The 56601-nt window shown below is 65.0% G+C and carries 51 protein-coding genes, 1 tRNA gene and 3 rRNA genes (1 of these 55 only partly in view); 39 read left to right on the top strand and 16 right to left on the bottom strand.

Annotated features, from left to right (window positions below):
• Window positions 1-117: the beginning of a type II secretion system protein N gene (locus AC5LXK_RS00275; RefSeq protein WP_493389846.1), read on the bottom strand. The gene continues 294 nt to the left of window position 1, outside the view; the window shows 117 of its 411 coding nt (coding positions 1-117); its start codon is at window positions 115-117; its stop codon lies beyond the left edge, outside the window.
• A gap of 175 nt (window positions 118-292) precedes the next feature.
• Here AC5LXK_RS00275 and gspG point away from each other — a divergent pair, with 175 nt between their 5' ends.
• Genes gspG through gspN form a run of 8 tightly spaced genes read left to right on the top strand, consistent with a single transcriptional unit; the run spans window position 293 to window position 6292 of the window.
• Window positions 293-745, top strand: coding sequence for a type II secretion system major pseudopilin GspG (gspG, locus tag AC5LXK_RS00270; protein ID WP_174953246.1), 453 nt, complete (start codon window positions 293-295; stop codon window positions 743-745).
• Window positions 746-784: 39 nt separating this feature from the next.
• The gene (locus AC5LXK_RS00265) at window positions 785-1354 is read left to right on the top strand and encodes a GspH/FimT family pseudopilin (RefSeq protein WP_493389845.1); all 570 of its coding nucleotides are present in this window, start codon (window positions 785-787) and stop codon (window positions 1352-1354) included.
• On the top strand, window positions 1351-1758 hold the full coding sequence (gene gspI / locus AC5LXK_RS00260; protein ID WP_493389844.1) for a type II secretion system minor pseudopilin GspI: 408 nt from the start codon (window positions 1351-1353) through the stop codon (window positions 1756-1758). The genes AC5LXK_RS00265 and gspI overlap by 4 nt, the downstream gene beginning before the upstream one ends.
• Window positions 1736-2425 carry a PulJ/GspJ family protein gene (locus tag AC5LXK_RS00255; RefSeq protein WP_493383082.1) on the top strand — a complete coding sequence of 230 codons (690 nt, stop codon included), beginning with the start codon at window positions 1736-1738 and terminating at the stop codon, window positions 2423-2425. The genes gspI and AC5LXK_RS00255 overlap by 23 nt, the downstream gene beginning before the upstream one ends.
• Before the next feature lie 2 nt (window positions 2426-2427).
• The gene (gspK, locus tag AC5LXK_RS00250; RefSeq protein WP_493389843.1) at window positions 2428-3567 is read left to right on the top strand and encodes a type II secretion system minor pseudopilin GspK; all 1140 of its coding nucleotides are present in this window, start codon (window positions 2428-2430) and stop codon (window positions 3565-3567) included.
• Window positions 3568-3593: 26 nt separating this feature from the next.
• Window positions 3594-4964, top strand: a complete 1371-nt coding sequence (gene gspL / locus AC5LXK_RS00245; protein WP_493389842.1) for a type II secretion system protein GspL — start codon at window positions 3594-3596, stop codon at window positions 4962-4964.
• Complete coding sequence (locus AC5LXK_RS00240) at window positions 4961-5467, top strand: type II secretion system protein M (RefSeq protein WP_493389841.1); 507 nt, start codon at window positions 4961-4963, stop codon at window positions 5465-5467. The genes gspL and AC5LXK_RS00240 overlap by 4 nt, the downstream gene beginning before the upstream one ends.
• 36 nt (window positions 5468-5503) lie before the next feature.
• Window positions 5504-6292, top strand: a complete 789-nt coding sequence (gene gspN, locus AC5LXK_RS00235; protein WP_493391161.1) for a type II secretion system protein N — start codon at window positions 5504-5506, stop codon at window positions 6290-6292.
• 27 nt (window positions 6293-6319) lie between these two features.
• Here the strand turns inward: gspN and AC5LXK_RS00230 are convergent, their stop codons facing one another.
• Both AC5LXK_RS00230 and AC5LXK_RS00225 read right to left on the bottom strand, forming a co-directional pair.
• Window positions 6320-7861, bottom strand: coding sequence for an efflux transporter outer membrane subunit (locus tag AC5LXK_RS00230; RefSeq protein WP_493389840.1), 1542 nt, complete (start codon window positions 7859-7861; stop codon window positions 6320-6322).
• A gap of 301 nt (window positions 7862-8162) precedes the next feature.
• Complete coding sequence (locus AC5LXK_RS00225) at window positions 8163-8447, bottom strand: multidrug ABC transporter ATPase (RefSeq protein WP_493389839.1); 285 nt, start codon at window positions 8445-8447, stop codon at window positions 8163-8165.
• A gap of 175 nt (window positions 8448-8622) precedes the next feature.
• Here AC5LXK_RS00225 and AC5LXK_RS00220 point away from each other — a divergent pair, with 175 nt between their 5' ends.
• Entirely contained in the window at window positions 8623-9111 is a 489-nt protein-coding gene (locus AC5LXK_RS00220; protein ID WP_493389838.1) for a MarR family winged helix-turn-helix transcriptional regulator, read from the top strand.
• A 177-nt stretch (window positions 9112-9288) separates the two neighbouring features.
• On the top strand, window positions 9289-10851 hold the full coding sequence (locus AC5LXK_RS00215) for a DHA2 family efflux MFS transporter permease subunit (RefSeq protein WP_493389837.1): 1563 nt from the start codon (window positions 9289-9291) through the stop codon (window positions 10849-10851).
• A gap of 76 nt (window positions 10852-10927) precedes the next feature.
• On the opposite strand, the gene AC5LXK_RS00210 is transcribed toward AC5LXK_RS00215, so the two are convergent.
• Complete coding sequence (locus AC5LXK_RS00210) at window positions 10928-11854, bottom strand: LysR family transcriptional regulator (RefSeq protein WP_493389836.1); 927 nt, start codon at window positions 11852-11854, stop codon at window positions 10928-10930.
• 139 nt (window positions 11855-11993) lie between these two features.
• Here AC5LXK_RS00210 and AC5LXK_RS00205 point away from each other — a divergent pair, with 139 nt between their 5' ends.
• The 17 genes from AC5LXK_RS00205 (at window position 11994) to AC5LXK_RS00125 (ending at window position 29836) form a co-directional block, all read left to right on the top strand.
• The gene (locus AC5LXK_RS00205) at window positions 11994-12470 is read left to right on the top strand and encodes a CidA/LrgA family protein (RefSeq protein ID WP_493389835.1); all 477 of its coding nucleotides are present in this window, start codon (window positions 11994-11996) and stop codon (window positions 12468-12470) included.
• Window positions 12471-12483: 13 nt separating this feature from the next.
• Entirely contained in the window at window positions 12484-13206 is a 723-nt protein-coding gene (locus AC5LXK_RS00200) for an LrgB family protein (protein WP_493389834.1), read from the top strand.
• Between the two features lie 180 nt (window positions 13207-13386).
• On the top strand, window positions 13387-13923 hold the full coding sequence (gene fliL, locus AC5LXK_RS00195) for a flagellar basal body-associated protein FliL (protein WP_493389833.1): 537 nt from the start codon (window positions 13387-13389) through the stop codon (window positions 13921-13923).
• A 22-nt stretch (window positions 13924-13945) separates the two neighbouring features.
• On the top strand, window positions 13946-14944 hold the full coding sequence (gene fliM, locus AC5LXK_RS00190) for a flagellar motor switch protein FliM (protein ID WP_493389832.1): 999 nt from the start codon (window positions 13946-13948) through the stop codon (window positions 14942-14944).
• The gene (gene fliN / locus AC5LXK_RS00185; RefSeq protein ID WP_059232832.1) at window positions 14937-15428 is read left to right on the top strand and encodes a flagellar motor switch protein FliN; all 492 of its coding nucleotides are present in this window, start codon (window positions 14937-14939) and stop codon (window positions 15426-15428) included. The genes fliM and fliN overlap by 8 nt, the downstream gene beginning before the upstream one ends.
• Complete coding sequence (fliO, locus tag AC5LXK_RS00180) at window positions 15425-16000, top strand: flagellar biosynthetic protein FliO (RefSeq protein ID WP_493389831.1); 576 nt, start codon at window positions 15425-15427, stop codon at window positions 15998-16000. The genes fliN and fliO overlap by 4 nt, the downstream gene beginning before the upstream one ends.
• Window positions 16001-16036: 36 nt before the next feature.
• Entirely contained in the window at window positions 16037-16798 is a 762-nt protein-coding gene (gene fliP, locus AC5LXK_RS00175; RefSeq protein ID WP_493389830.1) for a flagellar type III secretion system pore protein FliP, read from the top strand.
• Between the two features lie 19 nt (window positions 16799-16817).
• A complete protein-coding gene (fliQ, locus tag AC5LXK_RS00170) occupies window positions 16818-17090 on the top strand; it encodes a flagellar biosynthesis protein FliQ (protein ID WP_006491272.1) in 273 nt (90 codons plus the stop codon).
• Between the two features lie 23 nt (window positions 17091-17113).
• Window positions 17114-17896, top strand: coding sequence for a flagellar biosynthetic protein FliR (fliR, locus tag AC5LXK_RS00165; RefSeq protein ID WP_493389829.1), 783 nt, complete (start codon window positions 17114-17116; stop codon window positions 17894-17896).
• 178 nt (window positions 17897-18074) lie between these two features.
• Window positions 18075-19079 carry an ABC transporter substrate-binding protein gene (locus tag AC5LXK_RS00160; RefSeq protein WP_493389828.1) on the top strand — a complete coding sequence of 335 codons (1005 nt, stop codon included), beginning with the start codon at window positions 18075-18077 and terminating at the stop codon, window positions 19077-19079.
• Window positions 19080-19191: 112 nt separating this feature from the next.
• Entirely contained in the window at window positions 19192-19989 is a 798-nt protein-coding gene (locus tag AC5LXK_RS00155) for an ABC transporter ATP-binding protein (protein WP_493389827.1), read from the top strand.
• A gap of 38 nt (window positions 19990-20027) precedes the next feature.
• Window positions 20028-20885, top strand: a complete 858-nt coding sequence (locus AC5LXK_RS00150; RefSeq protein WP_493389826.1) for an ABC transporter permease — start codon at window positions 20028-20030, stop codon at window positions 20883-20885.
• A gap of 85 nt (window positions 20886-20970) precedes the next feature.
• Window positions 20971-22338, top strand: coding sequence for a sensor histidine kinase (locus tag AC5LXK_RS00145; RefSeq protein ID WP_493389825.1), 1368 nt, complete (start codon window positions 20971-20973; stop codon window positions 22336-22338).
• Between the two features lie 13 nt (window positions 22339-22351).
• Window positions 22352-23029, top strand: a complete 678-nt coding sequence (locus AC5LXK_RS00140; protein ID WP_493389824.1) for a response regulator — start codon at window positions 22352-22354, stop codon at window positions 23027-23029.
• Between the two features lie 281 nt (window positions 23030-23310).
• A complete protein-coding gene (locus AC5LXK_RS00135) occupies window positions 23311-24441 on the top strand; it encodes a porin (protein WP_493389823.1) in 1131 nt (376 codons plus the stop codon).
• 350 nt (window positions 24442-24791) lie between these two features.
• Window positions 24792-26810 carry a site-specific DNA-methyltransferase gene (locus tag AC5LXK_RS00130; RefSeq protein ID WP_493389822.1) on the top strand — a complete coding sequence of 673 codons (2019 nt, stop codon included), beginning with the start codon at window positions 24792-24794 and terminating at the stop codon, window positions 26808-26810.
• Window positions 26810-29836, top strand: coding sequence for a type III restriction-modification system endonuclease (locus AC5LXK_RS00125; RefSeq protein WP_493389821.1), 3027 nt, complete (start codon window positions 26810-26812; stop codon window positions 29834-29836). The genes AC5LXK_RS00130 and AC5LXK_RS00125 overlap by 1 nt, the downstream gene beginning before the upstream one ends.
• Window positions 29837-29936: 100 nt before the next feature.
• On the opposite strand, the gene AC5LXK_RS00120 is transcribed toward AC5LXK_RS00125, so the two are convergent.
• The 4 genes from AC5LXK_RS00120 to egtB all read right to left on the bottom strand — a co-directional run bounded on the left by AC5LXK_RS00120 (window position 29937) and on the right by egtB (window position 33017).
• Entirely contained in the window at window positions 29937-30191 is a 255-nt protein-coding gene (locus tag AC5LXK_RS00120; protein WP_493389820.1) for a hypothetical protein, read from the bottom strand.
• Window positions 30192-30228: 37 nt separating this feature from the next.
• Window positions 30229-30516, bottom strand: coding sequence for a hypothetical protein (locus AC5LXK_RS00115; RefSeq protein ID WP_493389819.1), 288 nt, complete (start codon window positions 30514-30516; stop codon window positions 30229-30231).
• Window positions 30517-30799: 283 nt separating this feature from the next.
• Complete coding sequence (gene egtD, locus AC5LXK_RS00110; RefSeq protein WP_493389818.1) at window positions 30800-31813, bottom strand: L-histidine N(alpha)-methyltransferase; 1014 nt, start codon at window positions 31811-31813, stop codon at window positions 30800-30802.
• Entirely contained in the window at window positions 31797-33017 is a 1221-nt protein-coding gene (gene egtB, locus AC5LXK_RS00105; protein ID WP_493389817.1) for an ergothioneine biosynthesis protein EgtB, read from the bottom strand. Before egtB ends, egtD begins: the two co-directional genes overlap by 17 nt.
• A gap of 584 nt (window positions 33018-33601) precedes the next feature.
• Here egtB and AC5LXK_RS00100 point away from each other — a divergent pair.
• Both AC5LXK_RS00100 and AC5LXK_RS00095 read left to right on the top strand, forming a co-directional pair.
• A complete protein-coding gene (locus AC5LXK_RS00100; protein WP_493389816.1) occupies window positions 33602-34078 on the top strand; it encodes a carboxymuconolactone decarboxylase family protein in 477 nt (158 codons plus the stop codon).
• Entirely contained in the window at window positions 34078-34959 is an 882-nt protein-coding gene (locus AC5LXK_RS00095; protein WP_493389815.1) for a sigma-70 family RNA polymerase sigma factor, read from the top strand. Before AC5LXK_RS00100 ends, AC5LXK_RS00095 begins: the two co-directional genes overlap by 1 nt.
• A gap of 83 nt (window positions 34960-35042) precedes the next feature.
• On the opposite strand, the gene AC5LXK_RS00090 is transcribed toward AC5LXK_RS00095, so the two are convergent.
• Both AC5LXK_RS00090 and AC5LXK_RS00085 read right to left on the bottom strand, forming a co-directional pair.
• Complete coding sequence (locus tag AC5LXK_RS00090; RefSeq protein ID WP_493389814.1) at window positions 35043-35558, bottom strand: DUF2628 domain-containing protein; 516 nt, start codon at window positions 35556-35558, stop codon at window positions 35043-35045.
• 305 nt (window positions 35559-35863) lie between these two features.
• Window positions 35864-35940 (bottom strand) — tRNA-Val (locus tag AC5LXK_RS00085).
• Window positions 35941-36527: 587 nt separating this feature from the next.
• On the opposite strand from AC5LXK_RS00085, the gene AC5LXK_RS00080 reads away from it, so the two are divergent.
• The 4 genes from AC5LXK_RS00080 (at window position 36528) to AC5LXK_RS00065 (ending at window position 38800) form a co-directional block, all read left to right on the top strand.
• A complete protein-coding gene (locus AC5LXK_RS00080) occupies window positions 36528-36788 on the top strand; it encodes a hypothetical protein (protein ID WP_493389813.1) in 261 nt (86 codons plus the stop codon).
• Between the two features lie 58 nt (window positions 36789-36846).
• Window positions 36847-37086 (top strand): Imm74 family immunity protein, encoded by a 240-nt coding sequence (locus AC5LXK_RS00075; RefSeq protein ID WP_493389812.1) that lies wholly within the window; start codon window positions 36847-36849, stop codon window positions 37084-37086.
• 81 nt (window positions 37087-37167) lie between these two features.
• A complete protein-coding gene (locus AC5LXK_RS00070; protein WP_493389811.1) occupies window positions 37168-37884 on the top strand; it encodes a hypothetical protein in 717 nt (238 codons plus the stop codon).
• A 16-nt stretch (window positions 37885-37900) separates the two neighbouring features.
• Window positions 37901-38800, top strand: a complete 900-nt coding sequence (locus tag AC5LXK_RS00065; RefSeq protein ID WP_493389810.1) for an Imm72 family immunity protein — start codon at window positions 37901-37903, stop codon at window positions 38798-38800.
• A gap of 917 nt (window positions 38801-39717) precedes the next feature.
• On the opposite strand, the gene AC5LXK_RS00060 is transcribed toward AC5LXK_RS00065, so the two are convergent.
• Together AC5LXK_RS00060 and AC5LXK_RS00055 are read right to left on the bottom strand one after the other, a co-directional pair.
• Complete coding sequence (locus tag AC5LXK_RS00060; protein WP_493389809.1) at window positions 39718-40476, bottom strand: anti-sigma factor family protein; 759 nt, start codon at window positions 40474-40476, stop codon at window positions 39718-39720.
• Window positions 40473-40994: a sigma-70 family RNA polymerase sigma factor gene (locus AC5LXK_RS00055; protein WP_060263554.1), complete on the bottom strand. Its 522-nt coding sequence runs from the start codon at window positions 40992-40994 to the stop codon at window positions 40473-40475. The genes AC5LXK_RS00060 and AC5LXK_RS00055 overlap by 4 nt, the downstream gene beginning before the upstream one ends.
• 157 nt (window positions 40995-41151) lie before the next feature.
• Between AC5LXK_RS00055 and AC5LXK_RS00050 the strand changes: the two genes are divergently transcribed.
• The 5 genes from AC5LXK_RS00050 to rrf all read left to right on the top strand — a co-directional run bounded on the left by AC5LXK_RS00050 (window position 41152) and on the right by rrf (window position 48451).
• On the top strand, window positions 41152-42240 hold the full coding sequence (locus AC5LXK_RS00050; protein ID WP_493389808.1) for a catalase family peroxidase: 1089 nt from the start codon (window positions 41152-41154) through the stop codon (window positions 42238-42240).
• Window positions 42237-42770: a cytochrome b gene (locus AC5LXK_RS00045; RefSeq protein ID WP_493389807.1), complete on the top strand. Its 534-nt coding sequence runs from the start codon at window positions 42237-42239 to the stop codon at window positions 42768-42770. Before AC5LXK_RS00050 ends, AC5LXK_RS00045 begins: the two co-directional genes overlap by 4 nt.
• Window positions 42771-43344: 574 nt before the next feature.
• A 16S ribosomal RNA gene (locus AC5LXK_RS00040) occupies window positions 43345-44877 on the top strand.
• A 391-nt stretch (window positions 44878-45268) separates the two neighbouring features.
• A 23S ribosomal RNA gene (locus AC5LXK_RS00035) occupies window positions 45269-48150 on the top strand.
• Window positions 48151-48338: 188 nt separating this feature from the next.
• Window positions 48339-48451, top strand: a 5S ribosomal RNA gene (gene rrf / locus AC5LXK_RS00030).
• The 16S, 23S and 5S rRNA genes sit together here, the layout of an rRNA operon.
• Before the next feature lie 246 nt (window positions 48452-48697).
• On the opposite strand, the gene AC5LXK_RS00025 is transcribed toward rrf, so the two are convergent.
• Window positions 48698-48943 (bottom strand): SymE family type I addiction module toxin, encoded by a 246-nt coding sequence (locus tag AC5LXK_RS00025; RefSeq protein ID WP_493389806.1) that lies wholly within the window; start codon window positions 48941-48943, stop codon window positions 48698-48700.
• Window positions 48944-49267: 324 nt separating this feature from the next.
• Here AC5LXK_RS00025 and AC5LXK_RS00020 point away from each other — a divergent pair, with 324 nt between their 5' ends.
• Window positions 49268-49819, top strand: coding sequence for a PAAR domain-containing protein (locus AC5LXK_RS00020; protein WP_493389805.1), 552 nt, complete (start codon window positions 49268-49270; stop codon window positions 49817-49819).
• A 1261-nt stretch (window positions 49820-51080) separates the two neighbouring features.
• On the opposite strand, the gene gyrB is transcribed toward AC5LXK_RS00020, so the two are convergent.
• From gyrB to dnaA, 3 genes are all read right to left on the bottom strand, one after another.
• Complete coding sequence (gene gyrB / locus AC5LXK_RS00015; RefSeq protein WP_493389804.1) at window positions 51081-53555, bottom strand: DNA topoisomerase (ATP-hydrolyzing) subunit B; 2475 nt, start codon at window positions 53553-53555, stop codon at window positions 51081-51083.
• Between the two features lie 192 nt (window positions 53556-53747).
• Window positions 53748-54854, bottom strand: a complete 1107-nt coding sequence (dnaN, locus tag AC5LXK_RS00010) for a DNA polymerase III subunit beta (protein ID WP_006750113.1) — start codon at window positions 54852-54854, stop codon at window positions 53748-53750.
• A 169-nt stretch (window positions 54855-55023) separates the two neighbouring features.
• Complete coding sequence (dnaA, locus tag AC5LXK_RS00005; RefSeq protein WP_493389803.1) at window positions 55024-56601, bottom strand: chromosomal replication initiator protein DnaA; 1578 nt, start codon at window positions 56599-56601, stop codon at window positions 55024-55026.

The following is a 56601-nucleotide window of genomic DNA, read 5'->3' as shown; positions in this document are numbered from 1 at the left end:
GGCGGCGGCGGGCAGCGGCGCTTCGCGGGCGGACAGCGTGACGACCCAGTAGGTGGCCGTCGCGCACAAACCCGCGAAGAGGGCTAGGGAGAGGATCCGGATCGAGAGCGCGTTCATGCGCGCTATTGTACGGATGTATATGAAATTTGCGTTGGGTGAAAGCCCTCGGCGATGCGCGCCTTACAATGCGTGCTCCGCGCCCGCGGGTCCGGAAGGTTGCTGTCAGGCAATCGTCCGGTGCGCCGGGTGCGTTACTCAATCGACGATATTTTTTGGAAAGAGGTAGTCAGTCATGCAAACGTGGATCACTCGCCGCAACGCGGCCGTGCGTCGTCAGCGCGGTTTCACGCTGATCGAGATCATGGTGGTGGTCGCGATCCTCGGGATCCTGGCGGCGCTGATCGTGCCGAAGATCATGAGCCGCCCGGACGAGGCACGCCGCATCGCCGCGAAGCAGGACATCGGCACGATCATGCAGGCGCTCAAGCTGTACCGTCTCGACAACGGCCGCTATCCGACCCAGGAGCAGGGCCTGAACGCGCTGACCCAGAAGCCGTCCACCGATCCGATCCCGAACAACTGGAAGGACGGCGGCTATCTCGAGCGCCTGCCGAACGATCCGTGGGGTAACGGGTACAAGTACCTGAACCCGGGCGTGCACGGCGAGATCGACGTGTTCAGCTACGGCGCCGACGGCAAGGAAGGCGGCGAAGGCAACGATTCCGACATCGGTTCGTGGCAGTAAGCCGGCACTGATCGATCCGACGCCTCGTTCCCGTTCTTCATGCTCGCCATTCGCACGACCTCCCGCTGCGGCCGCGATTGCCGTGTGCGTCGCGGCGCGGTGCCGTCCGTACCGGCGCGTGCCGACGGCCGGCAGATGAAGCACGGCGCGCGGCATCGCCGTGCGCGCGGCTTCACGCTGCTCGAAATGCTGGTCGTGCTCGTGATCGCGGGGCTGCTCGTATCGCTCGCGTCGCTGTCGCTGACGCGCAATCCGCGCACCGACCTGCGCGAGGAAGCGCAGCGCGTCGCGCTGCTGTTCGAGACGGCCGGCGACGAGGCGCAGGTGCGCGCGCGGCCGATCGCATGGCAACCGACCGCGCACGGTTTCCGCTTCGACGTGAGCTCGCCCGACGGCTGGCGCACGCTGCGCGACGACCTGCTGCGCCCGCGCGACTGGGACGGCGGCGTCACGGGCGCCGACATCGACTATCCGGGGTCCGACACGCACGCGAATCGCGTCGTGTTCGGCACCGAAAGCATCGACACGCCGGTGCGCGTGACGCTGCATTCGGCCGTCGGCAGCGCGACGATCGTCGGCACCGGCAACGGCCGCTACGAGGTGCAATGACGATGCGTCGTCGCCTGCCCCGTTCCGCTTCTTCATCCCGAGGCTTCACGATGATCGAGGTGCTGGTCGCACTCGCGATCATCGCGGTCGCGCTCGCCGCGTCGATCCGTGCGGTCGGCACGATGGCGACCAACGCGTCCGACCTGCATCGCCGGCTGCTCGCCGGCTGGAGCGCCGACAATGCGCTCGCGCAGTTGCGGCTCACGCATGCATGGCCGGAGGTCGGCGAGCAGAGTTTCGACTGCTCGCAAGGCAACGTGCAGCTCGTCTGCACGCAGCGCGTGAGCACCACGCCGAACCCGGTGTTCCGGCGTGTCCGGATTTCGGTGAGCATGCCCGGCCGTTCCGGCGTGCTCGCACAGATGGTGACGGTGGTCGCGAATGAAACCAGCCGTCCGCTCTGACGCGCCGATGCGACGCCCGTTCGCCCGCCCCGCCCGCGGCTTCACGCTGATCGAGCTGATGATCGCGATCGCGATCCTCGCAGTGGTCGCGATCCTCGCGTGGCGCGGGCTCGACCAGATCATGCGCGGCCGCGACAAGGTCGCCGCCGCGATGGAAGACGAGCGCGTGTTCGCGCAGATGTTCGACCAGATGCGCATCGACGCGCGGCTCGCCGCGACCGACGACGAGGCCGGCCAGCCGGCGATCGGCGTGGCCGGCAACACGCTGCAGATCGTGCGCGAGCTCGAGGTGCCGGGTGCCGCGCCGCGGCTGCAGGTGGTCCGCTACCGGATCGCCGGCGGGCGCGTCGTGCGCTATGCGTCGCCGCCGATCGACGACGCGAACCGGCTGCGCACCACCCTGAAGGACAGCAGCGTCGAAGGCTGGAGCTGGGTCGCGCTGATGGGCGGCGTCGGCGCGATCGACGCGAAGCTGTACGTGCCGCGCGTGGGCTGGACCACCAACCTGCAGACGGCCGACGAAGCGCTCGCGCAGAACAACGACGCGCTCAAGGTGCCGCAGATCGGCAACGCGCCGCCGACGCGCGCGGTGACGGGGCTGCAGGTCAGCATCGGTGCGACGTCGCTGCGCGTGCCGGTCACGCGCATCTTCCTCGTCGGGGAATGACGATGCGCGCGCGCCCTTCCCGTCCATTCACCTCCCGTCGCGTTGCCGCACGCGCGCAGGCACGCGGCCGCGAGCGCGGCGCGGCGATCATCACCGCGCTGCTCGTCGTCGCGCTGTCGGCGATCCTCGTCTCGGGGATGCTGTGGCGCCAGCAGGTACAGATTCGCCGCATCGAGAACCAGCGCGTGCTCGCTCAGGCGCAGTGGGTCGCGCGCGGCGCGCTCGACTGGACGCGGATGATCCTGCGCTCGGAAGGCGACACGGCGCCCGGCATCACGTATCTCGGCGGGATCTGGGGCGTGCCGATCGCGAAGACGAAACTGTCGGATTTTCTCGGCAAGATCGGCGCACCGAACGACACGGGCAGCGAAGACACCTATCTCTCCGGGTCGATCGAGGATGCGCAGGCGAAATTCAACCTGCGCAACCTCGTATCGTCGCCGGCGCCCGGCGTGCTGCAACTGAACGTCACGCAGATGCAGGCGTTCCAGCGCCTGTTGACGACGCTCGGCTACGACGGCGCGTTCGCGAAGCGTATCGCGCTGCAGGTGCGCGCGGGCCTGCTGCATTCGGCGACGCGTTTCCAGATGCCGAACCTGCCCGGCGGCGGCGGTACCGCCGCGACCGCCGCGACCGCGCCGGTGACGAGCGGCGACATGCAGGGCAGCGACTTCACCGACGATCCGGGGATGTCCGGCGGAGACCGCGGGCCCGCGCCGTTGATGATGACGAGCGTCGACAGCCTGCTCGACGTCGACGGCGTGACGCCCGAGATGGTCGCGCGGCTGCGCCCGTTCGTCACCGTGCTGCCGACCACGACGCCCGTGAACATGAACACCGCGCCGGCCGAGGTGATCGCCGCGCTGGTGCCGGGGATGAGCGTGTCGTCCGCGCAGGCGCTCGTATCGCGCCGCGAGACCGTGTTTTTCCGCAACGTCGGCGACGTGCAGCTCGCGCTGCGCGGGGCCGGCGCGCCGCCGAACGTGACGATCGACTCGAGCCTCGTCGACGTCAATTCGAGCTATTTCATCGTGCATGGCCGGATCCAGCACGAACGCGCGGAGGTCGACCGCACCTCGCTCGTGTATCGTGATCCGACCACGCACTCGACGCGGGTCGTGCGCATCCGCGACCAGCTATAACGACGCCAATCGGGAGAGGAGCTCTTGTGAGCACGTTGATTGTTTCTTTGCCGCCGCGCGAGCCTGCCGTGCCGTTGCAGGAATGGCAGTGGCCCGAGCTGCCGTTCACGCTCGTCGACAAGGCCGGCCACGTGCAGCGTGCGGGCCGCGCCGCGCTCGCGCTGCTGCCGCGCGCGAACGCGACGGTGCTGATCGTCGCCGCGCGCGACGTGCTGCTGCTGGCCGCGACGGTGCCCCCGCTGAAGGGGCCGAAACTGCGCCAGGCGCTGCCCAACATCGTCGAGGATCAGCTGATCCAGGATCCGCTCGGCTGCCACATCGCGCTCGACCCTGCCCCGCTGCCCGACGGGCGCCGCGTGCTGGCCGTCGTCGATCGCGCGTGGTTCCGCACGATCTGCGAAGCGTTCACGGCTGCCGGCCACCGGCACCTGAGCGCGGTGCCCGCGACCCGCTGCCTGCCGGCGCCGCGCGCGTCGGCCGAACCGGCATCGACCGAGCCGGCCGACGGCGAAACCACCGCCGCCGCGCCGGCTGCCGACGCCGTCGACGCAGCGGCCCGCCCGGCGACGGTCGCCGCGGTGCTCGGGCTCGCAACGTCGGTCGAACCGGTGCTCGTCGAGGCCGGCGCGTTGCCGGCCGCGCCCGGTGCGCCGCGCCTCGAACTCGCGGTAGCGCGCGGGGCACTCGGCGAAGGCTTTGCCGCACCCGCGGCACGTGCGGCCGGCACGCTGACCGCGCTCGCGCGCGGCGGTGACGTCGAACTGTACGAACTCGGCGAACCGGGCGCGGAGCCGCGGCTCGCATCCGTCGGCCGCACCGACGCGACGCTGCTGCCGGGTGCCGCCCCGCTGTCGTTCGACACGTTCGCACGGCGTGCGCTGGCCGAGCAGTTCGATCTGTGCCAGTTCGAATTCGAATCGCAGCCGTGGCGCTTCGACCGCGCGACGGTAAAGCGCCTGCGCGTGCCGCTCGCGCTCGTCGCGGCGACGCTCGGCGTCGCGGTGATCGGGATGAACCTGCACTGGTGGAAGCTGTCGCGCGAGCGCGATGCGCTGTCCGCGCAGATCACCGAAACGCTCCTGTCCGCCTTCCCGAAGACGACGACCGTGCTCGATCCGCCGGCGCAGATGCAGCGCCAGCTCGATCAGCTTCGCCTCGCGGCCGGCGAGCTGTCGCCGAACGATTTCCTCGCGCTGTCGAGCGGGCTGTCGCGCTCGATGGGCGCGTTGCCGCTGAACGGCATCGCGTCGCTCGACTATCACGACCGGAAGCTCGACGTCGGCTTCAAGCCGGAGGTCAAGGTCGATCCCGATTTCACGCAGCGCCTCGCGCGCAACGGATTGTCCGGCGAAGTCGACAGCAACACGGGCAAATGGACGATCCGGAGCCGCTCATGAACACGGAACAACTGAACCAGACGCTGACCCAGTTCTGGGGTGAGCGCTCGCCGCGCGAGAAGACGCTGCTCGGCTGGGGCGGCGCCGTGCTGGCCGTCGTGATCGCCTATTCGGTGCTGTGGTCGCCCGCGCAGGAAGGCCGTGCACGGATCCAGCGCGAGCTGCCGACGATGCGTCACGAACTCGCGCAGATGACCGCGCAGGCGAACGAGGCGAAGTCGCTGACGGCCGCCGCGCAGGGTGTCGCGCCGACCGGCCTCGCGCTGAAGGACGCACTGACTGCGTCGCTGTCGGATCACGGGCTGCAGGGTGCGCAGGTGCAGATCGTCGGCAACGGTGTACAGGTGCAGATGAAGAACGTGTCGTTCCCGGCGTGGACCCAGTGGCTCGACGATGCGCGCCGGCAGTTCAAGGTGCAGGTCGGCGAAGCGCACGCAACGGCGCTGAAGGAAGACGGCCAGGTGGACCTGACGGCCGTGATGCAACCTTCCGTCCAGAAATAGATGACGGCAGTGGATGACGCAAACGAAGGGCGGCCGATGAGGCCGTGGGCGAAGCGGCTCGTGACGGTTTTGCCGTGGGTGCTGGCTGGCGGCCTGGCGACGGCGGTGACGCTCGTCGCGCTCGCGCCGGCCGCGTGGATCGCGCCGCAGTTCGCGCGTGCGACGGGCGGACACGTGAATCTCGTCGATCCGGATGGGTCGCTGTGGCACGGCTCGGGCACGCTGATGCTCGCGCCGGGCGCCGACCAGAGCGCGGCGACGCTGCTGCCGGGGCGGGTCGAATGGACCACGGGCTTCTGGCCGTTGCTGACCGGGCGCGTGCAGATGCGCATGCGGCAGACCGAGGCGATGCCCGATGCGGTCACGCTCGATGCGACGTGGCGCGGCGCGGTGCTGTCGGCGGGCACGATGGCCGTGCCTGCGTCGCTGCTCGCGGGGCTCGGCACGCCGTTCAACACGCTCGACCTGCAGGGCGACGTGCGGGTCGGCTGGAGCGACTGGCGGCTGTTCGGCAACAACGCGTTCGGCCAGCTGACGGTGACGATCGATTCGATGAGTTCGCGCGTGTCGCGCGTGAAGCCGCTCGGTTCGTACCGCGCGGTGCTGCAGGCGAAAGGCGCGGACGCCGATCTCGACCTGTCGACGACGCAGGGCCCGCTGTTCCTCGACGGGCACGGCAGCTTCGGTTCCGGCCAGGGATCGTTCCGCGGGACCGCGCACGCGGCGCCCGCGCAGCAGGCGAACCTCGCGGGGCTGCTGAACCTGCTCGGCCATCCGATCGGCAACAACGAAGTGTCGCTGATCTTCGGCGACGCGCAGCGCTGACGCGCGCGTCGCCCGTTTCCCTTCTGCTTACTGCTGCGCGAGCGGCGTGACGGCCGCCGGCGCGGCAGCACCGGATGCCGGCACGGGGGCCGGCGCCGCCATGTCGCCGTTCTCGCGCGCCATGTTCGCCACGTCCCAGCCGCCGCCGAGCGCCTTCACGAGCCCGACCGACGACACCATCCGCTGCCCGGCGATCGTCGCGAGCTTCTGCTGCGCGGTGAACGCGGTGGTCTGCGCGGTCAGCACGTTCAGGTACGCGACCGTGCCGGCCTTGTACTGGTTCGTGACGATCGCGAGCGCGTGTTCGGCGCTGTCGACAGCCTGCCGCTGCACGTCGATTTCCTGCGCCAGGATGCGCTGTGACGCGAGGTTGTCCTCGACGTCCTGGAACGCCGATAGCACTGTCTGCCGGTAGGTGGCGACGTCCTGGTCGTAGGTCGCGCGCGCGGCTTCGGTCTGCGCAGCGCGCAGACCCGCGTCAAACAGCGTGGCCGCGAGCTGCGGGCCGACCGTCCAGAAACGCGCCGGCAGCGTAAACAGTTGCGACCACACCGAACTCTGGAAGCCGCCGCTCGCCGACAGCGTGAGCGTCGGGAAGAACGCGGCGATCGCGACGCCGATCTGTTCGTTGGCGGCTGCAGCACGCCGCTCGGCGGCCGCGATGTCGGGACGCCGCTCGAGCAGCGTCGACGGCACGTCCACCGGCGTGACGGGCGGCACGGCGGCGAGCGGTGCCGGCGGCAGCGAGAACGTCGAGGCCGGCTGGCCGATCAGCGGCGCGATCGCATGCTCGTATTGCGCGCGCGCGACGCCGTTGTCGATCGCGGCCGCCTGCGCGCTTTGCAGCTGGGTTTGCGCCTGGATCACGTCGGCACGGGCAGCGACGCCCTGCGCGTACTGGTTTTCGGTGAGTTTCAGCGACTGCGCGTAGGACTTCACGGTGTCGTCGAGCAGCTTCTGCAGCAGATCGGCGGTGCGCAGCTGGTAGTACGTTTGAGCAAGCGTCGCCTGCGCGGACAGCCGCGCGTTCGCGAGATCGGCGGCGGCGGCGGCTTCGCCTGCCCGCTGCGCGCTGACGGTGCGGCTCACCTTGCCCCACAGGTCCGGCTCCCACGACGCGTCGAGGCCGATGTTGTAGTTCGTGCTGATCGGGCCGGCGTTGCTGCCGGCGCTCGCGGCGGCCGACGACACCGCGGAACGCGAGCGCGTGCCCGACCCGGTGAAGCCGACCGTCGGGAAATACGCGGCGCGGGCCTGGGCGACGAGCGCGCGCGCCTGCCGGTAGGCGGCCGCGTATTGCGCGACGGTCTGGTTCGACGTGTTGAGCTGGTCCATCAGCGATGCAAGCTGCGGATCGTCGTAGACGCCCCACCACGCACCGCGATCGGCGCGATCGCCCGGCTGAGCGACCTTCCAGCCGGCGGGCGCTTCCTTGAACGAGGCGGGGATCGACGTGTCGGGGCGATGATAGTCGGGCCCGACGGCGCAGCCGGCGAGCAGCACGGCCGCGACAATCGCGACGGCGGCGCTCAGCGGGCGCGAGGCACGCGGGAAGGGGGCATACGGCATCGTGTTTTTCCTGTCTGGGCGCAACGGCCGGCCGGCGGCGTCGCGCGATGCGGTCGTCATGCCGCTGGCGGACAAATGGTAACTGACGGCGGGGAAGCTGCGCAGCCCTAAGGGTACGGTGAGCGACGACAGGAATGTGTTACCGGCGCGGCTGGCCGGGTTACCGGGCATTACGGATGCTTGCGACGCCGAAAGGGGCACGGGCCGGATGCGGGTGCGGGGCCGGCGCGCCCCGCCACATCGGCCGTCCGGCTAGTGCCGGTTCACGCCGATAACGGGCTTGCGTCGGCCCTCGGCGGCGTCAGTGGCAACGCACGGGCACCGGAACGGGTTCGGCCGCGGAGCGCCATGTCGACGGCTCCGACGCGGCCGGCTGGCTCGTGCGGCGGGCGCCGCCCTTCGCGTTGCGCTGCCTGCGATGATCGAACCATGCGAACCCGAGCGCCGCGAGCGAGCCGCCCGGCACGACCAGCATCGTCACGTACAGCGCGATCTTCCAGCCGCGGTGCGGCCCGGAAAACACATGATGAGCGGTATCGGTCAGGTTGCGGCGCAGCGCGCCGGCGGCATTTTTCAGGAACAGCATCGCGAACATCCTCGGGGTGCCCGCCAGCGCGGGCGATTCGGTCAGAACATCGTCTCCGGCAGTGCAACATGCACGTCGTAACTGGTTGCCTTAAATAATATTGACTAAGCAATCATTTTTCAAGATACTGGGCGCGTTTTAACCTGAAACGCACTGTTGCTGCGCGCGCAATCGTATGACCGGTGGCCTTTACGATCCCGAGAACATCGCGCTGGAAACGAGCCTCGGCTATTACCTGTCGAAGGCGAAGCAGGCGCTCGTCGAGCGGATGGACCGTGCGCTCGCGCCGCTCGACCTCACCGCGCAGCAGATCGGCGTGATCCTGCTGCTGTCGCGCGGCTATGCGCGCACGCCGTTCGAGCTGTCCCGCAAGATGTCCTACGACAGCGGCTCGATGACGCGAATGCTCGACCGGCTCGAACGCAAGGGGCTGATCGCACGCTCGCGCAGCGAGCAGGACCGCCGGATGATCGAGCTGACGCTGACCGAACGCGGCGCCGAAGCCGCTAGCGTGCTGCCGTCGCTGGTCGCGACCTCGCTCAACGCGCAGTTGGAAGGCTTCTCGGCCGACGAACTCGCGACGCTCACCGGCCTGCTGCAACGCTTCATCGCCAACGGGCCCGCCACGACGGGTTGCCCGAAGCCCGACGAAGCGGACGACTGATGCGCGCGGAGGCCCCATGTCTAGGTTAAGCATTCGCTTATTTCTCTGTCTGGGCAGAAAATGACAGGACACGCGCTCCGCTTTTTCCCTTTTTCGTTCCACCCGGCCGGGCCGCGCTGTGTCGCACGCCCGCGCGTTGTGTCGGCGCGTCGCTCGCGCCGAGTCTAGGAGATTCCGATGTCCGCCTCCACGGCATCCGCCGCCTCCCCCGCCGCCGAACCCGCGCCGCTAGCCGGCGGAACGCTCGCGCTGCTCACCATCGGGCTCGCGCTCGGCACCTTCATGGAAGTGCTCGACACGTCGATCGCGAACGTCGCGGTGCCGACCATCTCGGGCAGCCTCGGTGTCGCGACGAGCGAAGGCACGTGGGTGATCTCGTCGTACTCGGTCGCGTCCGCGATCGCGGTGCCGCTCACCGGCTGGCTCGCGCGGCGCGTCGGCGAGGTGCGGCTGTTCACGCTGTCGGTGCTCGCGTTCACGATCGCGTCGGCGCTGTGCGGCTTCGCGACCAACTTCGAGACGCTGATCGCGTTCCGGCTGCTGCAGGGCCTCGTGTCGGGGCCGATGGTGCCGCTGTCGCAGACGATCCTGATGCGCAGCTACCCGCCCGCGAAGCGCGGGCTCGCGCTCGGGCTATGGGCGATGACGGTGATCGTCGCGCCGATCTTCGGCCCGTTGCTGGGCGGCTGGATCAGCGACAACTACACGTGGCCGTGGATCTTCTACATCAACCTGCCGATCGGGATCTTCTCCGCGGCCTGCGCGTATTTCCTGCTGCGCGGCCGCGAGACGAAGACATCGAAGCAGCGGATCGACGCGATCGGCCTCGCGCTGCTCGTGATCGGCGTGTCGTGCCTGCAGATGATGCTCGACCTCGGCAAGGACCGCGACTGGTTCAACTCGTCGTTCATCGTCGCGCTCGCGCTGATCGCGGTCGTGTCGCTCGCGTTCATGCTCGTGTGGGAGACGACCGAGAAGGAGCCGGTGGTCGACCTGTCGCTGTTCAAGGACCGCAACTTCGCGCTCGGCGCGATGATCATCTCGTTCGGCTTCATGGCGTTCTTCGGCTCCGTCGTGATCTTCCCGCTGTGGCTGCAGACGGTGATGGGCTACACGGCCGGCAAGGCCGGCCTCGCGACCGCGCCGGTCGGGCTGCTCGCGCTCGTGCTGTCGCCGCTGATCGGCCGCAACATGCATCGGCTCGACCTGCGGATGGTCGCGAGCTTCGCGTTCATCGTGTTCGCGGGCGTGTCGATCTGGAACTCGACGTTCACGCTCGACGTGCCGTTCAGCCACGTGATCCTGCCGCGGCTCGTGCAGGGGATCGGCGTCGCGTGCTTCTTCGTGCCGATGACGACGATCACGCTGTCGAGCATCTCCGATGACCGGCTCGCGAGTGCGTCGGGGCTGTCGAACTTCCTGCGCACGCTGTCCGGCGCGATCGGCACCGCGGCCAGCTCGACGTTCTGGGAGAACGACGCGATCTACCACCACGCGCGGCTGTCGGAATCGGTGAGCGTCTATGCGCAGAACACGACCGACTACCAGGGCGCGCTGGCGCAACTCGGCATCGTCGGCCAGACGGCCAACGCGCAGCTCAACCAGATCGTCACGCAGCAGGGCTTCATGATGGCGACCAACGACTTCTTCCTGCTGTCGGCGTTCATGTTCGGCGCGCTCGCGGTGCTCGTGTGGATCACGAAGCCGAAGAAGGGCGCGGGGCCCGCGATGGGGCACTGAACGTGCAACGGGCGGCCATGACGGCCACCCTTTTTGTTTCACGGCCCGGCTCGCAACGCATTGCGCCGGGCGGCCGTCATTCCCTCGCCCGCAACCCGCCGAACGCGAGATCGTCGCCGGGCGCGATCGGCAGCGTCGCCCGCGCGACGTCGAGCCACGCGCGCGCCGCGTGCGACAGGTAGCCCTTCTTCAGCCAGCCGAGCGCGATCGCCCACGTGATTTCCGGCTCGACGATCGGCCGGCACGTGAACTGCCCCGCGTCGAGCCGCCGGCAATACGGCTCGGGCAGCAGCGCGATACCGACGCCCGCATGCACGAGCGCGGCCATGAAATCCCAGTGGCCGCTGCGGCTCACGATCGACGGCGTGAAGCCGACCTGCCGGCACGCATCGAGCACCGCGTCGTGCAGCGCGAGGCTTTCCGCATAGAACACGAACGATTCGCGCGCGAGATCCGCGAGCGGCACGGCCGCCTGGTCTTCCCAGCGCGACTCGCGCGGCGCGACGAGCCACAGCGGCGCGCGCACCATCGGCAGCCGCTCGAACGTGCCGGGGTCGACCGGCTCCAGCAGCCCGCCGAGCTCCAGCTCGCCCGATGTCAGCGCGGCCTCGATCATCCGCGCCCCCTGCTCGAACAGCTTCAGCTCGATGTTCGGGTAGCGCTGCTTGTACGCGGCGATGATCGGCGTGAACAGCGAACCGCCGAGCGGCGGGATGCCGATCGTCAGCTCGCCGCGCCCCAGCGTGCCGAGATCGTTCAGTTCCGACTGCAGCTGCGCCTGCGTGGCGAGCACGTCCTGGCCGCGCTGAAACACGATCCGCCCCGCATCGGTCAGCACCATCTGCCGGCCGTCGCGCAGCAGCAGCGGCGAGCCGATCTCGTCCTCGAGCGCCTTCACCATCTTGCTGATGGTCGGCTGCGTGACGAACAGCCGGTCGGCCGCGGCGGTGAAGCTCTGCTGGCGAACCACCTCGACGAAGTACCGCAGCGCGCGCAATTCCATCGATATCTCCCCAAATTGGTGCGGCGATCTAAAGCGAATTCCGAATTGGAATGACAAGGATAGAGACAAGTCATTTTATTTATGGTTAGGGGAAACCCTATACTCACACCATCAACGCACTATCCGTATGGAGCCCGCCATGACCAAGTCGACCACCGCTGCCGCCGCCCGCCCTGCCGCTTCAGGCAACCTCGCGCACACGGGCCGGATCGCGCTGCAGGCCGCCGCGCTCGGCGCGCTGTGGATGGCCGTCGACTGGGCCGTGCGCAAGGTCGGGCTGCCGATTCCGTCCGGCGTGATCGGCCTCGCGGTGCTCCTTGCGCTGCTGTTCTCGGGCCGCGTCGCGCCCGCGTGGGTGAAGGACGGCGCGAACTGGCTGCTGTCCGACATGCTGCTGTTCTTCGTGCCGGCCGCCGTCGCGGCCGTGCAGTACGGCGGGCTGTTTCGCGAGGACGGCTGGCGCATCGCGCTGGTGATGCTCGCCGGCACCGCGTTCGTGATGGTCGCGGTGGCCGTCGCGGTCGATCTCGCCGCGAAGCTCGAACGCCGGCTCGCCGCGCAGCGCGTGTTCGCCGAACGCCGCCGCGCGCGCCTGAGCGCCGTGTCCGCGCACTGAGCCGGAGGCCGCCATGCTTGCCGCGCTATCGAACCTGTCCGCCGACCGCGTGAATACCATGATCTCCGTCGGCTGTTTCGTGCTGACGGTCGTGCTGTATTTCGCGTCGAAGCGGCTCTACGCGTACAAGAAGACGCTGCTGTTCTCGCCGCTCGTGTTCGTGCCGGGCGTGCTGGTGCTGCTCGTGCTGGTGACCGGCATCCCGTATTCGGTCTACTTCCGCGACACGCGCTGGCTGATGTGGCTGCTCGGCCCGGCGACGATCGCGTTCGCGGTGCCGATCTATGAATATCGCGACCTGATCCGCCGGCACTGGCTGTCGCTGTCGGTCGGCGTCGCGGTCGGGATCGGCGCGGGCGTGTGCGGGTCGCTGCTGCTCGCGAAGCTGCTGCACCTGTCGCCGGAGCTGCAGCGCTCGCTGATGACGCGCTCGGTGTCGACGCCGTTCGCGCTCGCCGTATCGGACAAGATCCACGCGCCGAAGGATCTCACCGCCCTGTTCGTGATCGCGACCGGCATCTGCGGGATGCTGCTCGGCGAACTCGTGCTCGCGCTGGTGCCGATGCGCACGCGGCTCGCACGCGGTGCGCTGTTCGGCGCGGCCGCCCACGGCGTGGGCACCGCGAAGGCGCGCGAGATCGGCAGCGAGGAAGGCGTCGTGTCGAGCCTGACGATGATGATCGCGGGCGTCGCGATGGTGCTGATCGCACCGTTGCTGACGCTGCTGCCGATCTGACGGCCCCGCGCCGGGCGCTCGACGCCCGGCGGGTGTGCCGGCGCGCCCCGGCCGCGGCCGGCGTGCCCTTTTCCCGCCGCCCCCACCCTGCATCCGGCCGACACCCGGCCGACAATCGGCTGAGATAGCCGCAAATCCCCCCTCTTTTCCGCCCATCGGGCTCGGCCCGGATGCCGAACAATGCATGCTACGAGACATCACGCACGCATTCACATGGCCTCCACGACCGCAAACCCGCCCGCCGACAAGCCGGCTTCGTCCGGCAAGTTCAAGCGCATCGCGCTCATCGCCGTCATCGCGCTGGGCGCGGCGGCCGCCGCAGCCGGCGGCATGTACGTGTTCCTGAGCAAGGAAGGCGTCGGCCATGCGAGCACGCCCGCCGAGCCGGCGCCGCTTGCCGCGCCGGTGTTCTTCCCGCTCGATCCGCTGACCGTGAACCTGCAGTCGGACGACGGCGCGCAGCACTACCTGCGCGTCGGCCTGTCGCTGAAGCTCACCGACCCGAAGGCGCAGGAGCAGCTGACCGCGCGAATGCCGGAGATCCGCAGCCGGATCCTGCTCGCGCTGTCGAACAAGCATCCCGAGGATCTCGCGACGCCGGACGGCAAACGTGCGCTCGCGAAGGAACTGCGGGACCTGATCGAGCAGCCGACGCAACCGGGCAACCAGCGCGCGAAGGTCGACGACGTGCTGTTCACCGAGTTCGTCGTCCAGTAACGCGGCCGCAAAAGGAGCGCGTATGGGTCACCAGGAGTTCATGTCCCAGGAGGAGGTCGATGCCCTCCTCAAGGGCGTCACGGGCGAAGCCGATGCAGTCGACGAAAAGCGCGACACATCGGGCGTCCGCCCCTACAACATTGCGACGCAGGAGCGGATCGTCCGCGGCCGGATGCCCGGCCTCGAGATCATCAACGACCGCTTCGCGCGCCTGCTGCGGATCGGCATCTTCAACTTCATGCGGCGCACGGCGGAAATCTCCGTCAGCCAGGTGAAGGTGCAGAAGTACAGCGAATTCACCCGCAACCTGCCGATCCCGACGAACCTGAACCTGGTGCACGTGAAGCCGCTGCGCGGCACGTCGCTGTTCGTGTTCGATCCGAACCTCGTGTTCTTCGTCGTCGACAACCTGTTCGGCGGCGACGGGCGCTTTCACACCCGCGTCGAGGGCCGCGACTTCACGGCCACCGAGCAGCGGATCATCGGCAAGCTGCTGAACCTCGTGTTCGAGCACTACATGGCCGCGTGGAAGAGCGTGCGGCCGCTGCAGTTCGAATTCGTGCGCTCCGAGATGCACACGCAGTTCGCGAACGTCGCGACGCCGAACGAGATCGTGATCGTCACGCAGTTCTCGATCGAGTTCGGGCCGACGGGCGGCACGCTGCACATCTGCATGCCGTACTCGATGATCGAGCCGATCCGCGACGTGCTCAGTTCGCCGATCCAGGGCGAGGCGCTCGAAGTCGACCGCCGCTGGGTGCGCGTGCTGTCGCAGCAGGTGCAGGCCGCCGAGGTCGAGCTGACCGCGAATCTCGCCGAGATCTCGTCGACGTTCGAGAAGATCCTGAACCTGCGCACGGGCGACGTGCTGCCGCTGGAGATCGACGACACGATCACCGCGAAGGTCGACGGCGTGCCGGTGATGGAATGCGGCTACGGAATTTTCAATGGTCAATATGCGTTGCGCGTGCAGAAGATGATCAGCGCGGGCGATACGATGAAGGAAGGTGGATATGAGTGAGCTGAACCAGACGCCCGACGACGACATCCAGGCGATGGCCGACGCGGCCCTCGCGGCTTCGGCCGCCGACGCGCAGGCGGCTCCGGCCGCGGCGGAGGAAGACCCGGGCATGGACGACTGGGCGGCCGCGCTCGCCGAGCAGAACCAGCAGCCGGTGCAGGCCGGCGCGACGGGCGCCGGCGTGTTCCAGCCGCTGTCGAAGGCCGCGTCGACCTCCACGCACAACGATATCGAGATGATCCTCGACATCCCGGTCAAGATGACCGTGGAGCTCGGCCGCACGAAGATCGCGATCCGCAACCTGCTGCAGCTCGCGCAGGGGTCGGTCGTCGAGCTCGACGGCCTCGCCGGCGAGCCGATGGACGTGCTCGTGAACGGCTGCCTGATCGCGCAGGGCGAAGTCGTGGTCGTCAACGACAAGTTCGGCATCCGCCTGACCGACATCATCACGCCGGCCGAACGCATCCGGAAGCTGAATCGGTGAACGTCGTGAAGCCCGGCCACCGCGTGTGCCACGCGCTTGCAGCGGCGGCGCTGGCCGTCGTCGCATCGCTCGCGTGCGCGAGCGCCGGCGCCGCCGACATGAACGCGGTGAACAACGCCGGTGCGATCGCGTCGAGCGTGATGGTCGGTTCGGCCGCGCCGTCGCTCGGCATCGGCGCGGTGCTGCAGACGCTCGTCGGGCTCGCGGTCGTGATCGGCCTCGTGTTCGCGTGCGCGTGGCTCGCACGCCGCTTCGGCTTCCAGCCCGCGCGGCGCGGCGGCCCGCTGAAGGTCGTGTCGAGCGTCGCGGTCGGCACGAAGGAAAGCGCGACGATCGTCGAGATCGGCGATACCTGGCTCGTGCTCGGCGTCGCGCCGGGCAACGTACGCCTGCTGCATACGCTGCCGGCCGGTTCGGCGGCGGCCATCGCGACGGCGGGTTCGGCCCCGGCCGACGCAGCCGCCGGTGCGGGCCCGTCGGAAGGCGGCCTGCCCGGTACGTTCGGCTCGCGGTTCCGCGACGCGCTCGCGGGCGAAGCCGCGAAGCGCCTCGGTCGCGGCAAGGACCGCTGACATGGCGCCGCGCCCTCTTTCCGTTCCCGCCTCCCGATGAAACACGAATTCCTGCGTCGCGCGGCGCGCCTTGCGCCCGTGCTGATCCTCTGCCTCGCCCCCGCGCTCGCCTGCGCGCAGGCGAACGGCCTGCCTGCATTCAACGCGAGCCCCGGCCCGCACGGCGGCACCACCTATTCGTTGAGCGTGCAGACGATGCTGCTGCTCACGATGCTGTCGTTCCTGCCGGCGATGCTGCTGATGATGACGAGCTTCACGCGCATCATCATCGTGCTGTCGCTGCTGCGCCAGGCGCTCGGCACCGCGACGACGCCGCCGAACCAGGTGCTCGTCGGCCTCGCGATGTTCCTCACCTTCTTCGTGATGTCGCCGGTGCTCGACAAGGCTTACAACGACGGCTACAAGCCGTTCTCCGACGGCTCGATGCCGATGGAGCAGGCCGTGCAGCGCGGCATCGCGCCGTTCAAGACCTTCATGCTGAAGCAGACCCGCGAAACCGATCTCGCGCTGTTCGCGAAGATCTCGAAGGCCGCGCCGATGCAGGGCCCCGATGACGTGCCGCTGTCGCTGCTGGTGCCCGCGTTCGTCACGAGCGAGCTGAAGACGGGCTTCCAGATCGGCTTCACGGTCTTCATCCCGTTCCTGATCATCGACATGGTCGTCGCGAGCGTGCTGATGTCGATGGGGATGATGATGGTGTCGCCGTCCACCGTGTCGCTGCCGTTCAAGCTGATGCTGTTCGTGCTGGTCGACGGGTGGCAACTGCTGATCGGCTCGCTCGCGCAGAGCTTCACGTAAGCCGCGGAGGAATCACGCGATGACGCCCGAACAAGTGATGACCCTCGCCCACCAGGCGATGATGGTCGGCCTGCTGCTCGCGGCCCCGCTGCTGCTGGTCGCGCTCGCGGTCGGCCTCGTCGTGAGCCTGTTCCAGGCCGCGACGCAGATCAACGAAGCGACGCTGTCGTTCATCCCGAAGCTGCTCGCGGTTGCCGCGACGCTCGTGATCGCCGGCCCGTGGATGCTGACGACGATGCTCGACTACCTGCGGCAGACGCTGCTGCACGTCGCGACGCTCGGCGTCGGCTGAGCCGCGCGCAGCACCCGGCGGCGATGTTCTCGGTTACCTACGCGCAGCTCAACGGCTGGCTCACGGCGTTCCTGTGGCCGCTCGTGCGGATGCTCGCGCTCGTCGCGACGGCGCCCGTCGTCGGCCACGCGTCGGTGCCCATGCGCGTGAAGATCGGCCTCGCCGCGTTCATGGCGCTGGTCGTCGCGCCGACGCTCGGCGCGATGCCGGACGTCACCGTGTTCTCCGCGCAGGGCATCTGGATCCTCGTCACGCAGTTCCTGATCGGCGCCGCGATGGGTTTCACGATGCAGATCGTGTTCGCGGCCGTCGAGGCGGCCGGCGACTTCATCGGGCTGTCGATGGGCCTCGGCTTCGCCACCTTCTTCGATCCGCACACGAGCGGCGCGACGCCGGTGATGGGCCGCTTCCTGAACGCGGTCGCGATGCTCGCGTTCCTCGCGGTGGACGGCCACCTGCAGGTATTCGCGGCGCTCGCCGCGTCGTTCCAGTCGCTGCCGGTGTCGGCCGACCTGCTGCACGCGCCCGGCTGGCGCACGCTCGCCGCGTTCGGCACGACCGTGTTCGAGATGGGGCTGCTGCTCGCGCTGCCGGTGGTCGCGGCGCTCCTGATCGCGAACCTCGCGCTCGGCATCCTGAACCGCGCGGCGCCGCAGATCGGCGTGTTCCAGATCGGCTTTCCCGTCACGATGCTCGTCGGACTGTTGCTCGTGCAGCTGATGATCCCGAACCTCGTGCCGTTCGTGTCGCACCTGTTCGACATGGGGCTCGACGCGATGGGGCGGGTGCTGATCGGCTGGCGCTAGGCGTTCGGCCCGCCTCCACCTCCGGCGCCTGGCGCCACCGTTCCGCCCCTCGTTGCTGGAAAACCCCTAAAGGAATCGCCGGCCCGCGAAAGGTAGCGGAAGGTTTCGCGTCCCTATACTCGTTGTGACGATGCAGCACGCATCGCGCCACACGAATACAACGAACGGAGACGACCCGATGCGACCCATCCTGCGCACCCTCGCCGTGGCAGCCAGCCTGAGCTGCGCGCTTGCCGCTCACCCCGCTTTCGCCGACGACGGCGGCAAGATCACGATCATGGTCGGCGGGATCGCGAAGCTGATCTACCTGCCCGCGCGGCTCACGCAGGAACTCGGCTACTTCAAGGCCGAAGGGCTCGACGTCGAGCTGCTGTCGCAGCCGGCCGGCGTGGACGCCGAGAACGAACTGCTCGCGGGCGCCGTGCAGGGTGTCGTCGGCTTCTACGACCATACGGTCGACCTGCAGAGCAAGGGCAAGGAAGTCAAGGCGATCGCCGTGTTCGGCCAGGTGCCGGGCGAAGTCGAGATGGTGTCGACCAAGGCCGCGCCGACGTTCAAGTCGATGGCCGATGCGAAGGGCAAGACGCTCGGCGTGACGGGCCTCGGCTCGTCGACGAGCTTCCTCACGCAATACCTCGCGCTGCAGCATGGCGTGCCGTCGACGCAGTACACGATGCTGCCGGTCGGCGCCGATGCGAGCTTCATCGCCGCGATCAAGCAGGGCCGTATCGACGCCGGGATGACGACCGAGCCGACGGTGTCCGCGCTCGAGAAGATGGGCGACGCGAAGGTGCTGGTCGACATGCGCACCGTCGACGGCACGCGCGCGGCGCTCGGCGGCACCTATCCGGCCGCGAGCTTCTACGTGCAGTCGGCCTGGGCCGATTCGCACAAGGCACAGGCGACCAAGCTCGCGCACGCGTTCGCGAAGACGATGCAGTTCATCCACACGCACAGCGCCGAGGAGATCGCCGCGAAGATGCCGGCCGACTACCAGAAGGACAAGGCGCTGTACGTGACCGCGCTGAAGGCCTCGTTGCCGATGTACACGGCCGACGGCAAGATGCCGGCCGACGGCCCGGCGACCGTGCTGAAGGTGTTGTCGGCGTTCAACCCGTCGGTGAAGGGCAAGCACATCGACCTGGCGCGCACCTACACGAACGATTTCGTGAACGCGAAGTAAGCGGCGACGCCGGCGGCGGGGATCCCGCCGCCGGGCGTTCCCCGTTCCGGCCCGGCTGACCGGCCCGGTGCCGCCACGATGCAGCACCCTCCTCACCCGCAGGACGAATGCGATGAACCAGGCAGTCTCCCCGAGCACACCGGCGATCGAGTTTCGCAATGTGTCGTGCCGCTTCATTTCGCCGGAAGGCAAGGCCACCGTCGCGTTGCGCGACTTCAGCATGAGCGTCGCGCGCGGCGAATTCATCGCGATCGTCGGGCCGACCGGCTGCGGCAAGTCGACGACGCTGAACCTGATCACCGGGCTGCTCAAGCCCGTGTCGGGCGAAGTCCGCGTGATGGGCCGCCCGGTCGACGGGATCGACCCGCGCATCGGCTTCGTGTTCCAGGCCGACGCCGTGTTCCCGTGGCGCAACGTGATCGACAACGTCGCGGCGGGCCCGCTGTTTCGCGGCCGCTCGAAGGACGTCGCGTATGCGCAGGCCGAGGAATGGATCCGCAAGGTCGGCCTCGACAAGTTCGCGAAGCACTACCCGCACCAGCTGTCGGGCGGGATGAGAAAGCGCGTCGCGCTCGCGCAGACCTTCATCAACCAGCCCGAAATCCTGCTGATGGACGAGCCGTTCTCCGCGCTCGACATGCAGACGCGCACGCTGATGCAGGACGAGCTGCTGCAGCTGTGGTCCGCGAACAAGGGGTCGGTCGTGTTCGTCACGCACGACCTCGAGGAAGCGATCGCGCTCGCCGACCGCGTGTTCGTGCTGACCGCGCGGCCTGCCACGCTCAAGCGCGTGTACGAGATCGACCTGCCGCGCCCGCGCGTCACGTCGGAGGTGCGCTACGACGCGCGCTTCATCGAAATTTCCAAGGACATCTGGCACGACCTGCGCGAAGAAGTGCAGATCGGCTGACGCATACGCCGCACGGCAAGGACAGCAAGGACAGGAGCATGACCGACATGACGCTTCCCCCCACCGCCATTCCGGCGACGACGCTCGAGGACGACGAGCGCGCCGCGCAACGCCGGCTGCGCCGCCGGCGCAACCTGATCGTCACGCTGCGGATCGCCGTGCTGGTGATCGTGCTGGGCGGGTGGGAACTCGCCGCCCGGCTCAAGTGGATCGATCCGTTCTTCTTCTCGATGCCGTCGCTGATCTTCGACCAGATCCAGGACTGGTTCGTGAACGGCACGTCGCAGGGCCCGCTGCTCACGCAGGTGTGGGTCACGCTCGAGGAAACCATGATCGGCTTCCTGATCGGCTCGGTCGCCGGCGTGATCTGCGGGATCGTGCTCGGCCGCAACAAGCTGATGGCCGACGTGTTCGGCCTGTACATCCAGATCGCGAACTCGATTCCGCGCGTCGTGCTCGGCTCGATCTTCGTGATCGCGCTCGGCCTCGGGATGGCGTCGAAGATCGCGCTGGCCGTCGTGATGGTGTTCTTCGTCGTGTTCGGCAACGCGTTCCAGGGTGTGCGCGAAGCCGACCGCTACCTGATCGCGAACGCGCAGATCCTCGGCGCATCGCGCCGGCAGATCACCACGGCCGTCGTGATCCCGTCCGCGCTGAGCTGGATTCTCGCGAGCCTGCACGTGAGCTTCGGCTTCGCGCTGGTCGGTGCGGTGGTCGGCGAATTCCTGGGTTCCAAGCAGGGTATCGGGCTGCTAATCTCCACGGCCCAGGGCGCGTTCAACGCGAGCGGCGTGTTCGCGGCGATGATCGTGCTGGCCGTGGTCGCGCTGGCCGCCGACTACCTGCTGACCTGGCTCGAGAAGCGGCTGCTGAAGTGGCGCCCCGCGGCGTTCTGAACGCCGGCGGACGCCTGACATGACACCTCCGACCGCGCCGGCGCCCCCGGCGCGGTTCGGCATGGCGGATAAGGAGCGCAACGGGATGACGCACAGCCTGCGCGGGCGGCTGCTGTGGTGGCTGCTGCTGCCGCTCGCGGTGTTCGTGCTGATCGCGGGCGCGATGTCGTACGACACCGCGCGGACCACGGCCGGGCTCGTGCAGGACAGCGCGCTCGTCGCGTCCGCGCGCACGATCGGCGAGGACATCGAATGGCGCAACGGCCTGCCGGTCGCCGACGTGCCGCCGGCCGCGCTGGAGATCTTCGAGTCGCCGTCGCGCGATTCGGTGTTCTACAAGGTGATCGACGCGCACGACCGCCTGCTCGCCGGCAATCCGGCGCTCGACCTGCCCGCGCGGCACGGCATCGAGCCGACGCTGTACGACACGGCGCTCGACGACGTGCCGCTGCGCGCGGTCGCCTACGACCGCCAGCTGTACGACGAGGGGCAGGTCGAGACGGTCACGGTGGTCGTCGCGAAGACGACGCGCTCGCACGATGCGATGGTCGCGACGATCTGGCGGCCGCAGCTCGTGCGCCTGTCGCTGATGCTGGTGCTCGCGGTGGTGCTCGTGTACCTCGGCCTCACCTTCGAGCTGCGCCCGCTGATGAAGCTGAAGGACGACGTGGCCGACCGCGGGCCGATGGAACTCGAGCCGATTCGCCCCGAGCGGCTGCAGCATGAACTGCGGCCGATCGTCGACGCGATCAACCAGTGCATCGCGCGGCTCAACACGCATACGGCCACGCAGCGCCGCTTCATCGCGGATGCCGCGCACCAGCTGCGCACGCCGATCGCGGTGCTCGATACGCAGATCCAGTACGCGCAGCGGCGCGAACACGACGATCCGGAACTCGCGACGGTGCTCGACAGCATGCAGCGCAGCAGCCGCAAGATGGCCGACGTGACCGACAAGCTGCTGCTGCTCGCGCATGCGGAGGCGACCCCGTCGACACTGCTGATCCATCGCGTCGATCTTGCCGCGGTGGTGTCGAGCGTGCTGGAAGAGACGATCGTGCTCGCGCAGCGGCGCGACATCGACCTCGGCGCCGATCTCGGCGAGCGGCTCGACGTCATGGGCAGCGACAGCCTGCTGACGGCACTGGTGATGAACCTCGTCGACAACGCGGTGCGCTACACGCAGCGCGGCGGCTGCGTGACGGTCTGCGCGCGGCGCGACGGCGACGCGATCGTGCTCGACGTGGTCGACGACGGCCCCGGCATTCCGGCCGAAGCGAGGCCGCACGTGTTCAAGCGGTTCTACCGCGTGTCGGCCGATACCGAAGGCTCGGGCCTCGGGCTCGCGATCGTCCGCGAGATCGCGCAGGCGCACGGCGGCAGCGCGTCGCTCGCGCCGGGGCCCGGCAATCGCGGCATCGTCGTGACCGTGCGGCTGCCCGCTTTCGATTGAAGAGAATGCCGTCATGAAACTTTTGCTGGTCGAAGACAACGCCGAACTCGCGCACTGGATCGTGAACCTGCTGCGCGGCGAGGATTTCGCGGTCGACTGCGTCGGCGACGGCGAACGTGCGGACACGGTGCTGAAGACCGAACGCTACGACGCGGTACTGCTCGACATGCGGCTGCCCGGCATCAGCGGCAAGGAAGTGCTCGCGCGGCTGCGGCGCCGCAACGACAACGTGCCGGTGCTGATGCTGACCGCGCACGGCTCGGTCGACGACAAGGTCGACTGCTTCGGCGCGGGCGCCGACGACTACGTCGTGAAGCCGTTCGAATCGCGCGAACTGGTCGCGCGGATCCGTGCGCTGATCCGCCGCCAGGCCGGCGTCGGCACGACGCAGCTCGTATGCGGCGATCTCGTCTATGCGTTCGGCACGCGCGAATTCCGCTGCGGCGAAGCCGTGCTCGCGCTGCGCCGGCGCGAGCATGCGATCCTCGAGACGCTGATGCTGCAGCAGAACAAGACGGTGTCGAAGGCGCGGCTGATGGACAGCGTGTTCGCGCTCGACGACGAGCCGAGCGCCGACGCGATCGACATCTACATCCACCGGCTGCGCAAGCATCTCGCGGGCAGCACGGCCGAGATCATCACGCTGCGCGGGCTCGGTTACATCCTGCGGATGAAGAGCACGCAGGACTGACGGGCGTTCTTCCGTCATTCCGAAAATAGATTCGTAGCACGAAACTTCACGCGAGGCTGCCGGACAACCGGCCGGCCCGCTTCCGCACGCCGGTCCGATCTGTGATTGTTGCGGGTTCGGTGTTTTCACCGATCCGATTCTTGCGCCCGGGAAAGCGGCGTGAAGGATTGCACCCTCTACGATGCTATGCGTCGGCCCTCTCGCTGTGGCCGGCAACAGCCGGCATACATTACGTACTGCCAACAAATGAATTTTAATGCGGCAGACCGGAGGAGACGATCTTGAAACGAAACACCCTTGCGCTTTCCATCGCGGCGGCGGGCCTGTGTGCCGGCACCCAGGCGCACGCGCAGTCGAGCGTGCAGCTCTACGGCCTGATGGACCTGAGCTTCCCGACCTACCGGACCCACGCCGACGCGAACGGCAATCACGTGATCGGGATGGGCAACGAGGGCGAGCCGTGGTTCAGCGGCAGCCGCTGGGGCCTGAAGGGCGCGGAAGACATCGGCGGCGGCACGAAGGTCATCTTCCGCCTCGAAAGCGAATATGTGGTCGCGAACGGCCAGATGGAAGACAACGGCCAGATCTTCGACCGCGACGCATGGGTCGGCGTGCAGGACGACCGCTTCGGCAAGCTCACGGCCGGCTTCCAGAACACGATCGCGCGCGACGCAGCGGCGATCTACGGCGATCCGTACGGCTCCGCGAAGCTGTCGACCGAGGAAGGCGGCTGGACCAACTCGAACAACTTCAAGCAGATGATCTTCTACGCGGCCGGCCCGACCGGCACGCGCTACAACAACGGCATCGCGTGGAAGAAGCTGTTCAGCAACGGCATCTTCGCGAGCGCCGGCTACCAGTTCAGCAACTCGACCGCATTCGCGACCGGCTCCGCGTACCAGGTCGCGCTCGGCTACAACGGCGGGCCGTTCAACGTGTCGGGCTTCTACAACCACGTGAACAACGGCGGCTTCACGAACCAGACGTTCTCGGTCGGCGGCAACTACACGTTCAGCATCGTGCGCCTGAACGCCGGCTATTTCCGCTACAACGGCGACCAGGGCTCGCTTGGCCAGCGTCACGACGACGCGTGGACGGTGTCGATGAAGATCCGGCCGCCCGGCGCGCTCGACTACGAGCTCGGCTACCAGCAGATGCGCGTCAAGAACGCCGCGTACACGTCCGACGGTTTCATCGCGAACGCGAACCTCGGCGCGTTCAGCCTGACGAACGGCGTCGGCAACGGCTTCAAGGAGACGCTCTACGGGTCGGTGTTCTATCACCTGAGCAAGCGCACCGAGCTGTACCTGGCCGGCGACTACATGAAGCTGCACGGCGGCTACACGGTGTCGACGACGTTCGGCGCGAAGAACCAGCTCGAACTGACGTCGGGCATCCGTACGCGCTTCTGACCTCGAGGCCGGCCAACCGGGCGGGGCCTGTCGGGCCCCGCCTGCTCCTCCATCCGGGATTCTCCATGCGGGCACGCCGGCCCTCCGCGCCGACCGTGCCCTTTTTTTCGTCCTTTCCGCGCTGCCGCGGAACGCCCGCGGCGCGGCCGTCGGCCGGCCCGTGCGACAACCGGCCCGAAACCGCTTGCGGCCCGTCCGGCGGGCGATCGCGCCCGATGCCCGCACGATCGGCTCACATCGGCGCTTGACCTGCGCCGACCGACTCGATAGCGTTTCGGGTTTGCCCGGGCGGCCATTGCCGCCGGTGCCGTGAGCGCGCCCGACGTCCTGGCGCGCACGGCCGGGCTCCGATGGAAAAGACGATGCAGAAACTCGATGCGGCCAGCCCGCAGGCGATGTCGACGGATTTCACCGCCGACAACGTCGCGCGCCTGAAGGCGCTGTTCCCCGAACTCGTGACCGAAGGCCCGGACGGCGCGTCGGTCGACGTCGACGTGCTGAAGGCGCTGATCGGCGAACGCACGGTCGGCGACGCCGACGAGCGCTACGGCTTCCACTGGCATGGCAAGCGCAGCGCGCGCCAGGCCGCGCTCACGCCGTCGACGGGCACGCTGCGGCCCTGCCCCGACGACAGCGTCGCGTGGGACGACACGCGCCATCTCGTGATCGAGGGCGACAACCTCGACGTGATGAAGCTGCTGCACAAGAGTTACGCAGGCAAGGTGAAGCTCGTCTACATCGACCCGCCGTACAACACCGGCAGCGATTTCGTCTATCCGGACGACTTCAGCGACAGCATCCGCCACTACCTGGCGATGACCGGGCAGACCCAGGGCGGCGTGAAGCGCAGCACCAATACCGAGGCGAACGGCCGGTTCCACACCGACTGGCTGAACATGATGTACCCGCGCCTGAAGCTCGCGCACGCGCTGCTGTCCGACGAAGGGCTGATCGCCGTGCACATCGACGAGCACGAAGTGCATGCGCTCGTGCTGATGCTGCGCGAGATCTTCGGCGAGGAGAACGAGCTCGGCGTGGCCGTGTGGGACAAGCGCAACCCGAAGGGCGACGCACGCGGCGTCGCGTACCAGCACGAATCGCTGGTGCTGTTCGCGCGCAACGCCGAGACGCTGCTCGAACAGGCGCCGCTCAAGCGCCCGAAGCGCAACGCGCAGCGCATGCTCGACGCCGCGCACGACGCCGTGTACCGCAGCGGCAATCCGAAGGACGCGCAGAAGGCGTACCGCGCGTGGATGAAGGCGCAGACCAACCTGTCCGGCGGCGAGGTGATGTACGACCGGCTGTCGGAAGAAGGCCGCGTGTACCGCCTCGTGTCGATGGCCTGGCCGAACAAGAAGAAGGCGCCGGAAGAATATTTCACGCCGCTGATCCACCCGGCCACCGGCAAGCCGTGCGCGATGCCGGCGCGCGGCTGGCGCAACCCGCCCGCGACGATGCAGGCGCTGATCGAGCGCGGCCAGATCGAATTCGGCGCGGATGAAACCACGCAGCCGCAGCGGATCTACTACCTCGACGAGAACATGTACGAGAACGTGCCGTCGGTGCTGCCGTTCGCCGGCTCCGACGACGCGCTGCTGAAGACGCTCGGCATCCCGTTCGACCTGCCGAAGCCGGTCGATTTCGCGGCGGCCGTGATCGGCTGGTGCACGCGCGGCGACGACATCGTGCTCGACTGTTTCGCGGGCTCCGGCTCGACCGGCCACGCGGTGATGCAGGTGAACGCGACCGACGGCGGCGCGCGCCGCTACATCCTCGTGCAGCTGCCCGAGGCGCTCGACCGCCGCGACAAGACGCAACTGGCGGCCGCCGACTTCTGCGCGAAGCTGAAAAAGCCGCTGACGCTCGCCGAAATCACCAAGGAGCGCCTGCGTCGCACCGCGCAGCAGGTTGCGCGCGACTATCCGGAAAGCTATGGCGACCTCGGCTTCCGCGTGTACCGCCTCGACACGACCAACGTGATCGAGTGGGACCCGCGCCGCGACGATTTCGACCATGCGCTGTTCGCGTCCGTCGAGCACGTGAAGACCGGCCGCACCGAGGACGACCTGCTCGCCGAGCTGACGCTGAAGCTCGGCCTCGACCTGTGCACGCCGGTCGGGCATCACCAGGTGGCGGGCAAGACCGTGCACCTGATCGGACGCTCGATCGTCGCGTGCTTCGATGCGCGCATCGCGCGCGACGACGCGGGCCCGCTTGCCGACGGCATCGTCGACCTGCTCGACGCGACCGGCGCCACGCGCGACGTCACGTGCCTGTTCCGCGACAGCGGCTTCGTCGACGACGTCGCGAAGCTCAATCTCGCCGCGCTGCTCGAACAGCACGGCGTGAAGCGCGTGCGGAGCCTGTGATGCGGCTGCATTTCGAAGCGGATCTCGACTACCAGCGCGAGGCGATCGACGCCGTCTGCGACCTGTTTCGCGGGCAGGAATCGTATCGCGGCGACTTCAGCGTGCTCGCGAACGCCGCGCCCGGCACCACGGCCGCCGCGCAAGGCTCGCTCGGCTTCGCCGTGTCGGAACAGGGTGTCGGCAACCGGCTGTCGCTGACCGACGACGCGCTCGCGCGCAATCTCGCCGACGTGCAGCTGCGCGGCGGACTGCCGCCGTCCGGCCTGCCCGGCTCGCGCGACTTCACCGTCGAGATGGAGACCGGCACCGGCAAGACCTACGTGTACCTGCGCACGATCTTCGAGCTGAACCGCCGCTACGGCTTCACGAAATTCGTGATCGTCGTGCCGTCGATCGCGATCAAGGAAGGCGTGCACAAGACGCTTTCGATCACCGAGGACCACTTCCGCGCGCTGTACGCGGGCGTGCCGTACGACTACTTCCTGTACGACTCCGCGAAGCTCGGCCAGGTGCGCCACTTCGCGGCGAGCGCGGCGATCCAGGTCATGGTGATGACGGTCGCCGCGATCAACAAGAAGGAAATCAACAACCTCTACAAGGACAGCGAGAAGACCGGCGGCGAGAAGCCGATCGACCTGATCCGCGCGACGCGGCCGATCGTGATCGTCGACGAGCCGCAGAGCGTCGACGGCGGCCTCGAAGGGCGCGGGCGCGAAGCGCTCGCCGCGATGGCGCCGCTCTGCACGCTGCGCTATTCGGCCACGCACGTCGACCGTCACCACATGGTGTACCGGCTCGATGCGGTCGACGCGTACGAGCGCAAGCTCGTCAAGCAGATCGAGATCGCGTCGGCGATCGTCGAGGATGCGCACAACAAGCCATACGTGCGGCTCGTCGGCGTGTCGAACCGGCGCGGCGCGATCAGCGCGCGCGTCGAGCTGGATGTGGCGACGACAGCCGGCGTGAAGCGCCAGATCGTGTCGGCCACCGACGGCGACGATCTCGAGCGGCTGACCAAGCGCGCGCTGTACGCCGGGCTGCGGATCGGCGAGGTGCATGCGGTGAAGGGTGCCGAGTACGTCGAGCTGCGCCATCCGGAAGGCGAGGCGTTCCTGTCGCTCGGCGAGGCGTTCGGCGACATCGACACGCTCGCCGTGCAGCGCGAGATGATCCGCCGCACGATCCGCGAGCATCTCGACAAGGAGCTGCGCCTGGCCGAACGCGGCGTGAAGGTGCTGTCGCTGTTCTTCGTCGATTCGGTCGAGCGCTATCGCCGCTATGACGAGAACGGGATGCCGGTGAAGGGCGACTACGCGCTGATCTTCGAAGAGGAATACGCGCGTGCGGCGCGCGTGCCGGCCTACCGTGCGCTGTTCGACGGAGTCGACGTCGCGCTCGAAGTCGGGCGCGCACACAACGGCTACTTCTCGATCGACCGCAAGGGCGGCTGGACCGACACGAGCGAAAGCAGCGCGGCGGCCCGCGAGAACGCGGAGCGCGCATACGGCCTGATCATGCGCGAGAAGGAAGCGCTGCTGTCGTTCGACACGCCGCTGAAGTTCATCTTCTCGCACTCGGCGCTGAAGGAAGGCTGGGACAACCCGAACGTGTTCCAGATCTGCACGCTGCGCGACATCCACACCGAGCGCGAGCGCCGCCAGACGCTCGGCCGCGGGCTGCGCCTCGCGGTCGACCAGGACGGCGAACGCGTGCGCGACGCCGGCGTGAACACGCTGACCGTGATCGCGACCGAGCGCTACGAGTCGTTCGCCGAGAACCTGCAGAAGGAAATCGAGGCCGATACGGGCATCCGTTTCGGGATCGTCGAGGAACACCAGTTCGCGGCGTTGCCCGTGCAGGAAGACGGCGGGCCCGCGCATGCGCTCGGCATCGAGCTGTCGCGCGTGCTGTGGAACCACCTGCACGAACAGGGCTATGTCGACGCGCAGGGCAAGGTGCTCGACCGGCTGAAGGATGCACTGCGCCAGAGCGCGCTGGTGCTGCCGGATGCGTTCGAGATGCTGCGCGCGCCGATCGTCGCGACGCTGCGCAAGCTGTCGGGCCGCTTCGCGGTGCGCAACGCCGACGAGCGCCGCGCGATCGCGTTGCGGCGCGATGCGTCGGGCAAGGCCGTCGTGTTCGGCGAGGATTTCCGCGCGTTGTGGGATCGCATTCGCCATCGCACCGTGTACCGCGTCGAGTTCGACAATGCGAAGCTCGTGCGCGACTGCACGGCCGCGCTGCATGACGCGCCGGACATTGCGCGTGCACGGCTGCAGTGGCGCAAGGCCGAGATCGACATCGGCAAGGCCGGCATCGAGGCGATCGAAGTGGCCGGCGCGGGCACCGTGCTGCTCGACGAAGGCGAGCTGCCGCTGCCCGACCTGCTCTCCGAGCTGCAGGACCGCACGCAGCTCACGCGCCGTTCGCTCGCGACCATCCTGGCCGACAGCGGCCGGCTCGACGATTTCCGCGTGAATCCGCAGCAGTTCATCGCGGTCGCGGCCGATGCGATCAACCGCTGCAAGCGCCACGCGCTCGTCGCGGGCATCGCGTACCGCAAGCTCGGCGAGCGCCACGTGCATGCGCTCGAATCGTTCGAGAGCGAAGCGCTGACGGGTTACCTGCGCAACCTGCGGCCCGATGCGCAGAAGTCGATCCACGAAGCGGTCGTATGCGATACGGACGCGGAGCGCGCGTTCGCCGATGCGCTCGAAGCGCACGACGGCGTGAAGCTGTACGCGAAGCTGCCCGCGTGGTTCCGCGTGCAGACGCCGCTCGGCAGCTATCACCCGGACTGGGCCGTGCTTGCGGAACAGGATGGCGGCGAGCGGCTGTACTTCGTCGTCGATACGCCGAATACGGACGGACACGTGCCGAGCGAACACGAGCGTGCGAAGCTCGCGTGCGGCGAAGCGCATTTTCGGGCGCTGGTGGATGGTGACGGTGCGGCGCGCTTCGTGCGCGTGCGGCAGGCGGACGCGTTGTTCGAGCCTGCGGTGCCGTTGGCCGGCGCCGGGCGCTGAAACGAAGGGCGGCGATGAGCCGCCCTTTTTTCATCGATCGCCGCGAATCGGGAACCTGGACGGGCGCGACGCCGCGGCGCCGCCCCGGTGACGATGGTGCTTACTGCGCCGGCTGCATGCCCTGCGCAGCGGCCTTGTGCTGCGCGGCCTCTTCTTGCGCGTGCTTCTTCGCCATGTGGTGGCCGACGATACAGCCGCCGACCGCACCGACGACCGCGTGGTGCCCCGCGTAGTGGCCGGCCACCCCGCCGACCACCGCACCCTTCATGCAGCCTGCCGCGTGCGCGCTGCCGATCGTTGCGAGCGCAATGACGGCGGCGGCGCCGCACAGCCTGATGTGTCGAATGGGCATCATTTTTTTACTCTCCTCTCGTTGTGATCAATCGTACCGCTTAGTCCCAGCGGCCACCGTGCCAGCCGCCGCGATCGCGCCATTCGTGCTCGCGCCATTCCTGACGGCGCCACTCGTGTTCGCGCCATTGACGCGCGCGCCAGTCGTCGTAGCGATAGCCCACCGGGGCGTACGCGACCGGCGGCGGCGGAGCCACGTAGACGGGCGCCGGTGCCGCATAGACGGGCACGCCGATGCCGACCGACAGGTCGACGTGGGCCGATGCGACGCCCGACGCTGCCAGCGCCGCTACACCGAGAACTGCACCGAGAATAAGTTTCTTGCTCATCTCGCGACTCCCTGCACGTGTCGTGCTTCATGTGAATACGGTTCGGAGTCTAGGCACCGGACACAGACACAGGTGAAACGGGTATGCGAGACAGGTAACGGACGTTTACGGGTACCCGCAAAGCCTTGCCGGACAAGGGGGAAGCCGCATTCCAGGTGCCGTTGCAACGGCGCATCGAGTCGGTAAAACGAGGTTTTCGGCGCGAAACCGGGCGAGCTTGCAGGCGTGCGCGTGAGGTGAACCGCCCGCACCGCGCGGCGCGAGCGGATCGCCAGGGTGCGCGTTACGCGCGGATATCGTCGACGCTGCGCAGCCAGTGCACGCTGAACAGGTTGTCGGCGTCGGTCCACACGGTATCGGGCTCGAATCCCGCGCGGCGTGCGATCGCATGGAAGCCGTCGATCGTGAACTTGTGCGAGTTCTCCGTGTGGATGCGCTCGCCGGCTTCGAAGCGGAACGCGTGGCCACGCACGTGCACGGTCTGCGCGATGTCGCTGACCAGATGCATCTCGATGCGCTGCCGTTCGCGGTCGTAGAACGCGCAATGCGAGAACGCGTCGACGTCGAAGTTCGCGCCAAGCTCCGCGTTCGCGCGCACCAGCAGGTTCAGGTTGAACTGCGCGGTCACGCCCTGCGCGTCGTTGTACGCGTGATGCAGTGTGCGCTCGTCCTTCACGAGATCGGCGCCGACCAGCAGGCCGCCGCCGCGCAGCAATCGTGCGGCATCACGCAGGAACGCGTCGGCTTCTTCCGGCGAAAAGTTGCCGATCGTCGAGCCGGGAAAGAAGCCGATCCGCCGCCGCGGCGTTTCGGTCAGCGCGGCCAGCTGCTCGGCCTTCGTGTAGTCGGCCGCGAGCGGCGCGACGTCGAGCCACGGATAGGCCGAACGCAGCCGCGCGGCCGCGCCGTGCAGGTAGTCGGCCGAGATGTCGACCGGCACGTAGCGCGCCGGCGCGTTCGCGTAGTTGCCTGCGAACGCATCGAGCAGCACGCGGATCTTGTCGAGCGAACCCGCGCCGAATTCGACGATGTCCGCATGCGGGCCGACGCGCCGCACGATCTCGGCCGCGCGATCGCGCAGGATGCCAAGCTCGGTACGGGTCGGGTAGTACTCGGGCAGTTCGCAGATACGGTCGAACAGCGCGGAGCCGGCCGCATCGTAGAAGTATTTCGGCGAAATGCTGCGCGGCGTGCGCGACAGTCCGTCGATCAGGTCGCGCTCGAACGCGCTCGGCCGCGAATCGCGGGCGGGTTGCTGGCCACCGCTCGTGGCCGTCTGTTCAGACGTCTCGCGCAAGTCGCACTCCCGTGAATTGCCAGCGTGCCGCCGGCGGAAAGAAATTGCGGTATGTCGGCCGTTCGTGCCCGGGCGGCGTCGCGATGCTGCTGCCGCGCAGGACCTGCTGGCCGACCATGAACTTGCCGTTGTATTCGGCAGCGACTCCCGCGAGCGGCCGAAAGCCCGGATACGGCTCGTAGGACGAACGCGTCCACTGCCAGACGTGCCCGAGCATCTGCCGGATGCCTTCGGCAGGAAACGCGGTTTCCCATTCGAATTCGGTCGGCAGCCGCGCGCCGGCCCATTCCGCATACGCGGCTGCTTCGTAGAAGCTCACGTGGCACACCGGCGCGTCCGGTGCGAGCGGCTCGACACCATGCAGGCCGAACGTGCGCCGGACGCGCGTGGCGGCCACGTCGTCGTCGGGCATCCAGTATGCGGGCCCTTGCCACCCTTCCCGCTGCACCGTGGCCCAGCCGTCGGACAGCCAGAATTCCGGTCGCACATAGCCGCCATCGGCGACGAACGCCGCGAACTCCGCGTTCGTCACGAGACGGTTCGCGATCTCGTACGGCCGCACGAGCGCGGTGTGACGCGGTCGTTCGTTGTCGAACGAGAACGCGTCGCCGTCGTGGCCGATCTCGACGAGCCCGCCCGGCTGGTGCAGCCAGCGCTGCGCGCCGGCGTCGCCCTCGGCCATCGCGTCGCCGTCCATCCCGTTGCGCGGCCGGAACGCCGGCTTCAGCGGGTTGCACGAGAACGCATGCAGCATGTCGGTGACGAGCAGCTCCTGGTGCTGCTGCTCGTGATGCAGGCCGAGCACGACCTCGGGCGCGATCGCGTCGAGCAGCACCGCATCGGCGCCGGCCAGCGCACGCAGCATCGCGTCGTCGACGTATTGCCGGTATGCGTGCACCTCGTCGAGCGACGGGCGCGTGAGCAGCCCGCGCTGCGGCCGCGGATGGCGCGGGCCGAGCGCTTCGTAATAGGAATTGAAGAGGAACTGGAACGCGTCGTCGAACGGCGCGAAGCCGGGCACGCGGCGCATCAGCACGACGGTTTCGAAGAACCAGGTCGTATGCGCGAGATGCCATTTCGTCGGACTCGCGTCGGGCATCGACTGCACGGCCTGGTCTTCGGCGGACAGCGTCGCGGTCAGCGCGACGCTGTGGTTGCGCACGTCCTGGTAACGGCGCTGAAGCTGTGATGCTGGGAGGCTCATCGGTTTACCGTCCACGTCGCGACCTGCCGCGTTGCGTTGCCGGAAAAGGGAAAGCCTTGCGCTCGGGTGCGCGCGGCTGACGTGCGACCTGCTGCTGCGTCGTCGGGCAGCCGGCGCGCGCGCCGGGCCGCTGATGCGGCGTCACTTCATCTGCCCGTGCAGAACAGTATGGGCCAGAAATGTGAACGTCGCGAATCGGATTTCCTGCGAAACGAACGCGAAAGAAAAGTGAAAGCATTTGCTGCGCGCCTGCCGCCGGCGCGACATCCGGCCGGCGCCCGCCGTGGCGGGGATCGGCGCAGGGGTGCAATACACATGCCCGCACTCGCACGCTACTGACGCCCGGTGACAGCCGCGCGACGCCGATGAAAGGTAGCCGGCGGCCACGGTTTCGTCGGACGAACGGCGTCATGCGGCCGATTCGTCGCCGATCCGCATGCGGGTATCGCAACCTTCGACGCCCCGCTCGACTGCCCTGCCCGTCGCTTTCTCCTCCGGCTGCAAAAAATATTTCGCGCCGATGTCACACGCGCCGGGGGCTCGCTCGTCATATCACCGGAACCCACACGAAAGGAGAAGGAACCATGACTGCGAAACTCAATCCGTTTGCCGCCGCACCCGCGCTGATGAAGAGCTGGATGACCGTGTCGGTCGCCGCCGCGCAGAGCCTCGAGCCGACGCTGATCGAGCTGGTCAAGATCCGCGCATCGCAGATCAACGCGTGCGCGAACTGCATTAACATGCACACCGCCGAGGCGCGCGGGCAAGGCGAGACCGAGCAGCGCATCTACCTGCTGTCCGCGTGGCGCGAAGCGCCCTGCTACACCGACCGCGAACGCGCGGCGCTCGGCTGGACCGAGGCGCTCACGCGGCTGTCGGAGGGCCATGCGGCGCACGAGGCGGCCTACGCGGCGCTGAACGACCACTTCAGCCAGGAGGAACAGGTGAAACTCACGCTGATGATCAACGTGATCAACGGCTGGAACCGGCTTGCCGTCGGCTTCGGGCTGTGGATCGAGCCGGCCGATGCGAAGGCCGCTGCCGGGAAGATGGTGGCCTGATGACGCACCTCGACCCGGCCAAAGGCAGTGCCGAAGCACGGGCCGACGCGGCGGCGAGCTTCGACCCGCTGCGTCGCACGCTGATCCGCGTCGCGTACCGGATGCTCGGTTCCGTCGCGGATGCCGAGGACATGGTGCAGGACGCGTTCATCCGCTGGATGGACGTCGACCGCACCGAGGTGCGCGTGCCCGAGGCGTTCCTGCGCCGCATGGTGATGCGCATGTGCCTCGACCAGCTGAAGTCCGCGCGACACCAGCGCGAGACCTATATCGGCCCATGGCTGCCCGAGCCGGTCGTCGAGGAAGACGAACAGGAAGACGTCACGCTGCCGCTGCTGCTCGCGCTCGAACGGCTCTCGCCGCTCGAACGCGCGGCGTTCCTGCTGCACGACGTGTTCGGCCTCGAGTTCGACGAAGTGGCGACGACGATCCAGCGCGACGCGGCCGCGTGCCGGCAGCTCGCCGCGCGGGCCCGCACGCACGTGCGCGAGGCGCGGCCGCGGTTCCATGTCGAGAAGCAGCGCGGGATCGAGCTGGCCGAGGCGTTCTTCGCGGCGTCACGCAGCGGCGACATGCGTACGCTCGGCGCGATGCTCGCCGAGGACGTGAGCCTGCATTCCGACGGCGGCGGCAAGCGCTCGGCTGCCGGCAAGCCGGTGTTCGGCTTCGAGCCGGTAATGAAGGTGCACGAATACCTGGCCGGGCTGTTCGCGACGCATGCGTCGAAACTCGTGCGGGCCGGGTTCATCAACGGGCTGCCGGGTTTCGTCACGCTGGAAGCGGACGGCGAGCTGCAGACCACCGCGCTCGAGATCGACGACGGGAAGATCGTCGCGATCTATGTCGTGCGGAATCCTGACAAGTTGAAGCATCTGCATTGACGGCGGCATGCCGTGCGCGAGCACGGCGTTGCCGCCCTCCACTCGCGCCGTCCCGCTTTCCGCCCTGCTTTGCCGGCTGCCGGTTACTGCGTCGCGACGATGAAATTGCGAATGAAGATCATCAGGAAGCCGAGCACCGGCGTCGCGACCCCGAAGCCCGTCGCCGCGAGCCAGTTCGTGCCGCCTTGCGCTTCCAGCAGCGCAAGAAACGATTCGCGGGATGTCGCGTTCGGGCGCAGCTTTTCGATCCTGCGTTCGACGTGGGTCTTGTAGATGCCGTTCCCGTACCAGCCGAGCGACACCGCGATCGCAATCGTGACCGGGTCGAGCGTGCTCGATTCGAAGTATTTCGGGAAGTACAGCAGCTCGACCAGCGTGATGCCGAGCGTGACGCCCAGCACGGCGGCCGCCTGCCAGTACATGCATCGATACGCCATCCAGACCGGGCCCAGGAAGCACGCGCCCCAGTTCCACGACTGCCGGCTCTTGCGCGATTCGGCGATCGCCCATTTCCGTTCGAACCAGCTGGCTTTCTTGCCGACGTAAGCGGCGATTTCCTCGTTGCTCGCGGACGATGCGGCGGTCGTGACCTCGGACATGTTCGTGTGCTCTCAGTCGCGCGGATCGCGCGTTGTTGTTTTGATGCGGTGGAGATCGAGCGACACATGGAGCGGTCGCTTCGGTGCGCACACGATTCTACGCGCCGTACGGCGGCCGTTGTGTGGCGGGTCGGGATGCGGGTGAGGACACGATGCCGTGTATCGCGCAACGCATCGGGGCTTCACGCGTTGTTTCGGACCGGAAAAGAAAAACGCCACGCGATGTTGCCGCGTGGCGTTTGTATGTTGGCGAGCCGCATTGCCTGTAGGCAAGTTGTGCTGCCAGACCCCTTCATTTTGTTCGTTGGTAGGCTCGATTGGATTCGAACCAACGACCCCCACCATGTCAAGGTGGTGCTCTAACCAACTGAGCTACGAGCCTAAGAAGCCGCGAATTATAGAGAGGGTTTTCGAGGAGCACAAGCCCCTTCGTGAAAATTTTTTGAATCGACGCGTGCGGGGGCTGACGATCGAGTGTGCCTCGCGATGCCGGGCACGTTGTCTTCACCTCTTCGCCTCACAGCAAAACGCGTCAATGTGCGGTGAGGTTATCCACATTGCCCTCTGGATAACCGTCCGGCAAGCCTCTGGATTCACAGTGGAACGATTGAGGATATGTCGGCGAGTCTGTGAATCGACGAAAAGTTGTTCTGTGCTGCCAGGAGCTGTTCACGTGGCTCACCCATGGTTATGCATTCCGCTTCGTGCTGAAGATTCAGTGCGTTACGGAGGTTATCCACTGTGGGGCACAGGGCTTGTTAACTATCACTACGTATATATACGAACCCTGTTAACACCTTTGGATAAGCACAGTCCGTCGACTGTGATCCGCTCGGGATATGAACTGCGTGCAGCGAGCAGAGGAACGAATCGGGAAGCTGTGAAGCGCCTGGGTGATACGTGAGCCGTCATGTCTGTAGAATCGCCGGCATTCCGGATGCAACGGCCCGGCGCACAGGCTCACGGCATATGACCGATTCTTCGTCGACCCGTCTCGACGCGCTTGATATCGATGCGCTCGTACACCGGATGCAGCAACATCCGGGCGACATCGTGTTCGAGCGACGCGTATCGATACCGGAAGCCGATGTCCTGTGTTGCTGCTACAAAGGCGAGCGATTCAACGTGAAGTTCGATCTCGACTACGAGGTGTCGGTTGACCGTGTCGGCAAGCTGTCCGGCGAGGACGTCGCGGAGATCGTTAGATGGCTCACGAAGGAAGCAGGGTGATCACGGCGGAAGACATGACTGAACTACGTGAGGCAAGTCGATGACGTACGAGGTCCTGATGGTGTCGCGCGGCGAGATCGTGCTATCCGACGGAGAGCGGACCGTGCGGGTGTCTGGCGAGGCGTTGCTGCCCGGCGTGGACAATGGTCCCGCATTTGTCGTCTATGTCGAATCGATGATGTACGTCGAGCCGACGAACGATGACGGGACGATCGATTCCGTCACCCGCCAGGACGTGCTGTCGGCGATCACCGCGTATTTCTCGTCGCGACGCGCGACGGTCGAATTTGAACCCTGAGCCGTCGATGACGACGACCGACACGATGAAACCGAAGAAAGACCCGGGCGACATGAGCACTGCCCGCAACCGGAGCCGGTAATGGGGCCGATCGTCTGCCATCGGCATGGATACGACAACGGGATCACGACGTCGACGGGCATTGCCGCGCGCATCCGGCAGCGCGGACAGTTCTTGTCCGGCGAACTGGTGAAGGTTTCGCTCGACCGGCCGAAGTACAGCCGGGAAATGTGGATGCTGCGTGCGGAACTCGACGAGCACGAGGTCGATGCGACCTTGGTCGACAACGTTGCGCACGTGAAGGCGTTTCCGAAGATTGCAGCGCTGGAGCGCTTGCGCGCGCATCTGTGTTCGGCATGCCTGGACGAACTGCTCGTGCGCTCCGGCGAAACGCCCTATAAACCGACGACGAAAGAGCAGGCGTTCGACACGTCCGTTGTCGCGGCGAATGCGAAATGGCCTTCGAATCACGCGCGATGCGAGCTTCACGGCTTGATCCTGCCGACCCGAACCTCGCCGGATATCGAAACGGCGATCCTGACGATCGATGTGATTCGCGATCGTCACGTCGTGCAGGTGACGAATGGCAGCGCGAAGCACGAACCGAAGCACTGGTTCGACGAAGCTTTTTTGCGCAAGGTGCTCGGGCCGGATATCGACATCGTCGAGTCGACGTTCCGGATCGACGATCGGGCTACGTTCGTGAGGCTGTGGGACGCCGGTGAGCGCGTGTGCCCGGTGTGCCTGCGGGAGGTGTTGAAGCGCAGCGGGCCAGGTAGCAATGACACGCCGACGTGAACGCAATGGATCAGCGATGACGGACACGATCGAGCAGTACGACATGACGGACGACGCCACCCGGCGCAAGATCTTCTGGCTGCTTCAACGCCTGACGAGCCTGTCGCTCTGGACGCGCAAGCGCGAGGCGTTCGCGCGATTCGCGAACGCATACGAGCATGCAGTGAACACGTGGCCCGATGACGATCCGGAGCCCATTCAGGACACCCACTTTCCGATCATCGCCGAGATTCTCGCTGCTTACGATCGCGGGCTAACCGAGCTGGCCAGAGGGAACCGGTTCGGCTGGCAGCGCGGTGGGCCGCTGCAGCACGCGTCCAGGCGGTATGACCTTTTGGACGCCTATTTCTACCCTAATCCGGATTACTGGGATCGCGGTGGGCAGATTGCCCCATACCCGCCGAAGATCGACGCGCTGGCCCGGCTGCTGCACGCTTCGGAATACCAGTTGGAGTATGCGCCGTTCAGTCGGGAAGGTTATTTCGGAGACCTCGCAAAACTGCACTCGGCAAGACTGCTGCTGTCCCCGAGTGCCTATGAGCGCAACTTCCACACGCTTCCGTATCCGATGTTTCCAGAGCACCTGCCCGAGGTTCCGCAAGCGGTGGGCCCGGTCATCTGGACCGGCCGGAAAGTGCCTTGCGACGGCATCTGGGAGCCTGTCGTCGTCGGGTGGTCGAGGCGGCCGGGCATCGTGCCTGTCGTCATGCCCAGTTTGCGTAATGGAGGTTGCTTCAATTATTTCATCCGGGGCACGCGTGCGCCGAACATCACGGATGATTTCCCGGGATTGTTCATCCCGACGTGCTGGCGATTGTTATGGGAAGACCGGCGTTACGCAGACGGCGTCGTTCCCGACGAATCGCAGTATTTCCTCGAGCCGCGGCAAGCGTCGCAGACGAGCCTGAACCCGTGATACCCGGAGAACACCATGAGCAAGCTGAATTTCGGCGCGGTCGATCGATGCTCGGTCACGCTCAACACCGCGACGCTTCTCGGGACTTATCTGACCAAGTGACGTTGGAGGCGGTGGAGGTGGTCGACCTTTGGATGTGGATAACGCACCATAAAACGAGGTGAAACGCTGTGCAGACAGAAGGTGAGCGTGCAGCTGGATCGCAGGCTGGGCGTGGATTCCGGCGAGATCTGACCGCGGCAGACAGAGCCGAATGCGCGAGCAAACAACGGGATGGAGGCAGTCGGCGCGCGACGTCGACGCACGCGGAATGTGCGTCGTGTCTCGTGCGCTTGTCGGCGGCTGGTATGTGGACAACCCACACCTCCGACCAGTCGAATCGCTGTGCATCGAACGGGTGAGCACCATGCATTCGACTACGCAAATCAGCCGAAACACCTTCTCTGACAAGGATTTGCCGGAATGGAGCAGGTGATGCGGAGTGTGTCCGCGCAATCCGTCGTGATGGAATGCGTTGTGGATATCGAGCAGCCAAGGCACTCGAAATCCTGTGCAGCCAACGGGTGAGGGGAAGCGAATTTGGTGCGGATGTTCGCACTATCTCACGGGGTGTGGATATCGCGCGCCCAAACAACCCGAAACGCTGTGCAGACCCAAGGTGAGCGAACGGACCGATGTCCGCATGAAGCGCCACCATGATCGATGTGAACATCCTGTTCCGCAGCGACTCGAAACCCTGTGATTCTAAAGGTGAGGGTACCGAACCCGCTCCATCGATGCGGAAAACCAGCCGGCAAAGTCAGTCGGAACGCTGTGCAATCAACGGGTGAGCGTAATCGCATTCAAGCCCGCCGAGCCACACCGCACAAGGCTCAGGCGGCCACCACCGACCGCCGGCAGGGCGCGCATCGTACCACTCAAGTCTGCTGATCGAGCGCCTGTACGACGGCCTTTTCCCCGAGACTCCCGGCTGGCCCGACCACCGCATAGTTGAGTCCGTTCACCGATCCATACCGCGCGAGCAACGCGCCATCCACGCGTTGCCCGGCCGGCAGCAGCCGATGTTCCGATTCCGCGGGACGGAGATAGAAGCTCAGCGTCTGCCCGGCGCCATCCTCATAGAGCACCATCGCGGCCGTGGCGCCGCTGTCCGTCGTGAACAGCCGCCCGCCAACCGGCCTGAACCCCGCCGCGCTCAAATCCGGCAGTCTCGCCGAAGCGCCCACGCGTTTGGTGAGCCACCCCTGCAAATCACCCGCACCCGTCGGCCGGTAATCGACCTTGGCCGTCTGATCGACCACCATCATCCGGTAAGCCTTGACGGCATCGCTCATCGGCGCGATCGGCGGCGCGGCATTCCACCCGCGCGCCTGCCACCCGCCGAACGTCCCCAGCCCGACGCAGAACACGAACGAAGCCGCCATCGCGAACCGCATCCGCGAGCGCTCCGCGCGCCGGCCGCGAATTGCCGCCGGATCGAGCGCGGGGTTATCGGCCGGCATCCGCACGCTCTCCAGCGCGGACCGCAACCGCTGCGCATCCTGCTGCCATTGCTTCACCTGTTCCGCGCGCTTCGGATGCAGCGCGAGATAGCGCTCGACCGCGGCGCGCGCCTCGTCGTCGAGCTGGCCGTCGACATAGGCCTGAAGGTCGTGTTCGTTCGGAGGCGTGTTCATTTCTTCATCAATCGCAAGGAAGGAGCGGGAAGCTCGCCATCGCTGAGCTGGCGCAGCGCCTGGCGTGCGCGGGAGAGCCGCGACATCACGGTGCCGATCGGCACCTCGAGCAGGTCGGCGACTTCCTGATAGGTGAAGCCCTCGACCGCGACGAGCAGCAGCAGGCTGCGCTGCTCGTCGGAGAGCCGGCCGAACGCTTCGAGCGTCGCGCGCGCCGCGAATTCGCGTTCGGCGGACGGCCAGTGCGCTTCGTCGTCGTCGCGGATGCGGCCGAGCAGCCAGTTATAGCGCTTCGCGCTGCGTTTCCCGTCGAGAAACTGCCGGTACAGGATCGTGAAGAGCCAACTGCGCAGCGACGCGTCGTCGCGACGGCTCGTCCAGCGCGACAGTGCGCGCTCGAGCGTCGACTGGACGAGATCGTCGGCCGCGTGGACGTCGCGCGCCAGCCAGAGTGCGAAGCGTCGCAGCCTGGGGATGAGTTCGCGCAATGCTTCGTCGTCGAGGGCGGTGGAGGGCATGGCCGGGCCGGTTGCCGAAAGGGTCGAGATGCCGCGTAGGACGCCGGCCGGCATCGATTATTCCATCCAGCATAGGAAAAAAATTTCCGTGGAATAAAGCGGCGCGGCTGGCGTCTTACGCGCGTTCGACAATGATCTGACGATCGGGAGCGCATTCATGAAGCAATCTTCCTCTTCTTCGCCGCAGAGCGAGCCCGGGCGCGGGTGGTGGCGCTGGGCCGTGATCGGCGGCGCGGTGGCCGGCGTGACCGTCGCGTTTGGCTACACGGGCGGCTGGCTCGCGCCGGCGCGTCTGACCCCGCACCGGCTCGTCGATGCGCTGCAGACCAACAGCGGCATCCATCCGGGCTTCCGGCGCAATCACGCGAAGGGCGTATGCGTGACCGGTTACTTCGAGGGCAACGGCGCCGCGAGCGCGTATTCGGTCGCGCCGTTCTTCAAGGCGGTGCGTACGCCGGTGGTCGGGCGCTTCGCGTTGCCGGGCGGGAATCCTTATGCGCCCGACAGCAGCGTGCCGATCCGCAGCCTCGCGCTGAGGCTCACCGCGCCGGACGGCGAGCAATGGCGAACCGGGATGAACGCGATGCCGGTATTCCCGGTGGCGACACCGCAGGCGTTCTACCAGCAGACGCTGGCGACCCGGCCCGATCCGAAGACGGGCAAGCCCGATCCGGCGAAGGTGAAGGCGTTCTTCGGCGCGCATCCGGAGGCGGCCGCGTTCCTGCAATGGGTGAAGGGTGCGAAGCCGAGCGCGAGTTACGTCACCGAAAGCTATTACGGGTTGAACGCGTTCTACTTCGTCGACGCGGCCGGCAAGCGCCAGGCGGTGCGGTGGCGCGTCGTGCCGGAGCAGACGGCCGGCGCCGGCGACGTCGCGACGGCTGCCGATCCGAACGTACTGCAGCAGGACCTGACGCAGCGCGTCGCGGCCGGCGCGCAGAAGTGGAAGCTGCTGGTCACGCTGGCGGAGCCCGGCGATCCGGTGGACGACGCGACGAAGGTCTGGCCTGCGCAGCGCACGACGATCGATGCGGGCACGCTCGTGCTCGACCGGGTGGAGGCGCAGGACAGCGGGCCGTGCCGCGACGTGAATTACGACCCGACGGTGCTGCCGCAGGGGATTCAGGTGTCGGGCGATCCGCTGCTGGCGGCGCGCTCGGCGGCGTATGCGGATTCGTATTTGCGGCGCACGAGCGAAGAGGCCGGGGTGGCAGGCGTGGCGCGATTGAGTGGGGAGGGACGATGATGAAGGATTCGACGACGTTTAGCTTGCCGGCGCGGGTGCTGCACTGGGTGATGGCCGCGATGATCCTCGCGATGCTGTTCATCGGGGTGGGGATGGTGGCGTCCGTTTCCGAGCGGCACGAGATCCTGGTGGCGATTCACAAGCCGCTGGGCGTGGCCGTGCTGGTGCTCGTGTGCGTGCGGATCGTGGTGCGGGTGCTGTCGAAGCCGCCGGCGCTGCCCGAGGATCTGCCTTGGTGGCAGAAGGTGGCCGCGCACGGGTCCCATCTCGTGCTGTATGCGCTGATGGTGGCGATGCCGCTGATCGGGTGGGCGATGCTGTCGGCCGGCGGGTACCCGGTGACGCTGGGCGGTGGCGTGCAGTTGCCGGCGATCGTTTCGGCTGATCCGGTGACGTTCGCCTGGCTCAGGGTTGCGCATCGCGTGCTGGCCTATCTGTTCTTCCTGACGTTCCTCGCGCACTTTGCGGCGGCGCTGTATCACGGGCTGATTCGGCGGGACGGCGTGGTGAGGGCGATGGTGGGGCGGTAATCGACGGAAGTTGCGTTCGATACGGCGGGGCGGTTCACGGGCGACCGAGGTTGCTCCTGCCGTGTCGCCTATATATGAGCACTGAGGTGGTTCAGTGGCACCCGGCACGGCATGTCAAAAATATTTCACAAAGGGGGTTGCGTAGATGGGAGCGCATGCTTAGAATCACGCCTCTTTCGCGCTAACGGAAACGCAGCGCGGGGGAAGAAGGGAAGCGGTGCTGTTGAAGTTGGTTTTAACAACTCCAGTGCACACGAAATTAAACCGCAGTCGTCGCAACGAAGTAGTTAAAAAAGTTGTTGACGAGTTTTAAAAAACGGTTGATAATCTCGCTTCTCTGCTGCTGAAAACGCAGCGCTGCTGAGAAACACGAAGTTTCTCGCAGAAATGCTCTTTAAAAATTAACAGCCGATAAGTGTGGGCGCTTGATGGAAGCGAGCTGATCTTCGGATCAGATAGCGAAAGTATCAAGAGTCTCACACTAAAGTAAGTCAGGTTTATGAAGTGATTCATATTCCTGTCAGCTTTGAGTGAGCGACCGGTTCTTAACTGAACCGAAAACAGTAACAGGTTTAAACTGAAGAGTTTGATCCTGGCTCAGATTGAACGCTGGCGGCATGCCTTACACATGCAAGTCGAACGGCAGCACGGGTGCTTGCACCTGGTGGCGAGTGGCGAACGGGTGAGTAATACATCGGAACATGTCCTGTAGTGGGGGATAGCCCGGCGAAAGCCGGATTAATACCGCATACGATCTACGGATGAAAGCGGGGGACCTTCGGGCCTCGCGCTATAGGGTTGGCCGATGGCTGATTAGCTAGTTGGTGGGGTAAAGGCCTACCAAGGCGACGATCAGTAGCTGGTCTGAGAGGACGACCAGCCACACTGGGACTGAGACACGGCCCAGACTCCTACGGGAGGCAGCAGTGGGGAATTTTGGACAATGGGCGAAAGCCTGATCCAGCAATGCCGCGTGTGTGAAGAAGGCCTTCGGGTTGTAAAGCACTTTTGTCCGGAAAGAAATCCTTGGCCCTAATACGGTCGGGGGATGACGGTACCGGAAGAATAAGCACCGGCTAACTACGTGCCAGCAGCCGCGGTAATACGTAGGGTGCGAGCGTTAATCGGAATTACTGGGCGTAAAGCGTGCGCAGGCGGTTTGTTAAGACCGATGTGAAATCCCCGGGCTCAACCTGGGAACTGCATTGGTGACTGGCAAGCTAGAGTATGGCAGAGGGGGGTAGAATTCCACGTGTAGCAGTGAAATGCGTAGAGATGTGGAGGAATACCGATGGCGAAGGCAGCCCCCTGGGCCAATACTGACGCTCATGCACGAAAGCGTGGGGAGCAAACAGGATTAGATACCCTGGTAGTCCACGCCCTAAACGATGTCAACTAGTTGTTGGGGATTCATTTCCTTAGTAACGTAGCTAACGCGTGAAGTTGACCGCCTGGGGAGTACGGTCGCAAGATTAAAACTCAAAGGAATTGACGGGGACCCGCACAAGCGGTGGATGATGTGGATTAATTCGATGCAACGCGAAAAACCTTACCTACCCTTGACATGGTCGGAATTCCGCTGAGAGGTGGAAGTGCTCGAAAGAGAACCGATACACAGGTGCTGCATGGCTGTCGTCAGCTCGTGTCGTGAGATGTTGGGTTAAGTCCCGCAACGAGCGCAACCCTTGTCCTTAGTTGCTACGCAAGAGCACTCTAAGGAGACTGCCGGTGACAAACCGGAGGAAGGTGGGGATGACGTCAAGTCCTCATGGCCCTTATGGGTAGGGCTTCACACGTCATACAATGGTCGGAACAGAGGGTTGCCAACCCGCGAGGGGGAGCTAATCCCAGAAAACCGATCGTAGTCCGGATTGCACTCTGCAACTCGAGTGCATGAAGCTGGAATCGCTAGTAATCGCGGATCAGCATGCCGCGGTGAATACGTTCCCGGGTCTTGTACACACCGCCCGTCACACCATGGGAGTGGGTTTTACCAGAAGTGGCTAGTCTAACCGCAAGGAGGACGGTCACCACGGTAGGATTCATGACTGGGGTGAAGTCGTAACAAGGTAGCCGTATCGGAAGGTGCGGCTGGATCACCTCCTTTCTAGAGCTTCTCGCAAAGTTGAGCGCTCACGCTTATCGGCTGTTGATTAAGACAGACTAGCTGTCTGCGGTATAAACCGGTTAAAATGCCGGCCGCATTCAATAATCTTCAATGACAAACATTCGAATGAAGTTTGGTTCGAGTTTTTCTCATTGGCGATTGAGCCAGTCAGAGCGGTACGAAAGTATCGGCTGTCGTTCTTTAACAATCTGGAAGAAGTAAGTAATTTGGATAGCGGAAGCGTCTATGAGATGGACGTGAAAACTATCCGGGTTGTGATTGTATCGATGTATCTCAAGATGATTCGAACTTAACGTTCGGCTCAATTGGAATACGGCACAAATGCGAGAACTCAACCTGTAGCGACTGTCGCGAGACAGACTCGTTATAGGGTCAAGCGAACAAGTGCATGTGGTGGATGCCTTGGCGATCACAGGCGATGAAGGACGCGGTAGCCTGCGAAAAGCTACGGGGAGCTGGCAAACAAGCTTTGATCCGTAGATGTCCGAATGGGGAAACCCACTCCTTTTGGAGTATCCATGGCTGAATACATAGGCCATGTGAAGCGAACGCGGTGAACTGAAACATCTAAGTAACCGCAGGAAAAGAAATCAACCGAGATTCCCAAAGTAGTGGCGAGCGAAATGGGATGAGCCTTGTACTCTTTATTTGTATTGTTAGCCGAACGCTCTGGAAAGTGCGGCCATAGCGGGTGATAGCCCCGTAGGCGAAAACAGTATGAAAGAACTAAGTGTACGATAAGTAGGGCGGGACACGTGAAATCCTGTCTGAAGATGGGGGGACCATCCTCCAAGGCTAAATACTCGTGATCGACCGATAGTGAACCAGTACCGTGAGGGAAAGGTGAAAAGAACCCCGGGAGGGGAGTGAAATAGATCCTGAAACCGCATGCATACAAACAGTCGGAGCCTCGAAAGGGGTGACGGCGTACCTTTTGTATAATGGGTCAGCGACTTACGTTCAGTAGCAAGCTTAACCGTATAGGGCAGGCGTAGCGAAAGCGAGTCCGAATAGGGCGTTCAGTTGCTGGGCGTAGACCCGAAACCAAGTGATCTATCCATGGCCAGGATGAAGGTGCGGTAACACGTACTGGAGGTCCGAACCCACTAACGTTGAAAAGTTAGGGGATGAGCTGTGGATAGGGGTGAAAGGCTAAACAAACTTGGAAATAGCTGGTTCTCTCCGAAAACTATTTAGGTAGTGCCTCGTGTCTCACCTTCGGGGGTAGAGCACTGTCATGGTTGGGGGGTCTATTGCAGATTACCCCGCCATAGCAAACTCCGAATACCGAAGAGTGCAATCACGGGAGACAGACATCGGGTGCTAACGTCCGGTGTCAAGAGGGAAACAACCCAGACCGCCAGCTAAGGTCCCCAAATATAGCTAAGTGGGAAACGAAGTGGGAAGGCTAAAACAGTCAGGAGGTTGGCTTAGAAGCAGCCATCCTTTAAAGAAAGCGTAATAGCTCACTGATCGAGTCGTCCTGCGCGGAAGATGTAACGGGGCTAAGCTATATACCGAAGCTGCGGATGCGTGCTTTGCACGCATGGTAGGAGAGCGTTCCGTAAGCCTGCGAAGGTGCGTTGAAAAGCGTGCTGGAGGTATCGGAAGTGCGAATGCTGACATGAGTAGCGATAAAGGGGGTGAAAGGCCCCCTCGCCGTAAGCCCAAGGTTTCCTACGCAACGTTCATCGGCGTAGGGTGAGTCGGCCCCTAAGGCGAGGCAGAAATGCGTAGCTGATGGGAAGCAGGTCAATATTCCTGCACCATTGTTAAATGCGATGGGGGGACGGATCGCGGAAGGTTGTCCGGGTGTTGGAAGTCCCGGTCGCTGCATTGGAGAAGGCGCTTAGGCAAATCCGGGCGCGGAATTCAAGGGTGTGGCGCGAGCTCCTTAGGGAGCGAAGCAATTGGAAGTGGTTCCAAGAAAAGCCTCTAAGCTTCAGTTTAACAATGACCGTACCGCAAACCGACACAGGTGGGCGAGATGAGTATTCTAAGGCGCTTGAGAGAACTCGGGAGAAGGAACTCGGCAAATTGGTACCGTAACTTCGGGATAAGGTACGCCCTTGTAGCTTGATGCCCCTGCGGGCAGAGGGTGAAGGGGTTGCAATAAACTGGTGGCTGCGACTGTTTAATAAAAACACAGCACTCTGCAAACACGAAAGTGGACGTATAGGGTGTGACGCCTGCCCGGTGCCGGAAGATTAAATGATGGGGTGCAAGCTCTTGATTGAAGTCCCGGTAAACGGCGGCCGTAACTATAACGGTCCTAAGGTAGCGAAATTCCTTGTCGGGTAAGTTCCGACCTGCACGAATGGCGTAACGATGGCCACACTGTCTCCTCCCGAGACTCAGCGAAGTTGAAGTGTTTGTGATGATGCAATCTACCCGCGGCTAGACGGAAAGACCCCATGAACCTTTACTGTAGCTTTGCATTGGACTTTGAACCGATCTGTGTAGGATAGGTGGGAGGCTATGAAACCGGAACGCTAGTTTCGGTGGAGCCGTCCTTGAAATACCACCCTGGTTTGTTTGAGGTTCTAACCTTGGCCCGTGATCCGGGTCGGGGACAGTGCATGGTAGGCAGTTTGACTGGGGCGGTCTCCTCCCAAAGCGTAACGGAGGAGTACGAAGGTACGCTAGGTACGGTCGGAAATCGTGCTGATAGTGCAATGGCATAAGCGTGCTTAACTGCGAGACCGACAAGTCGAGCAGGTGCGAAAGCAGGTCATAGTGATCCGGTGGTTCTGTATGGAAGGGCCATCGCTCAACGGATAAAAGGTACTCTGGGGATAACAGGCTGATACCGCCCAAGAGTTCATATCGACGGCGGTGTTTGGCACCTCGATGTCGGCTCATCTCATCCTGGGGCTGTAGCCGGTCCCAAGGGTATGGCTGTTCGCCATTTAAAGAGGTACGTGAGCTGGGTTTAAAACGTCGTGAGACAGTTTGGTCCCTATCTGCCGTGGGCGTTGGATATTTGAAGGGGGCTGCTCCTAGTACGAGAGGACCGGAGTGGACGAACCTCTGGTGTACCGGTTGTCACGCCAGTGGCATCGCCGGGTAGCTATGTTCGGAAGAGATAACCGCTGAAAGCATCTAAGCGGGAAACTCGCCTTAAGATGAGATATCCCTGGGGACTAGATCCCCTTGAAGGGTCGTTCGAGACCAGGACGTTGATAGGTCAGGTGTGTAAGCGCAGTAATGCGTTCAGCTAACTGATACTAATTGCCCGTAAGGCTTGATCCTATAACAAGTCTGTCTCGACAGTCGTTAGCGCTTCAGCGCTGTACGAATGTCGAGCATCGAGTGCAAGGCGCTCGATGTACTGCGGTTGAAGTACCGCATATGTGTGAGATACAACCTCACAACCCAACCAAATTACTGCTTCTTCCAAGATTGGTTGTGCTGCGAAGTCAGCACAACATCCCTCTTTGCCTGATGACCATAGCGAGTCGGTCCCACCCCTTCCCATCCCGAACAGGACCGTGAAACGACTCTACGCCGATGATAGTGCGGATTCCCGTGTGAAAGTAGGTAATCGTCAGGCTCCCTAAGCCAGAAACCCCCGCCCGAAAGGCGGGGGTTTTTGCATTTCGGCGATGGAAATGTATGGTGCGCCTGGTATGGGTTGCAGCTCGTGCTGAAAGGCTACGTGGCAGCGGACCTGAGTGACCGGCCCGCTGCATTTGCAGGGCAATCGTCGCTTGTCACAGTTACTAACGGTGCAGAGTATCGGGTACTGAGCTACCTGAGCGGTGGTGACTTGCGACGCCCACCGTGGGCAATGCGTCGATCACATCGGCGTGATGATGATCCGCTTGTCCTCGACAGTCACCCGTACGCGTTCTCCTACTTCGAATCCCGCATCCTCAAGCCATACTCCCGCCAATTTGATCCACGGGAAATACGTCGTGTTCAGTTTCCGGTGCGCTCTGATGGCGCGGAGGACCCTAGACAAGGAATGATGGCGCGCTGACTCTTGAACAGTGATGAAGCGTTCCGTTACGACAGGGCGTGACTTATGATTGGCGTTAGCCATTTCCGACTCCTAGTGTGAGTTGGTTGTGGTCAGCGGGTCGTATGGGTGGCAGCCCATGCGGCCCGCGCTCTTACTGCTTTGCTCTCTCTTCAGCCTTCCTTCTAGTTCGCGATTTCTAGTGCAGCTATCTTCTCTATCGCGCGCACTACGGACAGTTTAGTTCGTGGGGCATCTCATAAATCGAATTAGTTGTTGGATGGCCAAACGGCGAATCCGTAAAGAAGAGACGCATCGGACATAGAGAGAATTTCGTATCTGTCCAATAGTTTGCCGACGACAGAAATGATATGAATTCGCATACCTAATAAAATAAGGCGAAGCATAATGAAACGGTTCTATCTCAAGAAGGGAGACCGCTCGTCGAACGGTGGAGTCGTCCTCGAGGGCATGGATTTCTTCATGCATCACGGTACGCCGGTTACCTTTCTCGGCGCCAAAGTTTACTGCTCCGCGTGCGAGTCGACCGGCGTTATCGTGGGCCAGGGGCCACGGTGGCCAGATTCACTCATGGGCAAGCACGCTGCGCTTGACGGTGATCTCTGCTCTTGCCGTTGCCACCCGAACCCTGTCATGCGGGCATCTCAGGATACCGCTTCGATGAGGTTCACCGCCGGAGAGCTGGCCGAACTGGGCTTCTGCCCGGCAGGGAATCCACTTCCGGAGCGTCGTCTCGAATCGTGCGACGAGCGAGTGCGAGTCGTTGACCATGACGGCAAGCCTCTACCCGGTGTGCCTTATAACATTCGTACTGCATCTGGCGTCACGTACAAAGGGCTGACTGATAGCCAGGGGCGCTGCCCTCGCGTTCACACTGACAATCCTCAGCAGCTCGACATCGCGATTGGCTTCCAGGCGCTGCAAAGGTGGGCGCGATGAGCGACTATGGACGCAACCTCTAGCGGATGCAGGCTCTTTTTCAAAGAGCCGCGAAGCCGCCTCATGCCGGAGATCGTGCCAACGAAGTGTCAGCAGTTCAGGATTCTTCGTTCCGGCCGCCTGGAGAGTGCGCTACCAGACGCAGATCACCGCATACGCTGGTAGCAAAGACAAGTCCTAATAGGTTGTGGCGAACGTCAGGTGGACCGAATGTGGCGCGTGCGAGTCGCGTGTCATCGCCTTCCGTATGCGCCGCAAGATAACGGAGGACGTTGGTTGCACGCATGGATAGCGGCAGAACTGCCGGTACGCCCTTGTTGTCGGCCCCTCGGGCGTCCCAGGGAAACGGATAACTCGTGCTTTCAGATCCGTCCATTTCCATCGGAGACTGAACAGGGCGCCTTGGTGTAGGCTGGTTTCAATGGCGAGTTCGAAGGCGGGGGTGACCCATTGATTGCGGCTGGCAGACAGAAGGGACTTGAGCTTGTCGAATTCGCCAGGGTGTAGGCGGCGGTCTCGGGCTTTGCTGCCCGATGGCTTCCGGATGTTGCCGAGCGGGTTCAACAGCCCCTCCACGCGGCGGCCGGCCGCGCGGCGTTTGTCTCGGTACTTGGCAAAGTCGGCACCCTTCAGGTTGGCGAGTTCGAAACGCTAAGTCGTTCGCCAGCCAGCGGTCAATGCGACGTTCTTCTTGGTAGGGATGGCGCTTCTCGGGGACGATCTCTCTCCGGTAGCGTTCCAGTGCTTCGGCCAAGGTTGTTCGCTCGGCTTCGGATCGATCGACATACGATCCCGTATCCATCTCGCCCTCGACGTGGCGAGCCCATTTTTGTGCCTGTTGCTTCGTGTCGAACGTGCGATAGACCGGTTTGTACCCACGCCGACGAACCTCTGCGCGCCAATACTCCCCGCGCTGATTGATGTATGCCAGTCCAGACTTCATGCGAAAGATTGAGTTCGCTTGGTCTGGATTCTTCCGTTCCGGCAGATTTCCGGCAAAGGCCAGTTTTTGACGCCTACCCACGCGGGCGATAGACGAAAAAAAGCACCAACGCTTTCGCACAAGTGCTTGATTTTCTAATACAAAATTCGATGGTGAGGCGTGAGTGACTCGAACACTCGACCTACGGATTAAGAATCCGTAGGTCGAGATAGTGATGCAGTGGTCGCAGTCCTTACGAGAAACTTGATAACCTACCAGCCACATACTTGCAGGATTGTGGGATCTAACGTGCTTGCTTGCCCGGCCTATGAGCAAAAATCAAACGTCAATATTCCCCGCCCGCAACGCATTCGACTCAATAAACGCCCGCCGCGGCTCGACATCATCCCCCATGAGGGTGGTAAAGATCCCATCCGCAGCAATCGCATCCTCGATCTGCACACGCAGCAGTCGCCGCACCGTCGGATCCATCGTCGTTTCCCACAGCTGCCCGGGGTTCATCTCCCCCAGCCCCTTATACCGCTGCTTCGAAACGTTCCGCTCGGCATCCGCCAGCAGCCATTTCATCGCGCTCTTGAAGTCCGCCACGACCATGCTGCGCTCACCGCGCTTGATGATCGCACCTTCCCCGATGAGCCCCTTGAACGTATTCGCGGTGGTCACGAGCTGCTGATAATCCGCCGTGTGCTGGAATTCCTGGTCGATGACCGAAACGCGCACGTTGCCGTGATGCGTCCGCTCGACGTGCAGCGACCGCTGTTCGCGAACCGGATCATACGAAGGCACAACCCGCACTTCGTTCTTCAGCGCTTCATCATGCAATGCAGCGTGCAGGGCCTTAGCCGAAGCCTCGGTCGAAGCCTCGTTGGAGAGGTCGATCACCACGCCGTCCATGACCGCTTCCAGCGCGGCCGGGTCATACAACCGGCTCAACCGCTCGATCACGCTCTTCGACAGCAGGTACGACCGCGCCAGCTCCCCAAGCGCATCGCCCGAAATCGCAGCGGCATTCTCACCCGGCACCAGCTCTGAGCCTTGCAGCGCCAACCGCAGCATGTGCGCGTTCAGCTCCACGTCATCCTTCAGATACCGCTCGTCCTTGCCCGCCTTGATCTTGTAAAGCGGCGGCTGCGCGATATACACGTATCCGCGCTCGATCATGTCCGGCATCTGGCGATACAGGAACGTGAGCAGCAGCGTCCGGATGTGCGCACCGTCCACGTCCGCGTCGGTCATGATGATGATGCGGTGATAGCGCAGCTTGTCGAGGTTGTAGTCTTCCTTGCCGATCCCGCACCCAAGCGCGGTCACGAGCGTGACGATCTGTTCCGACGACAGCAGCTTGTCGTAGCGCGCCTTCTCGACGTTCAGCACCTTGCCGCGCAGCGGCAGGATCGCCTGGAACTTCCGGTCACGCCCTTGCTTCGCCGAACCACCTGCCGAGTCACCCTCGACGATGTAGATTTCGCACTTCGCCGGGTCTTTCTCCTGGCAGTCCGCGAGCTTGCCCGGCAGGCCGACGCCGTCGAGCACGCCCTTGCGGCGCGTCATTTCACGCGCCTTCCGCGCAGCATCACGCGCACGCGCGGCTTCGACGATCTTCCCGCAGATGATCTTCGCGTCGATCGGCGTTTCGAGCAGGAACTCTTCCAGCGCCTTCGCGACGACGTCTTCAACCGGCGCGCGCACTTCCGACGACACCAGCTTGTCCTTCGTCTGCGAGCTGAACTTCGGCTCCGGCACCTTCACGGAGAGCACGCACGACAGCCCTTCGCGCATGTCGTCGCCGGTCGTCTCGACCTTCGCCTTCTTCGCGATTTCGTTGTCGGTGATGTACTTGTTGATGACGCGCGTCATCGCGGCCCGCAGGCCGGTCAGGTGCGTGCCGCCGTCGCGCTGCGGAATGTTGTTCGTGAAGCACAGCACGTTTTCGTTGTAGCTGTCGTTCCACTGCATCGCGACTTCGACGCCCACGTTATCCTTCTCGCCGGTGGCGAAGAAGATGGTCGGGTGCAGGTTGGTCTTCGTCTTGTTGATGTACTCGACGAAGCCCTTCACACCGCCGGCGAACGCGAAATCGTCTTCCTTGCCCGAGCGCAGGTCCGTGAGGCGAATCCGCACGCCGTTGTTCAGGAACGAAAGCTCGCGCATCCGCTTCGCGAGGATGTCGTAGTGATACTCGACCGTGCCGAAAATAGTCGGATCGGCCATGAAGTGCACTTCGGTGCCGCGGTTCTCGGTGTCACCCGTCACGAGCATCGGCGACACTTCCACGCCGTCCACCGTATCGAGCACGCGATCCTGCGCGACGCCGCGATGGAATTCCATGAAACGCTTCTTGCCGTCGCGGCGCACGGTGAGGCGCAGCCAGCTCGACAGCGCGTTCACGCACGACACGCCCACGCCGTGCAGGCCGCCGGACACCTTGTAGCTGTTCTGGTCGAACTTGCCGCCGGCGTGCAGCTCGGTCATCACGATCTCGGCGGCGCTGCGCTTCGGCTCGTGCTTGTCGTTCATCTTCACGTCGGTCGGAATCCCGCGGCCGTTGTCGGTCACGGAAATCGAGTTGTCGGCGTGAATCGTCACGTGGATGTCGTTGCAGTACCCGGCCAACGCTTCGTCGATCGAGTTGTCGAGCACCTCGAACACGAGGTGATGCAGACCGGTGCCGTCCGACGTGTCGCCGATGTACATCCCGGGGCGCTTGCGCACCGCTTCCAGACCTTCGAGGATCTGGATCGACGAGGCGCCGTAGCTGCTGTTATCGGGTTGCGTATTGTGCTGTTCACTCATGGATATCTTCCGGTTCTGCGAGGCCACTCAAGCGGCGGCGCGATGCGTTTTCTTGCGAAAACGCCGGGCCGCTCCAGTTTTCCTGGCCCGTCCGAGGCGCCGTTAGGGCACCAAAGGGACGGGTTGTCGGTTCGCCATAAAAACGCCAAAGGGGCTTGCCGCCCCCTGGTGTGTGTCGTGATGTCGCGCGCGTCAGATGCGCATCGGCATCACGACATACTTGAACTCTTCGTTCTCGGGCACGGTAATCAGCGCGCTCGAGCTGGCGTCGCCGAGGCTCACCTGCACGGTGTCGACCTTCAGGTTCGCGAGCACGTCGAGCAGATACGTGACGTTGAAGCCGATGTCGACGGTATCGCCCTGGTAGGCGATTTCCAGTTCTTCCTGCGCCTCTTCCTGATCGGCGTTGGTCGACATGATCTTCAGCTGGCCCGGCGCGATGATGCAGCGCACGCCCTTGAACTTGTCCGAGGTCAGGATCGCCGCGCGCTGCAGCGAACGCTGCAGTTCTTCACGGCCGATCTCGAACGTGTTCTTGTGCGCCTTCGGGATCACGCGCTGGAAGTCGGGGAACTTGCCCTCGACGAGTTTCGACACGAGCTCGACCTGGCCGAACGTGAACTTGGCCTGGGTTTGCGCGATGTCGATGGTGACGGTGTCGTCGATGTCTTCGAGCAGGCGCTGCAGCTCGAGAATCGTCTTGCGCGGCACGATGACTTCCTGACGGCCGAACGTGCCGCCTTCGAGCTTCATCGACGAGAACGCGAGGCGGTGGCCGTCGGTGGCCACGGCCATCAGCTGGTCGCCGTCGACGACGAGCAGCATGCCGTTCAGGTAGTAGCGGATGTCCTGCTGCGCCATCGCGAAGTGCACCATGCCGAGCAGCTGGCGGAACGACTTCTGCGGGACGGTGAGCGTGGCGCCGAAATCCTTTGCCTGCGCGACGGTCGGGAACTCGTCGGCCGCCAGCGTCTGCAGTGCGAAACGGCTCTTGCCGGACTGAACGGTGAGGCGCTTGTCGGCGAGCGACAGCGTGACCTGGCCGTCAGGCATCGCACGCAGGATGTCGAGCAGCTTGCGCGCCGCGACGGTGGTCGCGACCTGGTCGCCGCCGACGCCGAAATCGGCGCGCGTGGTGATCTGCAGCTCCAGGTCGGTCGACAGGAACGAAACGTCCGGGCCGTTCTTGGTGATCAGCAGGTTGGCAAGGATCGGCAACGTATGGCGGCGTTCGACGATGCCGCTGACCGTTTGCAGCGGCCTGAGGAGGGTGTCTCGTTCGGTCTTGACCAGTTGCATAGAGTTCCTTCGTTGAGTAACGGCCTGCAGCGCAGCAGCCTCGCAGCGCCCCGCCGGCCGGGCTCTTGGCCCGCCACCACCGGGGCGGTCAAACCAGTATTGTGCCTCAAAACCGAACCGCCCCCCTTAAATTGGGGCGGAGGCCGAATTATCAAGCGCGCCCGCGCGCTCAGCCCTTCAGCGTCTGTTCCAGCACGTGCAGCTCGTGGTTGAGCTGCGCGTCCTTGCTGCGCTCGTCGGCGATCTTGCGCACCGCGTGCAGCACGGTGGTGTGATCGCGCCCGCCGAACAGCTCGCCGATTTCCGGCAGGCTCTTCTGCGTGAGTTCCTTCGCGAGATACATCGCAATCTGCCGCGGCCGCGCGATGTTCGCGGGGCGCTTCTTCGAATACATGTCGGCGACCTTGATGTTGTAGAAGTCGGCGACGGTCTTCTGGATGTTCTCGACCGAAATCTGCCGGTTCTGCACGGTCAGCAGGTCCTTCAGCGCTTCCTTGGTCAGCTCGATCGAGATCTCGCGGCCGTGGAACTTCGAATACGCGAGGATCTTGCGCAGCGCGCCTTCGAGCTCGCGCACGTTCGAGCGCAGGTGCTTCGCGACGAAGAACGCGACATCTTCCGACAGGTTCACGCCTTCCGACTGCGCCTTGCGCATCAGGATCGCGACGCGCATCTCGAGCTCGGGCGGCTCGATCGCGACGGTGAGGCCCGAATCGAAGCGCGAGATCAGGCGATCGTCGATGCCCGAGATTTCCTTCGGATACGTGTCGCTGGTGATGATCACCTGCGCCTTGTTCGCGACCAGCGCCTCGAACGCGTAGAAGAATTCCTCTTGCGTGCGCGACTTGCCGGAGAAGAACTGGATATCGTCGATCAGCAGCAGGTCGAGCGAGTGGTAGTAGCGCTTGAAGTCGTCGAACGCCTTGCGCTGGTACGCCTTCACCACGTCGGACACGTATTGTTCGGCGTGGATGTAGCGGATCCGCGCGCCGGCCTTGTCGAGCAGCAGCTGGTTGCCGATCGCGTGGATCAGGTGGGTCTTGCCGAGGCCGACGCCGCCGTACAGGAACAGCGGGTTGTACGAGATGCCGGGGTTGTCCGCGACCTGGATCGCGGCGGCGCGCGCGAGCTGGTTGGCCTTACCGGTCACGAAGTTGTCGAACGTCAGTACCGGGTTCAGCTTCGAACGTTCGTACATCGAATCGGCTTCGCCGCCGGACGGAGCCGCGCCGGGGCCCGGGCGCCACGTGCGGCGGCCGGCCGCCGCTTCGTGCGCGGGCAGGCTCGGCAGGTCGATGTCGGCGTCGTCGGCGTTCAGGTGATGCGCGGCAGCGGCCGACGGCGTCATCGGCACGTTGGCCGGCGCGGCGGGCGCAGCTGCGGCATTCGCGGCGAGGTTGGCGGCGATCGCGGCGACCGTCGCGGCCGGGCCGCTCGGCGCCAGCGGCGCGCGCGGAGCAGCCGGTGCGCCGGTCGCGGGAGCGGCGCTGCGCATGCCTGCCTTCGGATCGAGGACGAACTGGACTTCGATCGGCGCGTTCCAGAAATCACGGGCCAGATCGGAGATCCGACCCGAAAACTGGCTCTTGACCCAGTCCAGCTTGAACCGGTTCGGCGCGGCGATGGACAGCGTGTTCGCCGACGCATCGAAGGCCACCGGGGCCAGGGGTTTGATCCACGTCACGTACTGCTGGGGCGTCAGCTCGCGCTCCAGCAGTGCGGAACAGTGTTGCCAGAAATCGTTCAT

The organism is Burkholderia pulmonis, assembly GCF_984667975.1.
The sequence above is the reverse complement of the archived record's forward strand: the minus strand, read 5'-3'. Positions and strand labels throughout refer to the sequence as shown.

Excerpts from the sequence above, each read along its gene's own strand:
- gyrB (WP_493389804.1), bottom strand. The coding sequence starts at position 53,555 with ATGAGTGAACAGCACAATACGCAACCCGATAACAGCAGCTACGGCGCC.
- dnaN (WP_006750113.1), bottom strand. The coding sequence starts at position 54,854 with ATGCAACTGGTCAAGACCGAACGAGACACCCTCCTCAGGCCGCTGCAA.
- AC5LXK_RS00075 (WP_493389812.1), top strand. The coding sequence starts at position 36,847 with ATGGTGTCGCGCGGCGAGATCGTGCTATCCGACGGAGAGCGGACCGTG.
- AC5LXK_RS00090 (WP_493389814.1), bottom strand. The coding sequence starts at position 35,558 with ATGTCCGAGGTCACGACCGCCGCATCGTCCGCGAGCAACGAGGAAATC.
- gspG (WP_174953246.1), top strand. The coding sequence starts at position 293 with ATGCAAACGTGGATCACTCGCCGCAACGCGGCCGTGCGTCGTCAGCGC.
- AC5LXK_RS00255 (WP_493383082.1), top strand. The coding sequence starts at position 1,736 with ATGAAACCAGCCGTCCGCTCTGACGCGCCGATGCGACGCCCGTTCGCC.
- fliR (WP_493389829.1), top strand. The coding sequence starts at position 17,114 with ATGTTCTCGGTTACCTACGCGCAGCTCAACGGCTGGCTCACGGCGTTC.
- AC5LXK_RS00100 (WP_493389816.1), top strand. The coding sequence starts at position 33,602 with ATGACTGCGAAACTCAATCCGTTTGCCGCCGCACCCGCGCTGATGAAG.
- AC5LXK_RS00055 (WP_060263554.1), bottom strand. The coding sequence starts at position 40,994 with ATGCCCTCCACCGCCCTCGACGACGAAGCATTGCGCGAACTCATCCCC.
- AC5LXK_RS00095 (WP_493389815.1), top strand. The coding sequence starts at position 34,078 with ATGACGCACCTCGACCCGGCCAAAGGCAGTGCCGAAGCACGGGCCGAC.
- AC5LXK_RS00140 (WP_493389824.1), top strand. The coding sequence starts at position 22,352 with ATGAAACTTTTGCTGGTCGAAGACAACGCCGAACTCGCGCACTGGATC.
- AC5LXK_RS00200 (WP_493389834.1), top strand. The coding sequence starts at position 12,484 with ATGCTTGCCGCGCTATCGAACCTGTCCGCCGACCGCGTGAATACCATG.
- AC5LXK_RS00265 (WP_493389845.1), top strand. The coding sequence starts at position 785 with ATGCTCGCCATTCGCACGACCTCCCGCTGCGGCCGCGATTGCCGTGTG.
- AC5LXK_RS00050 (WP_493389808.1), top strand. The coding sequence starts at position 41,152 with ATGAAGCAATCTTCCTCTTCTTCGCCGCAGAGCGAGCCCGGGCGCGGG.
- AC5LXK_RS00220 (WP_493389838.1), top strand. The coding sequence starts at position 8,623 with ATGACCGGTGGCCTTTACGATCCCGAGAACATCGCGCTGGAAACGAGC.
- AC5LXK_RS00155 (WP_493389827.1), top strand. The coding sequence starts at position 19,192 with ATGAACCAGGCAGTCTCCCCGAGCACACCGGCGATCGAGTTTCGCAAT.
- gspN (WP_493391161.1), top strand. The coding sequence starts at position 5,504 with ATGAGGCCGTGGGCGAAGCGGCTCGTGACGGTTTTGCCGTGGGTGCTG.
- AC5LXK_RS00120 (WP_493389820.1), bottom strand. The coding sequence starts at position 30,191 with ATGATGCCCATTCGACACATCAGGCTGTGCGGCGCCGCCGCCGTCATT.
- AC5LXK_RS00210 (WP_493389836.1), bottom strand. The coding sequence starts at position 11,854 with ATGGAATTGCGCGCGCTGCGGTACTTCGTCGAGGTGGTTCGCCAGCAG.
- fliP (WP_493389830.1), top strand. The coding sequence starts at position 16,037 with ATGAAACACGAATTCCTGCGTCGCGCGGCGCGCCTTGCGCCCGTGCTG.
- fliQ (WP_006491272.1), top strand. The coding sequence starts at position 16,818 with ATGACGCCCGAACAAGTGATGACCCTCGCCCACCAGGCGATGATGGTC.
- egtB (WP_493389817.1), bottom strand. The coding sequence starts at position 33,017 with ATGAGCCTCCCAGCATCACAGCTTCAGCGCCGTTACCAGGACGTGCGC.
- AC5LXK_RS00045 (WP_493389807.1), top strand. The coding sequence starts at position 42,237 with ATGATGAAGGATTCGACGACGTTTAGCTTGCCGGCGCGGGTGCTGCAC.
- AC5LXK_RS00115 (WP_493389819.1), bottom strand. The coding sequence starts at position 30,516 with ATGAGCAAGAAACTTATTCTCGGTGCAGTTCTCGGTGTAGCGGCGCTG.
- fliN (WP_059232832.1), top strand. The coding sequence starts at position 14,937 with ATGAGTGAGCTGAACCAGACGCCCGACGACGACATCCAGGCGATGGCC.
- fliM (WP_493389832.1), top strand. The coding sequence starts at position 13,946 with ATGGGTCACCAGGAGTTCATGTCCCAGGAGGAGGTCGATGCCCTCCTC.
- AC5LXK_RS00240 (WP_493389841.1), top strand. The coding sequence starts at position 4,961 with ATGAACACGGAACAACTGAACCAGACGCTGACCCAGTTCTGGGGTGAG.
- AC5LXK_RS00150 (WP_493389826.1), top strand. The coding sequence starts at position 20,028 with ATGACCGACATGACGCTTCCCCCCACCGCCATTCCGGCGACGACGCTC.
- AC5LXK_RS00160 (WP_493389828.1), top strand. The coding sequence starts at position 18,075 with ATGCGACCCATCCTGCGCACCCTCGCCGTGGCAGCCAGCCTGAGCTGC.
- AC5LXK_RS00145 (WP_493389825.1), top strand. The coding sequence starts at position 20,971 with ATGACGCACAGCCTGCGCGGGCGGCTGCTGTGGTGGCTGCTGCTGCCG.
- AC5LXK_RS00215 (WP_493389837.1), top strand. The coding sequence starts at position 9,289 with ATGTCCGCCTCCACGGCATCCGCCGCCTCCCCCGCCGCCGAACCCGCG.
- AC5LXK_RS00070 (WP_493389811.1), top strand. The coding sequence starts at position 37,168 with ATGGGGCCGATCGTCTGCCATCGGCATGGATACGACAACGGGATCACG.
- AC5LXK_RS00225 (WP_493389839.1), bottom strand. The coding sequence starts at position 8,447 with ATGCTGTTCCTGAAAAATGCCGCCGGCGCGCTGCGCCGCAACCTGACC.
- gspI (WP_493389844.1), top strand. The coding sequence starts at position 1,351 with ATGACGATGCGTCGTCGCCTGCCCCGTTCCGCTTCTTCATCCCGAGGC.
- dnaA (WP_493389803.1), bottom strand. The coding sequence starts at position 56,601 with ATGAACGATTTCTGGCAACACTGTTCCGCACTGCTGGAGCGCGAGCTG.
- AC5LXK_RS00130 (WP_493389822.1), top strand. The coding sequence starts at position 24,792 with ATGGAAAAGACGATGCAGAAACTCGATGCGGCCAGCCCGCAGGCGATG.
- AC5LXK_RS00125 (WP_493389821.1), top strand. The coding sequence starts at position 26,810 with ATGCGGCTGCATTTCGAAGCGGATCTCGACTACCAGCGCGAGGCGATC.
- AC5LXK_RS00020 (WP_493389805.1), top strand. The coding sequence starts at position 49,268 with ATGAAACGGTTCTATCTCAAGAAGGGAGACCGCTCGTCGAACGGTGGA.
- AC5LXK_RS00230 (WP_493389840.1), bottom strand. The coding sequence starts at position 7,861 with ATGCCGTATGCCCCCTTCCCGCGTGCCTCGCGCCCGCTGAGCGCCGCC.
- AC5LXK_RS00060 (WP_493389809.1), bottom strand. The coding sequence starts at position 40,476 with ATGAACACGCCTCCGAACGAACACGACCTTCAGGCCTATGTCGACGGC.
- AC5LXK_RS00025 (WP_493389806.1), bottom strand. The coding sequence starts at position 48,943 with ATGGCTAACGCCAATCATAAGTCACGCCCTGTCGTAACGGAACGCTTC.
- AC5LXK_RS00205 (WP_493389835.1), top strand. The coding sequence starts at position 11,994 with ATGACCAAGTCGACCACCGCTGCCGCCGCCCGCCCTGCCGCTTCAGGC.
- fliL (WP_493389833.1), top strand. The coding sequence starts at position 13,387 with ATGCATGCTACGAGACATCACGCACGCATTCACATGGCCTCCACGACC.
- AC5LXK_RS00080 (WP_493389813.1), top strand. The coding sequence starts at position 36,528 with ATGACCGATTCTTCGTCGACCCGTCTCGACGCGCTTGATATCGATGCG.
- gspK (WP_493389843.1), top strand. The coding sequence starts at position 2,428 with ATGCGCGCGCGCCCTTCCCGTCCATTCACCTCCCGTCGCGTTGCCGCA.
- AC5LXK_RS00065 (WP_493389810.1), top strand. The coding sequence starts at position 37,901 with ATGACGGACACGATCGAGCAGTACGACATGACGGACGACGCCACCCGG.